Source organism: Paenibacillus sp. SSG-1 (assembly GCF_002224835.1).
Lineage (GTDB): Bacteria > Bacillota > Bacilli > Paenibacillales > Paenibacillaceae > Paenibacillus_AQ > Paenibacillus_AQ favisporus.
Genome location: NZ_MBRK01000001.1, coordinates 6,794,397 through 6,851,457, shown reverse-complemented (window position 1 = coordinate 6,851,457; position 57,061 = coordinate 6,794,397). Strand labels below are relative to the sequence as shown.

General features: G+C 56.0%; 56 protein-coding genes and 1 riboswitch (1 of these 57 running past the window's edge). Of the genes, 18 read left to right on the top strand and 38 right to left on the bottom strand.

Going from position 1 to position 57,061, the window contains the following annotated elements:
• The 20 genes from BCV73_RS31190 to BCV73_RS31090 all read right to left on the bottom strand — a co-directional run.
• Positions 1-169, bottom strand: partial view of a F0F1 ATP synthase subunit delta gene (locus BCV73_RS31190; protein WP_089549717.1) — the 5' portion only. 380 nt of this gene lie to the left of the window's left edge; only the first 169 of its 549 coding nucleotides appear in the window; it begins with the start codon at positions 167-169; its stop codon lies beyond the left edge, outside the window.
• Positions 166-654 (bottom strand): F0F1 ATP synthase subunit B, encoded by a 489-nt coding sequence (atpF, locus tag BCV73_RS31185; RefSeq protein WP_089549716.1) that lies wholly within the window; start codon positions 652-654, stop codon positions 166-168. The genes BCV73_RS31190 and atpF overlap by 4 nt, the downstream gene beginning before the upstream one ends.
• Before the next feature lie 142 nt (positions 655-796).
• Positions 797-1,021 (bottom strand): F0F1 ATP synthase subunit C, encoded by a 225-nt coding sequence (atpE, locus tag BCV73_RS31180; RefSeq protein ID WP_036706394.1) that lies wholly within the window; start codon positions 1,019-1,021, stop codon positions 797-799.
• Between the two features lie 89 nt (positions 1,022-1,110).
• Positions 1,111-1,920 (bottom strand): F0F1 ATP synthase subunit A, encoded by an 810-nt coding sequence (gene atpB, locus BCV73_RS31175; protein WP_089549715.1) that lies wholly within the window; start codon positions 1,918-1,920, stop codon positions 1,111-1,113.
• Between the two features lie 30 nt (positions 1,921-1,950).
• A complete protein-coding gene (locus tag BCV73_RS31170) occupies positions 1,951-2,328 on the bottom strand; it encodes an ATP synthase subunit I (RefSeq protein WP_076174683.1) in 378 nt (125 codons plus the stop codon).
• Positions 2,321-2,575 carry an AtpZ/AtpI family protein gene (locus tag BCV73_RS31165; protein ID WP_076174685.1) on the bottom strand — a complete coding sequence of 85 codons (255 nt, stop codon included), beginning with the start codon at positions 2,573-2,575 and terminating at the stop codon, positions 2,321-2,323. Before BCV73_RS31165 ends, BCV73_RS31170 begins: the two co-directional genes overlap by 8 nt.
• A gap of 177 nt (positions 2,576-2,752) precedes the next feature.
• Positions 2,753-3,913 (bottom strand): non-hydrolyzing UDP-N-acetylglucosamine 2-epimerase, encoded by a 1,161-nt coding sequence (gene wecB, locus BCV73_RS31160; protein ID WP_089549714.1) that lies wholly within the window; start codon positions 3,911-3,913, stop codon positions 2,753-2,755.
• Positions 3,914-3,928: 15 nt separating this feature from the next.
• A complete protein-coding gene (gene upp, locus BCV73_RS31155) occupies positions 3,929-4,558 on the bottom strand; it encodes a uracil phosphoribosyltransferase (RefSeq protein WP_076174689.1) in 630 nt (209 codons plus the stop codon).
• A 582-nt stretch (positions 4,559-5,140) separates the two neighbouring features.
• Positions 5,141-6,388, bottom strand: coding sequence for a serine hydroxymethyltransferase (gene glyA / locus BCV73_RS31150; RefSeq protein WP_089549713.1), 1,248 nt, complete (start codon positions 6,386-6,388; stop codon positions 5,141-5,143).
• Positions 6,389-6,450: 62 nt separating this feature from the next.
• Positions 6,451-7,065: a TIGR01440 family protein gene (locus tag BCV73_RS31145; protein WP_089550481.1), complete on the bottom strand. Its 615-nt coding sequence runs from the start codon at positions 7,063-7,065 to the stop codon at positions 6,451-6,453.
• Between the two features lie 21 nt (positions 7,066-7,086).
• Positions 7,087-7,542 carry a ribose 5-phosphate isomerase B gene (gene rpiB / locus BCV73_RS31140; protein ID WP_089549712.1) on the bottom strand — a complete coding sequence of 152 codons (456 nt, stop codon included), beginning with the start codon at positions 7,540-7,542 and terminating at the stop codon, positions 7,087-7,089.
• A gap of 147 nt (positions 7,543-7,689) precedes the next feature.
• Positions 7,690-7,771, bottom strand: a riboswitch (ZMP/ZTP riboswitch).
• Positions 7,772-7,879: 108 nt separating this feature from the next.
• Positions 7,880-8,467 (bottom strand): low molecular weight protein arginine phosphatase, encoded by a 588-nt coding sequence (locus tag BCV73_RS31130; protein WP_076174699.1) that lies wholly within the window; start codon positions 8,465-8,467, stop codon positions 7,880-7,882.
• Between the two features lie 39 nt (positions 8,468-8,506).
• Positions 8,507-9,067, bottom strand: coding sequence for a manganese efflux pump MntP (locus BCV73_RS31125; protein WP_089549710.1), 561 nt, complete (start codon positions 9,065-9,067; stop codon positions 8,507-8,509).
• Positions 9,068-9,153: 86 nt separating this feature from the next.
• Positions 9,154-10,335 (bottom strand): L-threonylcarbamoyladenylate synthase, encoded by a 1,182-nt coding sequence (locus BCV73_RS31120; protein ID WP_089549709.1) that lies wholly within the window; start codon positions 10,333-10,335, stop codon positions 9,154-9,156.
• 97 nt (positions 10,336-10,432) lie between these two features.
• The gene (gene spoIIR, locus BCV73_RS31115) at positions 10,433-11,155 is read right to left on the bottom strand and encodes a stage II sporulation protein R (protein WP_089550480.1); all 723 of its coding nucleotides are present in this window, start codon (positions 11,153-11,155) and stop codon (positions 10,433-10,435) included.
• A gap of 314 nt (positions 11,156-11,469) precedes the next feature.
• Positions 11,470-12,669, bottom strand: a complete 1,200-nt coding sequence (locus BCV73_RS31110) for an FtsW/RodA/SpoVE family cell cycle protein (protein ID WP_089549708.1) — start codon at positions 12,667-12,669, stop codon at positions 11,470-11,472.
• 83 nt (positions 12,670-12,752) lie between these two features.
• Positions 12,753-13,991: an FtsW/RodA/SpoVE family cell cycle protein gene (locus tag BCV73_RS31105; protein ID WP_089549707.1), complete on the bottom strand. Its 1,239-nt coding sequence runs from the start codon at positions 13,989-13,991 to the stop codon at positions 12,753-12,755.
• Positions 13,992-14,062: 71 nt separating this feature from the next.
• Positions 14,063-15,037 carry a HemK/PrmC family methyltransferase gene (locus BCV73_RS31100; RefSeq protein WP_179232169.1) on the bottom strand — a complete coding sequence of 325 codons (975 nt, stop codon included), beginning with the start codon at positions 15,035-15,037 and terminating at the stop codon, positions 14,063-14,065.
• A 25-nt stretch (positions 15,038-15,062) separates the two neighbouring features.
• Positions 15,063-16,130, bottom strand: coding sequence for a peptide chain release factor 1 (gene prfA / locus BCV73_RS31095; protein ID WP_076174707.1), 1,068 nt, complete (start codon positions 16,128-16,130; stop codon positions 15,063-15,065).
• A gap of 168 nt (positions 16,131-16,298) precedes the next feature.
• Positions 16,299-17,597: an amino acid permease gene (locus tag BCV73_RS31090; protein WP_089549706.1), complete on the bottom strand. Its 1,299-nt coding sequence runs from the start codon at positions 17,595-17,597 to the stop codon at positions 16,299-16,301.
• Positions 17,598-17,790: 193 nt separating this feature from the next.
• Between BCV73_RS31090 and BCV73_RS31085 the strand changes: the two genes are divergently transcribed.
• From BCV73_RS31085 to BCV73_RS31065, 5 genes are read left to right on the top strand one after another with little or no spacing between them, the layout of a single operon-like run.
• Positions 17,791-18,696: a LysR family transcriptional regulator gene (locus tag BCV73_RS31085; protein WP_089549705.1), complete on the top strand. Its 906-nt coding sequence runs from the start codon at positions 17,791-17,793 to the stop codon at positions 18,694-18,696.
• A 28-nt stretch (positions 18,697-18,724) separates the two neighbouring features.
• Positions 18,725-19,321, top strand: a complete 597-nt coding sequence (locus BCV73_RS31080; RefSeq protein WP_089549704.1) for an RNA polymerase sigma factor — start codon at positions 18,725-18,727, stop codon at positions 19,319-19,321.
• Entirely contained in the window at positions 19,318-19,740 is a 423-nt protein-coding gene (locus tag BCV73_RS31075; protein ID WP_089549703.1) for an anti-sigma factor family protein, read from the top strand. The genes BCV73_RS31080 and BCV73_RS31075 overlap by 4 nt, the downstream gene beginning before the upstream one ends.
• The gene (locus BCV73_RS31070) at positions 19,737-20,258 is read left to right on the top strand and encodes a hypothetical protein (protein WP_076174717.1); all 522 of its coding nucleotides are present in this window, start codon (positions 19,737-19,739) and stop codon (positions 20,256-20,258) included. Before BCV73_RS31075 ends, BCV73_RS31070 begins: the two co-directional genes overlap by 4 nt.
• Entirely contained in the window at positions 20,255-21,358 is a 1,104-nt protein-coding gene (locus tag BCV73_RS31065; RefSeq protein WP_089549702.1) for a DUF4097 family beta strand repeat-containing protein, read from the top strand. The genes BCV73_RS31070 and BCV73_RS31065 overlap by 4 nt, the downstream gene beginning before the upstream one ends.
• A gap of 178 nt (positions 21,359-21,536) precedes the next feature.
• On the opposite strand, the gene ychF is transcribed toward BCV73_RS31065, so the two are convergent.
• The 5 genes from ychF to fni form a co-directional block, all read right to left on the bottom strand.
• The gene (gene ychF, locus BCV73_RS31060) at positions 21,537-22,637 is read right to left on the bottom strand and encodes a redox-regulated ATPase YchF (RefSeq protein WP_076174721.1); all 1,101 of its coding nucleotides are present in this window, start codon (positions 22,635-22,637) and stop codon (positions 21,537-21,539) included.
• 327 nt (positions 22,638-22,964) lie between these two features.
• Positions 22,965-23,792 (bottom strand): energy-coupling factor transporter transmembrane component T family protein, encoded by an 828-nt coding sequence (locus BCV73_RS31055; RefSeq protein WP_089549701.1) that lies wholly within the window; start codon positions 23,790-23,792, stop codon positions 22,965-22,967.
• Complete coding sequence (locus tag BCV73_RS31050; protein ID WP_218828237.1) at positions 23,785-25,494, bottom strand: ABC transporter ATP-binding protein; 1,710 nt, start codon at positions 25,492-25,494, stop codon at positions 23,785-23,787. The genes BCV73_RS31055 and BCV73_RS31050 overlap by 8 nt, the downstream gene beginning before the upstream one ends.
• Positions 25,495-25,535: 41 nt before the next feature.
• The gene (locus BCV73_RS31045; RefSeq protein ID WP_084204127.1) at positions 25,536-26,096 is read right to left on the bottom strand and encodes an ECF-type riboflavin transporter substrate-binding protein; all 561 of its coding nucleotides are present in this window, start codon (positions 26,094-26,096) and stop codon (positions 25,536-25,538) included.
• Positions 26,097-26,388: 292 nt separating this feature from the next.
• Positions 26,389-27,456 carry a type 2 isopentenyl-diphosphate Delta-isomerase gene (fni, locus tag BCV73_RS31040; RefSeq protein ID WP_256993060.1) on the bottom strand — a complete coding sequence of 356 codons (1,068 nt, stop codon included), beginning with the start codon at positions 27,454-27,456 and terminating at the stop codon, positions 26,389-26,391.
• A gap of 446 nt (positions 27,457-27,902) precedes the next feature.
• Between fni and BCV73_RS31035 the strand changes: the two genes are divergently transcribed.
• Together BCV73_RS31035 and BCV73_RS31030 are read left to right on the top strand one after the other, a co-directional pair.
• Entirely contained in the window at positions 27,903-29,252 is a 1,350-nt protein-coding gene (locus tag BCV73_RS31035; protein ID WP_076174730.1) for an Nramp family divalent metal transporter, read from the top strand.
• A 197-nt stretch (positions 29,253-29,449) separates the two neighbouring features.
• Positions 29,450-30,979, top strand: a complete 1,530-nt coding sequence (locus BCV73_RS31030) for a phospholipase D family protein (protein WP_089549698.1) — start codon at positions 29,450-29,452, stop codon at positions 30,977-30,979.
• Between the two features lie 221 nt (positions 30,980-31,200).
• Here BCV73_RS31030 and BCV73_RS31025 read toward each other — a convergent pair whose 3' ends face one another.
• Together BCV73_RS31025 and cls are read right to left on the bottom strand one after the other, a co-directional pair.
• Positions 31,201-32,028 carry an ABC transporter ATP-binding protein gene (locus BCV73_RS31025; RefSeq protein WP_076174732.1) on the bottom strand — a complete coding sequence of 276 codons (828 nt, stop codon included), beginning with the start codon at positions 32,026-32,028 and terminating at the stop codon, positions 31,201-31,203.
• A gap of 172 nt (positions 32,029-32,200) precedes the next feature.
• Complete coding sequence (gene cls / locus BCV73_RS31020; protein WP_076174735.1) at positions 32,201-33,706, bottom strand: cardiolipin synthase; 1,506 nt, start codon at positions 33,704-33,706, stop codon at positions 32,201-32,203.
• 237 nt (positions 33,707-33,943) lie between these two features.
• On the opposite strand from cls, the gene BCV73_RS31015 reads away from it, so the two are divergent.
• The 6 genes from BCV73_RS31015 (at position 33,944) to BCV73_RS30990 (ending at position 40,160) form a co-directional block, all read left to right on the top strand.
• A complete protein-coding gene (locus tag BCV73_RS31015) occupies positions 33,944-34,525 on the top strand; it encodes a TetR/AcrR family transcriptional regulator (protein ID WP_089549697.1) in 582 nt (193 codons plus the stop codon).
• Positions 34,526-34,565: 40 nt separating this feature from the next.
• On the top strand, positions 34,566-34,913 hold the full coding sequence (locus BCV73_RS31010) for a DMT family transporter (RefSeq protein ID WP_089549696.1): 348 nt from the start codon (positions 34,566-34,568) through the stop codon (positions 34,911-34,913).
• Positions 34,913-35,227: a DMT family transporter gene (locus tag BCV73_RS31005; RefSeq protein ID WP_089549695.1), complete on the top strand. Its 315-nt coding sequence runs from the start codon at positions 34,913-34,915 to the stop codon at positions 35,225-35,227. The genes BCV73_RS31010 and BCV73_RS31005 overlap by 1 nt, the downstream gene beginning before the upstream one ends.
• 87 nt (positions 35,228-35,314) lie before the next feature.
• Complete coding sequence (locus BCV73_RS31000) at positions 35,315-35,761, top strand: carboxymuconolactone decarboxylase family protein (protein ID WP_089549694.1); 447 nt, start codon at positions 35,315-35,317, stop codon at positions 35,759-35,761.
• Between the two features lie 215 nt (positions 35,762-35,976).
• Positions 35,977-36,900 (top strand): TetR/AcrR family transcriptional regulator, encoded by a 924-nt coding sequence (locus BCV73_RS30995; protein WP_179232103.1) that lies wholly within the window; start codon positions 35,977-35,979, stop codon positions 36,898-36,900.
• A 44-nt stretch (positions 36,901-36,944) separates the two neighbouring features.
• A complete protein-coding gene (locus BCV73_RS30990; protein ID WP_089549692.1) occupies positions 36,945-40,160 on the top strand; it encodes an efflux RND transporter permease subunit in 3,216 nt (1,071 codons plus the stop codon).
• A 146-nt stretch (positions 40,161-40,306) separates the two neighbouring features.
• Here BCV73_RS30990 and mobA read toward each other — a convergent pair whose 3' ends face one another.
• A complete protein-coding gene (mobA, locus tag BCV73_RS30985) occupies positions 40,307-40,993 on the bottom strand; it encodes a molybdenum cofactor guanylyltransferase (protein WP_089549691.1) in 687 nt (228 codons plus the stop codon).
• A 226-nt stretch (positions 40,994-41,219) separates the two neighbouring features.
• Between mobA and BCV73_RS30980 the strand changes: the two genes are divergently transcribed.
• Positions 41,220-42,458: an MFS transporter gene (locus BCV73_RS30980; RefSeq protein ID WP_076174755.1), complete on the top strand. Its 1,239-nt coding sequence runs from the start codon at positions 41,220-41,222 to the stop codon at positions 42,456-42,458.
• A 170-nt stretch (positions 42,459-42,628) separates the two neighbouring features.
• Here BCV73_RS30980 and BCV73_RS30975 read toward each other — a convergent pair whose 3' ends face one another.
• Entirely contained in the window at positions 42,629-44,317 is a 1,689-nt protein-coding gene (locus BCV73_RS30975) for a glutamine--tRNA ligase/YqeY domain fusion protein (RefSeq protein ID WP_179232102.1), read from the bottom strand.
• A 268-nt stretch (positions 44,318-44,585) separates the two neighbouring features.
• Here BCV73_RS30975 and BCV73_RS30970 point away from each other — a divergent pair, with 268 nt between their 5' ends.
• Positions 44,586-44,840, top strand: a complete 255-nt coding sequence (locus BCV73_RS30970; RefSeq protein ID WP_076174757.1) for a DUF2164 domain-containing protein — start codon at positions 44,586-44,588, stop codon at positions 44,838-44,840.
• 93 nt (positions 44,841-44,933) lie between these two features.
• Entirely contained in the window at positions 44,934-45,482 is a 549-nt protein-coding gene (locus BCV73_RS30965; RefSeq protein ID WP_089550478.1) for a GNAT family N-acetyltransferase, read from the top strand.
• A gap of 171 nt (positions 45,483-45,653) precedes the next feature.
• On the opposite strand, the gene BCV73_RS30955 is transcribed toward BCV73_RS30965, so the two are convergent.
• From BCV73_RS30955 to BCV73_RS30935, 5 genes are all read right to left on the bottom strand, one after another.
• Positions 45,654-46,313: an MOSC domain-containing protein gene (locus tag BCV73_RS30955; protein ID WP_089549688.1), complete on the bottom strand. Its 660-nt coding sequence runs from the start codon at positions 46,311-46,313 to the stop codon at positions 45,654-45,656.
• A 90-nt stretch (positions 46,314-46,403) separates the two neighbouring features.
• On the bottom strand, positions 46,404-47,189 hold the full coding sequence (locus BCV73_RS30950; protein WP_076174766.1) for an SDR family oxidoreductase: 786 nt from the start codon (positions 47,187-47,189) through the stop codon (positions 46,404-46,406).
• A gap of 237 nt (positions 47,190-47,426) precedes the next feature.
• Positions 47,427-47,930, bottom strand: a complete 504-nt coding sequence (locus tag BCV73_RS30945) for a GNAT family N-acetyltransferase (RefSeq protein WP_076174768.1) — start codon at positions 47,928-47,930, stop codon at positions 47,427-47,429.
• A gap of 59 nt (positions 47,931-47,989) precedes the next feature.
• Positions 47,990-49,216: an MFS transporter gene (locus BCV73_RS30940; RefSeq protein ID WP_089549687.1), complete on the bottom strand. Its 1,227-nt coding sequence runs from the start codon at positions 49,214-49,216 to the stop codon at positions 47,990-47,992.
• 214 nt (positions 49,217-49,430) lie between these two features.
• Positions 49,431-51,497 (bottom strand): molybdopterin-containing oxidoreductase family protein, encoded by a 2,067-nt coding sequence (locus tag BCV73_RS30935; RefSeq protein ID WP_089549686.1) that lies wholly within the window; start codon positions 51,495-51,497, stop codon positions 49,431-49,433.
• Positions 51,498-51,827: 330 nt separating this feature from the next.
• Here BCV73_RS30935 and BCV73_RS30930 point away from each other — a divergent pair, with 330 nt between their 5' ends.
• On the top strand, positions 51,828-52,475 hold the full coding sequence (locus tag BCV73_RS30930) for an SDR family oxidoreductase (protein ID WP_076174814.1): 648 nt from the start codon (positions 51,828-51,830) through the stop codon (positions 52,473-52,475).
• Between the two features lie 439 nt (positions 52,476-52,914).
• Here the strand turns inward: BCV73_RS30930 and BCV73_RS30925 are convergent, their stop codons facing one another.
• Positions 52,915-53,391: a glutathione peroxidase gene (locus BCV73_RS30925; protein ID WP_089549685.1), complete on the bottom strand. Its 477-nt coding sequence runs from the start codon at positions 53,389-53,391 to the stop codon at positions 52,915-52,917.
• Positions 53,392-53,436: 45 nt separating this feature from the next.
• Positions 53,437-53,847 (bottom strand): YjdF family protein, encoded by a 411-nt coding sequence (locus BCV73_RS30920; RefSeq protein ID WP_089549684.1) that lies wholly within the window; start codon positions 53,845-53,847, stop codon positions 53,437-53,439.
• Positions 53,848-54,146: 299 nt separating this feature from the next.
• Between BCV73_RS30920 and BCV73_RS30915 the strand changes: the two genes are divergently transcribed.
• Positions 54,147-55,358 (top strand): oxalate decarboxylase family bicupin, encoded by a 1,212-nt coding sequence (locus tag BCV73_RS30915; RefSeq protein WP_089549683.1) that lies wholly within the window; start codon positions 54,147-54,149, stop codon positions 55,356-55,358.
• A 149-nt stretch (positions 55,359-55,507) separates the two neighbouring features.
• On the opposite strand, the gene BCV73_RS30910 is transcribed toward BCV73_RS30915, so the two are convergent.
• Complete coding sequence (locus tag BCV73_RS30910) at positions 55,508-56,530, bottom strand: LLM class flavin-dependent oxidoreductase (protein ID WP_089549682.1); 1,023 nt, start codon at positions 56,528-56,530, stop codon at positions 55,508-55,510.
• A gap of 220 nt (positions 56,531-56,750) precedes the next feature.
• Positions 56,751-57,061, bottom strand: a 311-nt coding sequence (locus BCV73_RS35250) for a hypothetical protein (RefSeq protein WP_218828209.1), incomplete at its 5' end; no start/stop codon positions are given.

Here is a 57,061-nt window from a genome sequence, read left to right as displayed (position 1 = left end):
ATACGGCAATGTTGGGCGTGGAGATAAAACGGCGGATCTCGTCATCCTGGGTAATGGCCCCAACGACGGCCTTGAGCTCCTGCTCCACTTCCAGCGTCTTCTGCTGCTGCGCAGCCACTTCAAACAGCGCCTTCGCATAACGCTTGGCTGCTATTGTCTCCCGGCTCATGGTCTGCCCCCTACCTCTTTAAGGTACTGGTCCACGAGCTCTTCCTGAGCTTTGTCGCTGCTGACTTCTTTCTCAAGCAGCTTGGATGCGATCTTCACGGATACGGCGCCCAGCTCGCTGCGCAGCTCCTGAACCGCCTTGTTCTTTTCGCTTGCGATATCGCGGACAGCGTCCTCTTTAATACGAGAAGCTTCCACCTTGGCTTGTTCCATAATTTGGTCAGCCTGCTTGCTGCTCGTTTGTCTGGATTGCTCGATAATGTCGTAAGCCTCTTTGCGCGCATTTTCCAGAGCTTTTTTCTGCTCTTCTACGTAAGCAATGGCTTGTTCGCGGGTTTGTGCCGCTTCGTTCATTTGACTCGTCACAAGCTCACGGCGCTTCTCCATGATGGAGAACAACGGACCGAAAGCGTATTTGCTCAGAAGCAAATACAGAATCACAAACGCAATCAATGCCACAATGAAAGACGAAGGGATAATAGTCAATCTAGTCACTCCTTTCCGGTGCACGTTCAGTCTTGTTCATCAGACAATCAGATAAGGAAGGATCCGAGAACCTTCCTTATCTGACGGCTAAAAAGAAGGCGCGGATGGCCGTGGCCTCCCCCGCCAAACCTTACTGCTTAAATTAAGCTCCTGCGTAGAACAAGAACGCGAGTACGACACCGATGATTGGAAGGGCTTCGACCAGACCTACACCGATAAACATTGTCGTTTGAAGCGTGGATTTCGCTTCTGGCTGACGAGCGATACCTTCAACCGTTTTACTTACGATCAGACCGTTACCAATACCTGCGCCAAGTGCGCCCAAACCTACTGCAATCGCAGCTGCAAGAAATGCCCAAACTCCCATTTGTAAAATCCTCCTTAGAGATGTGTATTTTATTATTATTTATGTTTAGTTAAGAGTGAAGAAAGAAAACTCCAAGCTTAACTTTGAAGCTAATGTTCGTGCTCGTCGTGGCTCTCGATCATCTGAGAGATATAAACCATCGTCAGGATCGTGAAGACGAAAGCCTGGATGGCACCGACGAAAATACTGAAGCCCTGCCAAACGATGAGACCGAGCACGGAAGCGATGTATCCGCCTGCGCCAATTGCGGTCAGTTTCAACAGAACCGAGATCAGCACCTCACCCGCGAAGATGTTACCGAATAGACGCATGCCCTGCGTCAGCAGCTTCGCAAACTGCTCGATAACGTTGATCGGGAAGAAGAACCAGTAAGGTTGGAAATAGTGCTTGAAATAACTCTTTGTATTCTTGGTGATTCCCAGGAAGTGCGAAAGGAAGAATACGATAAACGCGAGCCCCATGGTAACCGAAGCATCAGCCGTAGGTGATTTCCACCAAGCTAGCTCGACTTCTTCTACATCCGGATGCTTCGCAAACTCCTCGGTGACAGATACGATTTCTTTGCCAAAGATATGCGCATGTTCCGGATCATGGACTCCTGTAACGATACCAAATGGAAGACCCAATAGGTTGCCGACGAAGATAAACATAATAAACGTCAATCCAAGGGACAGAAAGTGCTTCCCCTTCTTCCAATCCATCGTGCTGGAAATCAGGTTCTGGACGAATTCCACCGTCCATTCCATGAAATTCTGCAATTTCCCCGGGTTTTCGACTGACAATTTACGGGTTGCCAGCTTCGCGATCACAAACACGATTACGGAGGTTACGATGAGCATCAGGATTGTGGAAAGGTCGAATTTTATGCCGCCCAATTCAATAATCGGTGATGTATGCATGTTTTTCTCACCCCTTTCTCAGTTGAAGGTCTACTCCTGTTTACGAGACAATCGAATCCCTATGAATAAGAGAAGAAACTGTGCCAATACCAGTGTTGCCGCAACGGCATACAGGTTAAACGTCTCCGGCCTTTGATAGGCCACAACGACGGCCAGCACACTGAGGGCTGCACGGGTCAGAAAACCCATATTTACTCTCTTGCCGCCCCCGCCTTCGACTGAATCCAACACTTTTTGCACTTTATAGCCCAAATAAAAGCTATTGGCAAGGCTGACACTGGAGCCAAGCACCATACCCAGCGCTATACTCCGGTATTGCGGGAAGACAGCAGCACCCAAGAAGCAAAGAGCCAGGAAATAAAGTGTCGCTCTAGTCAATACCCTGCGGTATTTCCATAGTTCACTCATCACTTTCCCCCATGACTGCCTTGGTGATCATAAAAACGCTTACGCCGCCAATCGCCAGACCCAGCAAAACTCCGAATGCAATCCAGAGTCCGGGTCCTCCCCAAATCTTGTCCAGCCAGGAGCCGAGATAAAAGCCCCCTAAAGTACACGCGGCCAGATCGATTCCGATGGCGCTTACAAGGCCCGCATACTTCAGAGGGCTTGCAGCATTTTTATTGGATTTTTGCGGCTTATCAGGTTGATTCATCTCTGTCCACCCTCTAATCCCAGTTCATTTTACTGAATGACCCGAGAGTTTGTCAATTGAACAAATCCGTGTCGAAACTGGCTGGAAATGTGACTAAAATCACTGCAAAAAGCCCGCAAATCCGTGTCAACCGTACAGTTTAACTGTATGCTGTACTCTTTGCCCTCAGAATATGGCTTAACTTTCCTTTGTGAACATTCTGTGAAATTGTTCCGGACGTTCATTTTTGATGCCAAAATGATGCAAAATCGCGTCGACAATCCGCTGGGATGCCTTGCCATCTCCGTATGGATTTGCGGCGCCGCTCATCGCATTATAGGCTTCTTGATCGGTCAGCAAATGCTTCGTCCGTCCGTACACTTGTTCCTCATCCGTTCCGACCAGCTCGAGCGTTCCCGCCTCGATGCCTTCCGGTCGCTCGGTCGTGTCACGGAGCACCAGCACCGGTACACCGAAAGATGGAGCCTCTTCCTGAAGACCGCCGGAGTCCGTCAGGATCAGATGCGTATGCGGATAAAAATTGTGCAAGTCTACAACATCCAGCGGTTCAATCAGCTTAATTCTTGGATGATTGCCCAAAATTTGATGCGCCGGTTCTTTGACCGCCGGGCTTGGATGGACCGGATACACGATGGCGATATCGTCGAATTCGTCGGCGATCCGCTTCACGGCACGGAAGATGTTCAGATGAGGCTCGCCCTGCGATTCGCGCCGGTGCGCCGTCATCAGAATCAGCCGTTTGCCCTGCGCCCAGTCGAGCACCGGATGGTGATAATCCGACTTGACGGTGTACTGGAATACGTCGGTAACGGTATTGCCAGTCACGTAAATGTGGGACTCGTTCTTGTTCTCCTTCTTCAGGTTGCCTGCAGACCAGTCTGTCGGGGCAAAATGAAGATCGGCAAGCACGCCGGTCAGCTGGCGGTTCATCTCCTCCGGATATGGGGAGAGCTTGTTCCACGTTCTCAGGCCCGCTTCGACATGTCCTACCTGGATCTTCTGCAGGAAGGCCGCATAGCTGGCCAGGAAGGTCGTCAGCGTGTCTCCGTGCACCAGAACGATATCAGGCTTGGCCTCTTTCAAAACCGGCTCCAGGCCCTGCAGAACGCGGATGGTTACCTCGTTCAGCGTCTGGTTCTCTTTCATGACGTCCAGATCGAAATCCGGCGTAATCTTGAATACCTCGAGCACCTGATCCAGCATCTGACGGTGCTGGGCCGTTACGCAGACGACGGATTCGATATGTTCGGGATGCTTCTGCAGTTCTAAGATGAGCGGAGCCATCTTGATGGCTTCCGGGCGCACCCCGAAGATCGTCATCACTTTAATTTTTGACATATGGTTTCCCTCTCCTTACTTGGTTCCGTACAGCCGGTCTCCGGCGTCTCCCAGTCCCGGAATGATATAACCGTGATCGTCCAGCTTCTCGTCCAGGGCCGCTACATAAATGTCCACGTCAGGATGGGCTTCCTGCACGGCTTTAACCCCTTCCGGAGCAGCGATCAGGTTCATCATCTTGATCTGGGTGCACCCCCGCTTCTTCAGGACGTCGATTGCGGCAATAGCCGATCCACCGGTCGCCAGCATCGGATCGATGACGATCAGCTCGCGCTCGGTCACGTCTGTCGGCAGCTTCGTGTAATACTCGACAGGCTGCAGCGTTTCCGGATCGCGGAACAAGCCGACATGTCCCACCTTGGCGGCGGGAATCAGCTTCAGCATGCCGTCGAGCATGCCGAGCCCGGCGCGCAAGATCGGAATCAGCCCGAGCATGCGGCCCGCCAGAACCTTGCCGTCCATCTCAGCGACAGGTGTCTGCACCTTGACCGACTCGAGCGGAACCTCGCGTGTAATTTCGTAAGCCATTAAGGAAGCAACCTCATCGACCAGTTCGCGAAAATCTTTCGTGTTCGTCCGCACATCGCGGATAAATGTCAGTTTGTGTTGAATCAAAGGGTGATCACAAATCACCAGTTTTCCCATGTTAGTCCCTCCGGTTAAATCGTAAGTCTAAGTGCTGTCATTGCCGGTTAGTTAGATGCCCATTCGCATACGATACATGCAAGTACACAAATCTTATTTATTATATCATTCCTGGAAATGATTTTGCACCCAAGAAAGATATGTTTATTCTGGCCCAAAGATCAGCCGGCTTAAACGTTAACCGAAAGACCGCGCAAGGGAACCGGCATGGTGTAAGCACCCCGTAAAGACCCGCCAATCTAACATTTGCTCTTCGTATCTACCAGTCTTAAATCTAGCAGTTCTCCCCCTCTGAACTACTATATAAAAGCCACTCTAAGAGTGTGAAGGCACACATCCGCTGTGACGGCAGAAAGGTTTATTGACCTATACGGCTTCTGAGAGCGAAAAGAAAAACGTATTATCGGCGTACATTCTCAGAAAACAGACCGCGTTTAGCGAGAGTTTCTTTTGCGGGATCAGGATGGTTAGCCTCGAAACCTCGGAAAATCTCTATTTCTTATTTCTAAAAAAAGGGACCGGAGAACATTCCCCAGTCCCTTATATTCTCACAGACCTGTACTTCTCAAGATCTGTGTCCTATTAGTAGTTAAGTTCAGGATACAGCGGATATTGATCCGTCAGTTCCTTCACCATCGCCGCTGCTTTGGACAGCACGCCTTCGTCCTTAGGCGACTTCAGCGTCATGGCGATGATTTTGCCGATCGTCACCATCGCCGCTTCATCCATGCCGCGGGAAGTCGCAGCCGGCGTACCGATCCGAATTCCGCTCGTGACGAACGGGCTGGTCGGATCGAACGGAATGGCATTTTTGTTGACGGTGATACCGACGGAGTCCAGCACCTTCTCAGCGTCTTTCCCTGTAATGTTTACACTGCGGGTATCCACCAGCATCAGGTGGTTATCCGTGCCGCCGGATACGATGTTCAGGCCTTCGCTGATCAGCGTCTCAGCCAATACTTTGGCGTTCTTCACTACGTTTTCGGCATACGTTTTGAACGATGGGTCAAGCGCTTCGCCCAAGGCTACGGCTTTGGACGCGATAACGTGCATCAGCGGACCGCCCTGTGTGCCCGGGAACACAGCCTTGTCGATGGCCGCAGCCCAAGGCTGCTTGCACAGAATCATGCCGCCGCGCGGACCGCGGAGCGTTTTGTGCGTTGTCGTCGTAACAAAATGGGCGTGAGGCACCGGGTTCGGATGAAGACCGGCCGCAACCAGGCCCGCGATATGAGCCATATCGACCATGAACAGCGCGCCAACGTCATTGGCGATCGAAGCGAGAGCTTCGAAATCAATCGTACGCGGATAGGCGCTCGCACCGGCGACGATCAGGCGCGGACGATGCTTGAACGCAAGCTTGCGGACTTCGTCATAATCGATGAGGAACGTATCTTCCTGGACCCCGTAAGCGACGAAGTTGTACAGCAGACCGGAAGCGTTCACCGGGCTTCCGTGCGTCAGGTGTCCGCCATGGGCAAGGTTCATCCCAAGCACGGTATCCCCTGGTTTCAGCGCTGCCAGGTATACGGCCATGTTGGCCTGAGCGCCGGAGTGCGGCTGCACGTTGGCATGCTCGGCTCCGAACAGTTCTTTCGCACGGTCACGGGCGATATCTTCAACGATATCGACGCGCTCGCAGCCGCCGTAATACCGCTTGCCCGGATATCCTTCGGCGTATTTGTTCGTGAGGACGGAGCCCATGGCTTCCATAACCGCTTCACTGACAATATTCTCCGATGCGATCAGCTCAATGTTTGCACGCTGACGCTTCAGTTCCAAGTTCATGGCCTCGAGTACAGCCGGGTCCTTCTTACGCAATTGATCCATGTTAATAGTTCCTCCCTTATTGGAATTCAAAATAAAATGTTCGTTTCAATCATCCGCTCATGTTAATCGCAAAGATCTGAACTGCCGCCGTCACGGTCGGCTCTGCCGGCTTCTTCATCCAGACGGTACACCGCCCGTTCGCCGCCGATCAGCTTGGGCCGCGTGTAGGCCGCATTCACGCGCGCGTGCCCCACATACCGCAGGGTCGGGCGGAAAGGCACCGCCACACGCCGCAGATGCATGCCGATCATCGTCTCGCCGATGTCGATGCCCGCGTGAGCCTCGATCGCTTCGGCCAGGCAAGGCTCCTTCATGGAACGGTAAGCAGCGGCAGCCATAGAGCCGCCCGCTTTCGGAACAGGAACGGCGGCGACCTCGGTTAAACGAAGGCGCTCCAGTACGGAACGCTCCATCACAAGCGCCCGGTTCAAATGCTCACAGCACTGAAACACCGTGTCGAAGCCGAACTTGGCCCGGACCTCGCCGATCGCCTGCAGCAGCTCCTCAGCAACCCCGAGTGCCCCCGAGGTGCCGATGCGTTTCCCGGCCACTTCACTGGTGCTCGTTCCAACAACCAGTATCTTACCAGGGCCAAGCCTTGCGGCTTCCACCAGCTCATGAAGGATTTGGGATACCTGTTCTCCCAGCGAAACTTCCAATGGACTGCCTCCTGACATGCTTTCCATGAGAAAACCTCCCTAATTGTGCAGATACCGCTCTTCAATCGCTTTAATCTTGTTCACGCGCCCGACATGACGCTCGCCGCCGCTGAACTCCGTGCCCAGCCAAGCCTTGACGATTTCCTGGGCCAGACCCGGACCGATGACGCGTTCGCCCATCGCCAGCACGTTGGAGTCGTTATGCTCCCTGGTGGCGATCGCCGAGAACACATCGTGGACCAAGGCACACCGGATGCCCGGAACCTTGTTCGCCGCGATGCTCATGCCGATGCCTGTTCCACAGATCAGGATTCCCCGGTCGGCCTCGCCTTTGGTAACCAGATCGCACACAGGGAGAGCGTAGTCGGGATAGTCTACGGAATCCGTGCATCCGCATCCCACATCCGCAACTTGATGCCCCATCCCTTCGATCACGGCAATGATGTCTTCTTTCAAACGTATACCCGCATGATCTGTTCCAACAGCAATTTTCATCTTTCGAAAAACCTCCTAAAATTTCGCGCAATACAGAGAAACGAATCCAGCGCTTCCCGGTATTCCCGTGACTTCTTGTACCATTATAACTCATTTGCAGCCACTAGACGAAAAAAAGAGCAGTCCGCGGATCATTCCGCAGAATTGCTCTTTTGCCCAGGCGACCGGCCGTATATTCCGGTGCTCCATCGTGGTTGGATCCACATTGTCGCCAGTTACACCGGAACCGATGTTTTTCACATTCATCATAAAGCATGACGCGATGAAAATCAATCTGCAAATTTACTCCATTTTTTCAGGCCTAGGCTCCCGCCCAAGTGCAATTTAAGCTTGTTTCTTAAAATGTACGGAACGCCTCCAGCTTATCCAGCAGCCGCTCGATAGCGGCGCGGATTTCTGCGGCGGTGACATCGTAATCGTCGCGGGACCCGCCGAACGGGTCCGAAATATCAAAGCTCGGGATCCGCTGCTGGATCTCGATCAGCCGCTCCCGTTCCTCGTCCTCCAGCTGCTGCCCGAGCGCCCGCTTCATTTCCCAGGTGGCGTACAGGCTGTCGAGCTCCTGCAGGTCCTTGATCACGTTCTCGTCATCTTCGGTGTATTCCTTCAGGGTATAAATTTTGTCAGCCGCGAGCGGAAAGCTCCGGATCACATGCTGCTTATGCCCCTGGGTCAGTGTCAAAATCAAATCCGCCCAATCCACCGTGTCGGCCCTGAGCGGCTTGGCGGTCAAATGCTCATCGATCTCGTGGTCCCGCAGCACCGCTTCCGCATGACGCGAGATGGGTGTCCCTTCAAGGGCGGCCACGCCGGCCGAACGGACTTCGAGCGGAACGCTGCGCTCCTTGGCCAGCTTGCGAAGCAGAGCTTCGGCCATCGGGCTGCGGCACGTGTTTCCCGTACAGACAAACAAAATATGCTTCACGTCTCTAGCACCTCCCGAAGTGTCTTTGCCGATATTGTATCAAAAGATAAAGGCGAGGCCAAATGCCAGCAAAATCGCGCCGCCAAGGGCCTCCCCGTATTCGCCGAGATTCCGGCTTACCCTCCTGCCGAGTAGGAGTCCAAGCACGGCCATCGCGCCCCCGCAGATCCCGAAAGCCAGCACGGTCAGAATCCGGTTGCTCTCAAACATCCCCAGGGATACGCCTACCGAAAAGGAGTCAATGCTGACGCTGAGCGAGAACAGCAGCATCCCCAGCAAAGAGCGGTGATCCACCATTCGCGTTTCGCTTGTTTTGAAGGCATTCAGGACCATGTGTCCGCCCAGCAGCACAAGCAGCCCGCCGGCAACCAGGGCGGCAACTTGTCCGAGCAGCGAACTGACGTAATATCCCATAAACATTCCCAGCAGCGGCATCAACACATGGAAAAGGCCGATCAGCAGGCTGATCTTGAGAATATGCAGCAGCCGGATTCCTTTCATGCCGATTCCTACGCCCAGAGAGAATGCATCCAGTCCTAATGCGACGGCCATTATCATGATTGTCATTAGCTGCCCTAAACCGGCAGAAGTCTCCAACATCCCTATTCCCCCATGTCCGTTAGGTTCTTGTACAACCATATGCGGACAAGAGGTAAATGATGTCTCTTAAAAGGTGCGGCGAGAGGTCACAAGCGCACAACCCGCTGGCCGGCGGCCTTGCGGAGCCGGTTCATGATGGCAGCGCCCAGACCCTCTTCCGGGCAGGCTTCCGACAAAATAAACGTCACGCCTTCTTCATCCATGCGGCGAAGAGCGGCGTACAACCGGTGGGCGGCCGCTTCCAGTCCGGCAAGACTGCCGAGGGACTGCACGCAATCCGCGGCGTAACGGCCGATATGCTCCTCGAATGCCATCACGCCGGTTCTCTCCCCGCGTGCCGCCGCCGCCTTCAGCTGCTCATCGATCCAGCCGGATACCTGCTCCGGCGTGCCGCCCTGCACAATGGTGAGCGCACCCTTGGGAGCGTAATGCGTATATTTCATACCAGGCGATTTCGGCGCGACGATCTCCTCTTCATCCGGAGAGCGTTCGATTCCCGGATCGGTCGTCACCGCCGTCCCGGAAGCGGCGGCTAGCTGCTCGCTAGTAATGCCGCCGGGCCGGAGAACGGTGACGCTGCCGTCCTCCTGGACCTGCACGACGGTGGATTCAAGGCCGACACCAGTCGGCCCTCCGTCCAGAATACCGTCGATCAGCCCGCTCAAATCTTCCTCGACATGGCTCGCGAGCGTCGGGCTCGGCCGTCCCGAGCGGTTGGCGCTCGGCGCCGCCACCGGACAGCCGGACTCACCGATCAGCTTCAGCGCGATCGGATGGTCCGGCATCCGGATGCCGACCGTCGTCAGCCCCGCTGTTACCCGCGGGGACAGCACGCCCGGCCGAAGCGGCAGCACCAGCGTCAGCGGGCCGGGCCAAAAGGCCGCCATCAGCCGCCGCGCCGTATCGCTGACCTCCGTCACGAGCCCGTCCAATTGGCTTGTATCCGCAATGTGGACGATGAGCGGATTGTCGGACGGACGGCCCTTGGCCTTGAAAATCGCCTCGACAGCCTCCGTATTCCGGGCATCCGCCCCAAGGCCGTAGACCGTTTCGGTCGGAAAAGCAACGGTACCGCCATCCCGTAGAATGGCGGCTGCCCGGCCGATCGACTGCTCTGCACGAGACACCGCTTCCCTCTCCGCTTCTGCGGCAGCGGTGCTGCGTCCCGTCAATACGGTCACATCCCATACCGGAGTGGCATGGCTCTTATTTGCATCATGGGCGGAAGGAGCGCTTCCTCCATCCTGCCCTTGGTTTAAACCTTTCATCGCTGTTCATTCCTGTCATCGAAATTGGTATGTTTTATTATAGCACATCTGCACAATCTCCAAGACGCATGCCCCTGGACAGGATGGCCGCTAGTTCCTAAGCGAACAGTCCCGTCAGCCAGGACCACAGCCCGGAGAGCATGTCGACCAGGAAGAAGCGAACTTCCGGCTGGGAAGCATCGGCCGCTGCTTTCCCGGAGGCTTGAGCTCCTGCAGTATCCGTCACCTTGGCCGACGCAGTGGTCACGGCGCCCTTAGCGTCAACCTTGGCATCCGCAGACTGAGCCTTGGCATCGGCGGGCTGAGCCGCAGCATCTCCGCTGGCCGCATCAATGAAGCAGAGCGGAGGGAACAGCACGCACCACCAATTTTGACCGCTGCCTGCACCCAGTGTGATCCGGAGTGCTTCATAGTTTCCAGCCGGATACACGGTACCGCCGTACAGTTTGGTCGGAAACGGCACGATGCCCAGCTCAACATTGTAATCGTAATGAATGCCTCTCTTCTCCAGCTCACGCCCCACCAGATCGTTCAGTTCCGGTAAATGCTCCCGGATCGTCGTTCTCGCCTGATCCAGGCTTTGCGGGTCCTCAAGCTCCTGTACCCAGCCGTTCATCTCCGCCACCACGGCATCACGTATCTCGCGTTTGACCAGCTGGTCGTCCGGATTATCGGAATTGGCCAGGATGCGCAGGCGGATGGATTCCTGCGGAATCGGCCCGCCGGCCACGGCCGCGTCGGTCTTTTGACTCTCCCACATCATGGCGATCATAAACAAAATACAAAAAATAATGGCGGTATCCTTCACCAAGTCGCGCAGCCAGTCTTGCCCTCTATATTTCCCCTGCTTCATCGTCTTTTCCATTTTCCCCGGGCCCCTCTCTATCAGAACAAATCTATGATAGTTCTCAGTATGTCCGGGAATGGTAGAGTCTAAACCTAGCAATCTATAATATAGATTGAATTAAAGAAATCACACCTTCGACACGGATATTCCCTTGCAAACAAGGAATGATAAGAAAAACTCGAATTCATCTTATCTAGTATTTCTGCGAGCTTTTAACCCGTAAAAAAGACCGTCTTCCCAAGCCCAAAGACTTGTCGAAAACGGTCGTTTCTTGTAAACCATCAGCTTCACATACCCGCTTTGGCCTGTCCGGCTTGAGCGGAAGCCCCTTTGTTTGCCGGGGTCAGCATCTCATCGTCCACTTCCTCCCCATGAACGCGCACGCTCATGACGATCCCGATGCTCGCCATATTGATCAGCAGCGAGGTTCCGCCGTAACTGATAAACGGCAGCGTAATCCCGGTCAGCGGCATCAGGCCGATGAAGGCGCCGATATTTTCGAAGATCTGATAGAGCATCATGGCGATAATGCCCACGATCAGAATCGGCCCTGCCCGGTCCCGGCACTCGAGACAGATCAGAATCATCCGGTGGATCAGGATAAAATACAGCAGAAGCACGACCGATGAACCGACGAAGCCGAATTCCTCGGCGATTTCCACGAAAATGGAGTCCGAATAAGTATACGGCACGCGCCCGGATTGAACCGAGGACCCTTTCATATACCCTTCGCCGACCATGCCGCCGGATGCGATCGCCAGCTTGGCGTTTTTGGTATGATAGGACGCCTTGGCCGTCGCCTTATCCGGCACCAGCCATGGGTCGAGACGTTCCGTCCAGTGCTCCCGTCCGATGTCCTTCATAAACTTCTCAATGTTGTCGTGAAAATGAATGTAAGAAAAAATGCTTCCGACAGCGACGGCCGCCAACACCACCAGCGCAATCAGCGCATGCCAAAACTTGATGTTGCCGATCCAGAGCAGTCCGAGCAAAATCAGAACGTAGCTGAGCGCGTTCCCGAGGTCATTCTGAACCATAACGAGCGCAAACGGCACGAACGTCAGCAGTCCGATCGGGACTACGTCATGCCAGAACGTGAGCCTCGATTTATTTTTGCGCATAATGATATACGTCAGAAAAATAATCAGGATGAGCTTGAACAGCTCCGCAGGCTGCAAACTGAAGCTTCCCATCTTGATCCAGCCCTGGGCGCCGTTGACGTCGGTCCCGATGAAGTTAACCGCAACGAGCAGGGCCAACCCGAACAAATACAAATAAAGCGCATATTTGACAAGCAGCTTGTAATCGACGATAACCAGCCCAAAAAATGCGATGAAGGCAAGCACGTAAAACTCGATCATTTTAATATGGGAACCGGCAAACTTCGTCCCCTGTGTGACACTGTAAATGGACATGATGCTGATGCCCATGAAAATCAAAAGAATAAAAACGACGACATAATCCACTTTTTTCAGCTTTTGAAGCATGGCTATCCTCCTGTGCGGAGCCTTCCGCTCCTCGTTGCCCCTGATGCGTACCTGTCTATTGTAATAGAACAGCCATGCCATATTCAATTCCTGTTAAATCCATCCCGGATGAGGCGCAAAATTTTGCCCGTCCCTGTGGCCGGAGCCGGTTCGTTCTGCAGCGGGAGCAGCTCCTCTTCCTCCTGCCCGTGAATCCGGACGCTCATCACCACCCCGATGCTGACCATGTTGATCACCAGTGAAGTGCCGCCATAACTGATAAAAGGCAGCGTAATGCCGGTCAGCGGCATCAGACCGATAAAGGCGCCGATGTTGACAAAAATCTGGTAAATGAACATCGTGATAATGCCTGTAATCAGGTATGGCCCCGCCCGGTCACGGCAGTCCGCGGCAATCAGAATCATGCGGTGGATCAGAATAAAATACAGCAGCAGCAGCGCCGACGAGCCGATAAACCCGTACTCCTCGGCAATCTGGACGAAGATCGAGTCGGCAAAAGCCAGCGGAACCCGGCCGTCGGACTGGATCGTCGTCCCCTGCATGTAGCCCTTGCCGTCCAGGCCGCCCGACCCGATCGCCAGCTTGGCGTTGTAGGTCTGCCAGCTGTCGTCACGGGAAGCTTTGTCCGGAACAAGCCAGGGGTCAAACCGCGCGATCCAATGCTCGCGGCCAATGGACTTGAACAACTTCGCCGCCTCGTCATGATAATGAATGTACGCCTGAATTCCGCCGAAGATGGCGGCAAAGGCCACGGCGAACCCGATCAGCGCATGGACATACCGGATACCGCCAATCCACAGGAGCCCTACCAGAATGAGGAGATAGCAGAGCGCGTTCCCCAGGTCGTTTTGCGCCATCACCAGCATAAGCGGAACCAAGGTGAGGAGCCCCATCGGCACGACATCCCGCCAAAAATACAGGCCGCGGGACCGGTCTCGATTTTTCTTCAGCAGCAGGCTGGACAGAAAAATGACCAGGAACAGCTTGAACAGCTCGGCCGGCTGCAGGCTGAGTCCCCCGGGAAGGGTGAGCCAGCCGCGGGCACCGTAGTATTCGTTACCGGCAAACAGGACGAATAAGAGCAGCATCAGGCCGAAGATATACACGTACAGTGCATATTTAATCAGCAGCTTATAATTGACGAGCGAAGTCGCCAGAAACCCTGCAAAGCCGATGACGTAATAGACGGCCATCCGCACCGAATAATGATCGGTTTTGGGCCGGCCGGCGGTGACGCTGTATATGGAAGTCAGACTGAACGCCATCAGGCAGAGCAGCACCAGCATGACGGCGAAATCCAATTGTTTCAGTTTGCGCAGCATATCCTTTCCTCCAGGGAAAACATAGGTAGTTCCATTGTAGAGGAAATTGGGTCAAAAAGAAAATTATGGGATCACCGGCGGACGCCGAGAACGTGGCGCTCAATGCCGGCGAGGTCCGGGATGATCATAATCTCATCCCAATGGCCCGCCTGGCGGAGCAGGTCTGCGACCTCGCCCGCCTGGCCGATCCCCAGCTCGAATCCGATGAGCCGGGGCGGCTCCTGCAGCAGCGGCAGCTGCTGCATCATGATGCGGTAAGGCGCGAGCCCGTCCGCTCCGCCGTCCAGCGCCGTGCGCGGCTCATGGTCGCGCACCTCGGGCTGCAGGCCGGGAATGTCGGCCGCAGGAATGTACGGCGGGTTCGACACCAGGATGTCGACCCGCCGCCCCGCAAACGGCTCCAGCAGGTTGCCTTCCTCGAAGACAACCTGGGCGCCGTTGGCTTCGGCGTTGCGCGCGGCGACCCGCAGCGCGTCCGCCGAGATGTCGCTGGCGTAGACCTGCCAGCGCGGGGCATGCAGCGCCAGCGTGACCGCGATGGCGCCGCTGCCGGTGCCGATGTCGGCCGCGACCAGCGGGCGCAGGCCGTCCGCGGTGCCGGCACCGCCGCCGGGCGCAGCGGCTGCGCGGCCCTGTGCCGCCGGACGAGCCGTTTCGCGGTCCGGCAGCTCCGCGTCAGCCGGTGCCGCTCCTTGCGGCCACAGCTGCTCAGCCTGCTGCAGCACGGCCTCCACGAGCAGCTCCGTCTCGGGCCGCGGGATCAGCACGGCGGGCGTCACCTGAAAGGGGATGCCGTAGAACTCCTGCTCCCCGATAATGTATTGGGCCGGTTCGCCCGCCGCCTTGCGGGAAATCACTTCCTCCCAGGCCTTCTGCCGCTCGTCCGGAAACGGATCGGGCAGCGCCATGTAATAGGCCGCGCCGGAGAGGCCCAGCACATGCTCCAGCAGCAGCTGGGCGTTACGCTGCGGCTCCATCACTTCATGCGCCGCTAAAAAAGAGGAAGCCTCCGCAAAGGCTTCCCGTATACTCTGCTTTGTCGTCATCACAAACGTGCTTTCCTTCAAAGCCTTATTCCCCTTTATCCATCATTTCCGCCTGCTCCGCAATGTTCAGGGCCGAAATGATCTCTTCGATTTCGCCATTCATCACCGAATCGAGCTTGTGCAATGTCAATCCGATGCGGTGGTCGGTCACCCGGCTCTGCGGGAAGTTGTACGTGCGGATCCGCTCACTGCGGTCGCCAGTACCCACTTTGCTCTTCCGCTCACCGGCATACTTCGCTTCTTCTTCCTGCCGCATCATATCAAAGATCCGGGCACGAAGCACCTGAAGCGCCTTTTCCTTGTTCGAGTTCTGCGATTTGCCGTCCTGACAGGTGGCCACGATACCCGTTGGAATATGGGTCACGCGAACGGCGGATTTCGTGGTGTTGACGGATTGTCCGCCCGCACCGCTGGAGCAGAACGTATCGACGCGGATATCCTTGTCATGGATTTCGATGTCGATCTCTTCGACTTCCGGCATGACCGCCACTGTGGAAGTAGAAGTATGGATCCGTCCGCCGGACTCCGTCGTCGGGATGCGCTGCACGCGGTGCGCACCGCTTTCGTATTTCATTTTGCTGTAGGCGCCGCGTCCGTTGATCATGAAGATGACTTCCTTGAAGCCGCCCAGATCATTCGTATTGGCGTCCATCAGCTCTACGCGCCAGCCTTGGGTATCCGCATAACGCGTGTACATCCGGTACAGGTCGGAAGCGAACAAAGCCGCTTCGTCGCCGCCCGCCGCGCCGCGGATCTCCACGATGACGTTCTTGTCGTCGTTCGGGTCCTTCGGCAGGAGCAGAATGCGGATGCGCTCCTCCAGCTCGGTACGGCGCTGGGTCAGTTCCTCGATTTCCATCTTGACCATTTCACGCATTTCGTCGTCCAGCTTCTCAGCCTGAAGCGCTTTGGCGGATTCGAGTTCTTCCATAACGGATTTATATTCGGTATAAGCCTCATATGCAGGCTGCAAATCGGATTGTTCTTTGGAATATTCCCGCAGTCGCTTACTGTCGTTCGCAACGTCAGGATCGCAAAGCAGTTCACTAAGCTTCTCATAACGGTCCGCCAAGGATTGCAATCGGTCCAACACTGGGATTCACCTCTCCTATTTAAAAAATACACTAGGTATATATATGCTCTGATCGTTATCGCTGCTCTCTATCAAAATAGAGGGTAGACGACTTTTTATTATATCACGGTGCGCGCATATTTACCATAGCCGACATGGGTGAACAGGATAGCCGAAAGCCTGTTTATGTTAAGCTTGCGCTTTGTTTTTCCGCCCTATACTTACCAAAAAATAAACGCCGCAAATGACCAGCGGATACAAGATCGCCCACCCGACGAACGGAAACACCGCCGCCGTCAGGATAAAGGAAAGCCAGCTGACCGTCCGTCCCCACCGCTGGCCTTTCAGCAGCCGGATCCCGGCTGCGCAGCCGCCCAGATACGTCAAAATAAACGTGGCATTGGGGAGCGTAATCAGCGTGGTCAGGGACACCGCGCCGGTTCCGTACAGAACGAGCACGAGCACGAAACAGCCTGCCAGGAAGCCCAGTCCCCCGACAGGCGTCTGGAATCGGGACGACATCTTCCCCATCCAGGCCGGCGCCTTTCCTTCCCGGGCCAGCGCGTAAGCCAGCCTCGACGAAGCGCCGGTATACGAAATGACCGTGGCCGTGCAAATAAACATTCCCGTCAAGCCCGCGATAACGGCCCCGGCCGGACCGAGCAGCTTTTCAATAACCAGCAGCAGCGATACGTCCGATCCGCTCCCCCCATAGCTGTGCGTTCCCACCGTGGCCAAAGCCGTCAGAAAATACAGCACGCCGACGATGATGGCCGCAACCGTCACGCCCTGCACCGCCGCCCGTTTCGGGTCCACGAACTCCTCGGACAAATGCGATACCGCCTCCCAGCCGATAAAGCACCAGAACAGAATGGCCGCACTCTGGCCGACGCTGATCCACCCTTCCGGCATAAAAGGCGTGAAATGCCTTGCTTCCATATGGGGAAAAGAACCGGATATCGCCAGGATGAGCACCAGCACGATCGCCGATACGACGACGATTTGCACGCTGCCTGCCAGCTTCATGCCAAAGACGTTGATGAACAGGGACACAGCCAGCATCAGCGCGGCGATGACGATTCTGGCGCCGTCACCCAGTCCAAAGGCTGCAGTCATATACCCTGCTCCCGTCAATGCTGCTACCGGTGCGCCGATCGGCACCGACATGAGAAAAAACCAGCCGACCAGCGTCCCGGCTTTGGTGCCGTATGCTCTGGAGACAAACGAGGACACGCCCCCGGCATCGGGATAACGCGCCGACAGCAGCCCCATGACAAGGGCCATCGGCAGGATGAGCAGCGTCATGAGCCCCCAGGACAGGAGCGAGGCCGGACCCGCGATATGCGCGGCGAGCCCCGGCACGATCAAGATACCGGATCCGAGCACCGAACCGATATATAAAGCGATAGCTTGAGGCAGCCGAATGGAAGAGGTTAAGTGTGATGCTGTAGAAGTTTTTTCGAATGAGGTCTTTTCTAATGAAGCCATATATTTGATCATCCTATCTGCTATTAATGGTGTAACCGGCAGGGATTACCGGTCATTCTAGGGTTGTGCAGTGCTCACAGCTTAACAGATAATAGATGAATAGGTAAAACAGATTATTTTGATCGTTTCCATCGGGAGAACCGATAGATGATGATGGCCACGAATTCATATTTCGCATCATGGAGGATTATGGATGGACTTAAAACACTTACACACCTTCCGAACCGTTGCGGATACGCACGGCTTTACCAAAGCCGCCGAAATCCTGTCCTACGCCCAATCGAGCGTCACGGCGCAAATTCAGGCGCTGGAGGAGGAAGTCGGCTCGAAGCTGTTTGACCGTCTTGGGAAAAAGGTACAGCTTACAACCGCAGGCGAGCGCCTGCTGCCCTATGCCATCAAGCTGCTGGAGCTGCACGACCGGGCGCTGGCCGAAATGTCCGCTGGCGGAAGCCTGCCATCCGGGACGCTGAACATCGGCGCACCCGAGTCCCTTGCGGCGTTCCGCCTGCCGGACATTATAAAGGAATACACGGAGTTGTACCCGGACGTGAAGATCATTCTCCGGCCGGCCGGCTGCAAGGAGCTCAAGAAATTGGCCCTGTCCGGCGATATGGACCTGGTGTTCGTGCTGGAGCCGGAAGCGGATGACCCGCACTTGCAGTCGGAGACGCTCATTCATGAACCGATGGCGCTCATTGCGCCGCCGGCGCATCCCCTGACCCTGCTGCCGCAGGTTGATACTCTGGACTTGAAAGACGTTTCTTTTATCCATACCGAATCGGACTGCAGCTACCGCCTGCTGCTCGAACAGCATTTAAACAGCCACGCGATCTACAGCAGCAGCGACCTGGAGTTCTGGAGCATCGAGACGATCAAGCACTGCGTCATGTCCGGTCTCGGCATCTCCCTGCTGCCCGCCATTGCGGTCAAGGACGAGCTGTCCTCCGGCCGGCTCATCCGGCTCCCTTGGGACGACAGCCCCTGCCAAGTGGCCACGCAAATGCTGTACCATCCCGGAAAGTGGCTGTCTCCGGCCCTTGGGGAGTTCATCCGCCTGTCCCGGGAACATGCCGCCAGATGGCGCCAAAACGGCTGAATAAATTTTTTTTAAAAACTTTGCAGGGATGCCTCGACATGCGGCGTCTAACTTAACGTATCGGGAGGAGGGGAGAAGACTGGAAGAAGAGTTGCAGTGGATCCGGGCGGTCAAAGCCGGCCATCCGGAAGCCTATAAATTTCTGGTGCAGCGGTACCAGAGCATGGTATACCACGTATGCCTGAAAATGACCGCCGACAGCGTCTCGGCGAAAGATTTGTCGCAGGACATTTTCCTTAAGGCATATTCGGCCCTGCCTGCTTTTCGGGAAGAATCCTCCTTCTCCACCTGGCTGTATCAAATCGCCGTCCGGAAGTGCCTGGACTGGAAAAGGGCCCACCAAAGGGAACAGGCGCGAAGGACGATGGGAGAGGTTAGCGAAAACGATTGGGTAACCGCCGAGACACCCGAGAAGATCGTCCTCTCCGAAGAGACGAACAGCCGGATCCGTCAAATCGTCGATGAGCTGCAGGAGCCGTATAAGTCGGCCGTGCAGATGTATTATTTTGAACAATGCTCCTATCAGGAGATTGCCAAGAGGCGGGGCATTACCGCCAAAACCGTTGAGTCCCAATTATACCGTGCCAGACAAATGATGCGTCAGAAAGGAGAGGAGCTCAGGTGAAATGCGAACTCATTCAATACCAGATGGCCGCTTACGCTGCCCATGAACTGCCGCCCGAAACCTCCCTCTTGATCGAAAAGCATTTGAACCATTGTCCGGAATGCCAGGCTTGGTATCAGGAAATTACGGAGATGTCCCAAATTTGGGAGAATCCCGGTCCGGTCATAGATATGCCTGATATCGTTGCCGGCGTGATGGAGGAAGTTCGTCAAATGCCGCCGCTGGCGGTAAGATCGCTGCCGAGAAGCCGGCCCCGAGAGTCGCAGAAATCCAAGCTGGCCCATTTCGGGCTTGCGGCCTGCCTGACCTTTTGCTTATTCCAATTCGGGATTTTTGAGCATCTGGGGAACGGGTTAACGGAGGCCACGCAGCATTTATCCACTCGAATGGAGCACATATTTAAGGAGGGTAACCCATGATTAGAAAAAGTAGATGGCTCACGTTTATGTTGTCCATGATTCCCGGCCTCGGCCATTTATATTTAGGATTCGCCAAACAGGGACTGCAGTACATGATCGGCGCCTGCGTCTGCATCATCCTCATCCCGTCGATTCCGATGCTGTTTCCGTTCGCTCTGGCGATATTGTGGTTCTACCAGCTGTTTGACGCCCTGCAGAAGGCGAGCTGGATGAAAGCCGCGGCCATGGAGCATGAGCGGATGATGATGGGCCAGGATACCTTCGGCTATCCTTGGACCGAGCGTGACTGGATTCAAATGAACGGATATCAGAAGGAATCGGCGGTCCATCCGTTTTGGATCGGGGCAACCTGCATCGGCATGGGCATTCTCGTCCTCCTCGTCGGCGTCTTCCCCGGCCTGTGGGAATGGCTGCTGAACCGTAATATTACCAGCGTGCTGCTGGCCGTCGGCCTGATCGTTTACGGCATGTGGCTGCTTGGCAAAAGACCAAACCATAAGGGAAGTGAGCATCTGTGACCGCACCGCTTGAGACGCGCCCGCCGGTCCGAAAGATCGGCAAATGGACCACCGCCATCGGATTGATCGGCCTTGGGGTCATCATCATTCTTCAAATGAATCAGTTCATCAGTTTTGAAGTTCTGAAATACGTATGGCCCACTCTGCTCATCCTGCTCGGCATTGAAGTTGTCATTTCCAATGTCGTGCATGCCAACCAGCGGGTTCGTCTGGGCGGCGGAAGCGTCACGATCCTGATTCTGCTTCTGATTGTCAGTGGAGCCCAGGCGATTTACCCCAACTGGACGTTCCTCTTTAACAAGGGTTACCTCAGCGCCGTGCAGGGATCGGTTCCGGCGCAGGGAGAAATCAAGCGGGTGGAAGTTTTCCTCGACAGCGGCAAGGTTAACGTAACGGAAGCTCAAGGCTCGAATATTGCCTATGAGGGAAAAGTCCGCGTGCGCACCGAATCCTCCCAGGCCAATGCCGACAAATGGACGAAGCAGCACTGGAAGTCGGAAACGTCGGGGGACACGCTGACCCTGACACTGGATAAACATCAACCGGATATCGTCCTGATCGGCGGCTGGGCGATGCCTGAAGATTACTTTAACCTCCAGGTTCCGGAGTCGGTCGAAGTGGAAGTGCATACGAAAAATTCCACCATCGACGCTTCCGGACTTCATGCCGGACTGACGGCCGTGACGTCGAACGGCACCCTGAATGTAAAGGATATCCAGGGCAAGGTGTCGGCCAAGACCAGCAACGGCCGGATCGTAGCCACGAACATCAACGGCCCTTCCGAGCTGGTGACCAGCAACGGTACGGTGACGGCCAACCAGCTTGGCGGCCCGGTCTACATCCGGACCAGCAACGGCGCCGTTCGGGGCGATAGCGGCATCGCCGGCAATTGGGACGTGAAAACCTCAAACGGCAGCATTAACCTGACCGTTTCCGAGGATGCCAGCGCCAAGCTGACCGCCAAGACGTCCAACTCCTCCATCAAGGGCAACATCGGCTGGGTGGATGAGAGCGACTCCCGCGCCACGGCCACCTTGGGAGACGGACAGTTTACCGTGGGGCTGGCCACGTCCAACGGCAGCATTACCGTGAATCATTAAAGAGCTGCGATCGTCGCAGGCTGAAAGCGATAATCGGCCTTTCGCACTGGGTAGGACAGGGATAACCGACCACTCAGCCCTACCAAAAAACCGCCATTCCAAGGGTTACCCGGGGAATGGCGGTTTTACGTTGACTATCTGCTTACTCAATATCTAAATGTTTGCCTCAATTACACGTTTACACGTTGAAACGGAAATGCATTACGTCACCGTCCGCAACGACATAATCTTTGCCCTCCAGGCGAAGCTGGCCGCGTTCCTTCGCGGCGTTCATGGTACCGGCGGCGACCAGATCGTCGTAGGAGACGACTTCGGCACGAATAAAGCCGCGCTCAAAATCGGTGTGGATGACGCCGGCTGCCTGCGGCGCCTTCGTTCCTTTGCGGATCGTCCACGCGCGCACTTCCTGCACACCTGCCGTAAAGTACGTGTACAGGCCGAGCAGGCGGTAAGCCGCCTTGATCAGACGGTTCAGGCCGGACTCTTCGAGACCGAGCTCTTCCAGGAACATTTCCTTGTCTTCCCCTTCCAGCTCGGCGATTTCCGCCTCGACCTTGGCGCTGATCGGAACGACTTCGGCGTTCTCGCCTGCCGCAAAGTCCTTGACCTGCTGCACGTACGGATTGCTGTCCGCGTCGGCCACGCCGTCCTCACTGACATTGGCCGCATACAAGACAGGCTTCAGGGTCAGCAGGTGCAGATCGCGCACGATCACTTTCTCTTCGTCCGACAGCTCCACGCTGCGGGCCGGCTGGTCATTGTACAGCGCTTCTTTCAGGCGCTCCAGCACTTCAACTTCCTGGGCGTACTGCTTGTTGCCGCCCTTCATGTTTTTGCGCGAACGGTCGATGCGCTTCTCCACGCTCTCCAGGTCGGCCAAGATCAGCTCCAGGTTGATGGTTTGAATGTCGCTGACCGGGTTGACCTTGCCGTCCACGTGCGTGATGTTCTCATCCTCGAAGCAGCGCACCACGTGCACGATCGCATCCACTTCGCGGATATGGGCGAGGAACTTGTTGCCCAGACCTTCCCCTTTGCTCGCGCCGCGGACCAGGCCGGCGATATCGACGAATTCAAAAGCGGTCGGTACGGTTTTGTTCGGCTGGACCAGCTCGGTCAGCTTATCCAGACGCTCGTCCGGAACTTCGACAACCCCGACGTTTGGATCAATCGTACAGAACGGATAGTTGGCGGACTCGGCGCCCGCCTGGGTAATTGCGTTAAACAACGTGGATTTGCCGACGTTCGGCAGTCCAACGATCCCTGCTTTCAAAGCCATTTATATGACAACTCCTATTTAGGTAATAGTTAAACAGACGTCTCTCAATCCTACCCATTATATATTAGAACCCCCGGAGCGGCAAGGATTGGACTTTACGATCGGACGCCCGGCTTAAGCCTTCATTTCGCCCTGATGATGGGATGAAACGAACCGGGGAGCGTAAAGTGCTTAAGGATAAAGATGCAGCGATCGTGTAAAAAACGAAAGGCGGCAAAATGAATGAAAGCTGCGAAAACCAATGCCGCAGACGCAGGCAATCAAGCTTTCGACGAAAAAGACCCGGATTCTCCGGGCCCTACTGCCAGAACATTTGCCAGACGATCTCTAAAAAGGATACCAAAATCCTTTCAGCACCTGCATCTTCAGCCAAATGCCTACAGCCAGCAGCAGCACGCCAAGCACGGCTAACGTCCAGTCCAGCCCTTCCATCTCCTTGCCGCTGTACCAGGTGCGTTTCTTCTGTGTGCCAAATCCCCGCAGCTCCATGGCGTTTGTCACCGAATCGATCCGGTGCAGCGCGGACTGCAGCACAGGAACGACGACCGCCGCCAAGTTACGCAAGCGCTGGGCGATGCTGCCGTCCCCTTTCGTAATCCCCATGCCGCGCGCCTGCATCGAGTTCAGCGTGCTCCGGAATTCTTCCGTCAGATCCGGAATATAGCGGAGGGCAATACTGACGGCGTAGGCGATTTTATAGGGGACGCCGATCCGGTTCAAACTGCCGGCAAATGCGCTCGGCTGCGTGGTGAAAATGCACAGGATCGTAATCGGCAGCAGCGTCAAATATTTGGCCGACAGCGTCAGCACGTAAAACAGCGTCTCCGCATTGATCGTATTATAGCCGAGCGGAATCAGCGGCGTATCCGTCCCCGTCAGCCGTGTGCCGAAGGTCGGCGTGATGAGCAGAATAAAGATGCCGTTCAGTACCGTGAAAATAATCATCAGCCAAAACAAAAATGCCATTTTTTTAAAAGGAATCCCTGCCGTCACCAGCAGCGCAATCCCGACAACCAGCATCAGCACAAACACCCGCAGGTCCAAAAACATGTACGTCATGACCGTCCAGGCCATAAACAGCACCAGCTTGACCGCTCCGTCCAGCCGGTGAAACAGCGAGTTCCCCGTGACATAGAGGCTGCCCGTTCTATTCATGGCCCTTCTTCCCCTTCTTCTCTGCGTTGATAAAAGCCTGCACAAACCGCTCCGGCGAAGCCAGGCCGTTGGCTTTGGCGAAAAGGGACAGCGACGTCTCCTTCAAATGGGCCGGCTCCGTCACCTCCGGACGGCTGAGCACCGAGGCGACCGTGTCGGCGGCGAGCACCTCGCCCCCGCTGAGCACCACGGCGCGCTGCGCGTACTCCAAAGCCAGATACATGTCGTGCGTAATGAGCAGGAAGGCGATGCCTTGTCCGGCCAATTGCTCGATAAAATCCATAAACTCCTGGTAATGCCGATAATCCTGGCCGGCCGTGGGCTCATCCAAAATCATCAGCTTTGGCGCCAGCACGAGAATCGCGGCGATGCTGAGCCGCTTCTTCTGGCCGTAGCTGAGCGCGGAAACGGGCCAGTTGCGGAAAGGATACAGCCCGCAGGTCTGCAGGATGCCCGCGACCCGCTCCTTGATTTCAGCGGCGGGCACGCCGCGGACCTTCAGGCCGAGGCCAACCTCGTCCGCAATCATATGCTGCGTGATCATCCGGTTCGGATTCTGCATCACATAGCCGATCGCTTCACCCCGGCGGCGGATCGACCACGAGGCCATATCCTGGCCGGCATACCGCATCGAGCCGGACTGCGGCTTCAGAATGCCCGTAATCAGCTGGGACAGCGTCGATTTGCCCGCCCCGTTGTTCCCCAGGAGCGCAACGATCTCTCCGGCGCCGACTTGCAGCGATACATCCTTGAGAACCGGCTGGCCGGGCTCATACCCGAAGGTCAACCCGCGTACGTCCAGCAGCGGTTCTGCAGGCTGTGACGGCGCCCCGGCAGCTGCTTGTTCGCTCCACCCATCCAGCCGCTCACCAAGGCCGGGAATGCCCAGCGGCTGCGGCCGGCTGAGGCCTTGAACACCGTCCAGGGATACGCCGGCATACCGCAGCGCATCGACATACAGCGGCGGCCGCAAGCCGCAGCCGCGTAGCAGGCCGGACGCCAGAATCTCGTCCGGCGTACCGACCGCCGCGATGCCTCCGTCCTTCATCAGCACGATCCGGTCGATCGGCTGCTGCAGCACATCCTCCACCCGGTGCTCGATGAGGATGACCGTTTTGCCGCCCTGCCGGTGGATATCGTCGATGAGCTGCATCGCTTTGCGACCGCCCGCCGGATCGAGGTTGGCCAACGGCTCGTCGAACAGCAGCACCTCCGCATCCGTCGACAGCACACCGGCCAGGGACACGCTCTGCTTCTGCCCGCCCGACAGCTCGTAAGGGCTGTGGTCGATATATTCCAGCATGCCGACCCGCTCCAGGGAAACAGCGGTTTCCCGCTTCATCTGCTCGCGGGGCATCGCTTTATTTTCCATGACAAACGCCACGTCCTCGGCCACGCTTAAGCCCACGAACTGAGAGTCCTGGTCCTGCAAAATCGTCCCCACCGTGCGGCTCAGCTCGAAAATGCTCAATTCGGCAGGATTCCGTCCGGCAATACTCAGACGGCCGCGGATGTCTCCGCCGTAGGTAAAAGGAATAAGCCCATTGATACAATGGGCCAAGGTCGATTTGCCGGAGCCGCTGGGACCGGCGATCCAGATCTTTTCTCCGGGATAAATGTCCAGCGTAATGTCCTTCAGCGTGGGCTCCGACTGATTTTTATACTTAAAACTGTACTGTTGAAACGAGATGATCGGCTGCATCATGACGTAAATCTCCTATCCTGTGGCGCTCTGCCAAGCACCTACTCGTTGACGCTTAAATTGCTGACTTTGGCGTTTCTGCGGGCAAATCCGATCACAGCCGGAACCCCGAGCACCAAAAAGACGACGATATTCGAAATCGAAGCGGCCGTGACCTGCACCAGCAGCTTATCCGACGGCTCGCCCATAAACGTGATGTCAAACCATCCTGAGAAGAGCAGCGACAGAATGATGCCGACGACGCCGTATACGATGAACAGGCCGATATGCTTTCCTTTGTATGTACCGTTCTGCGGGTCAAACCCTTTGGATAAGTAAATGAGTCCCATAAATGCGGCCGTAATGCCGGAACCGAGCGCCCAGCCCCACCATACCGTACCGCTGGTGAGCAGGTCGTTCAGCACGTGGCCGATCAGCCCCGCGATAAACCCGACCACCGGGCCGAACAGGGCGCCGAAAATCGCCAGCAGCGCAATCGCCGGACGCAGCGAGGTATCGGGTCCCACGGGAATTCCAATAAAGCTGGTGGCTCCATAGAGGGCCGCACCGATGCCTATCGTCACCACGGTTCTTGTGTTTAACTGAAAAATGGATTTCTTCAAAGCAGAGTCACCTTCCCCTTTGCATCAATTCAACAACCTTCATGTCCTAAAGGCGAACATTTCGCGTTATTTGTACTCTTAATATAAGGGCAGGCTGAAACGAAGGCAAAACTTTTTTTGGTAAATATTATATAAATTTTTTGGATCGATCGCCGCACGGAACGCGGGAACATCCATAAGGGCAACAAAAAAGGCCTTATTTCCGATCAGGAAAATGGGCCTTTGGTTGATTGTTTGCTTTTTGGCATCATCCAGCTGCCTGCGGCCTGGGGGCTGCGGTCCGCCGCCCGGGTCAGGGCCGGGTCCGCACCAGCCGGCGCGTACCCTTCAGCGCGGCGACGTCCGCCGCGCCAATGCCAAACATCGCGGTGCGCAGCTCGAACTCGACCTGCGCCAGCGCCTCGTCCAGCGCCTGCTCGGACGAGACGGCCGGGCCGAGCAGGCTGCGGCCAAAGCCCGCGAGATCGGCGCCGAGCGCCAGCGCCTTGGCGGCGTCCACGCCGCCCTGCAGCCCGCCGCTGCCGATCAGCCCTCCGTGCGGGGATACCGCCCGCACCTCGGCAATGCACTCCGCGGTCGGGGTGCCCCAGCCCGCGAACGCCTCCGCCGCCCGGCGCCTAACCGCGTCCCGGCTGCGGAACTTCTCGACCTGGCTCCACGAAGTCCCGCCGGCGCCGGCCACATCGACGAAGGCCGCGCCGGCCTCGTACAGCCGCGCCGCCGTATCCCCGTCGATGCCCCAGCCGACTTCCTTGACGCCGACCGGCACGTCCAGCCGGCGGCACACCTCTCCGATCCGGGACAGCAGGCCGCTGAAATTCGTGTTCCCCTCCGGCTGGAACACCTCCTGCAGGCCGTTCAGGTGCAGCACAAGCATGTCCGCGCCGGCGATATCGACTGCCCTTTGGCACTGCTCCACGCCGAAGCCGTAGTTCAGCTGGACCGCGCCCAGGTTCGCGATCACCGGGATCGTCGGCGCATGCGTGCGCACATGGAAGGTCGGTGCGAGCTCCTCCTTCTCCACCGCCGCGCGGACCGAGCCGACCCCGAGCGCCCAGCCGCGCCGCTCGGCGACGGCAGCCAGGCGGGCGTTGATCGCCCCGGTCGTTTCGCTTCCGCCCGTCATGGAGCTGATCAGGAGCGGCGTCCGGAGCGTCCGCCCGAGGAAGGAGGCTTCGAGGGAAATCTCCTCGAAGCCAATCTCGGGCAGCGCACAGTGGCGAAAACGGTACTGCTCCAGGCCGGAGGTTACGCCACTGCCCACATCTTCGCTCAGGCACAGGCGCACGTGCTCGATTTTTCTTTCCCCTGTAGGTATTTCGGGCAGCAAAGACCCGCTTTCCGCTTCGTTTCCGTTCATCTGATGCGCCCCTTTCATAGATATGCTGCAAACCTTGATTAACTTCGTGACCCGCTCGTCACCGCACGATTCTCTAAAGAAAGTATTATACCACAGAACCTCTGGTAAATTCGCCAACTTGCCTCAAACCGAGCCAACCTTCCATCCTGTACATCACGGATGATGCATCCGGCTGACCAAAGTTCACAAGGCGGCGGCCTTCCCCTCCCGCGACCCGGTTCACACATCGTGGTGTAATGCTGGCTGCTCACACAGGCACACGTCACAGCAGCGAGCCATAAATGCTTTGCAGGTTGTTCGGCCGAAGCGTTGGCTTAGGAGCCCACAAAGTTTCCTTGGGGAAAATTTTTGAAGTACATGCAACAGCCCAGGTGCTTTCCAATAGGATGTGATAGCCGTTTAGACTCGATTTGAATCGAAAGAATGTTGTGAAAGGAGTGCTGCCCATGAACGCAAGTGAGGAGAGCCGACTGGCAGCCGCCGGAAGCGGCTGGCGCAAAGGAGGCGGTCCGCCCAGCCTGCCTGAGGTTCATAAGTCGATGAAGGTTCCCTTGAAGGGCAGCTTCTTCCGCAAAATGCTAGCCTTCGCGGGTCCCGGATACCTCGTCGCCGTCGGGTACATGGATCCCGGCAACTGGGCCTCCGATTTGGCCGGCGGAGCCATGTTCAACTACTCGCTGCTGTCGGTCATCATGATTTCGAACCTCATGGCGATCCTGCTTCAGTCCCTGTCCGCCCGCCTTGGCATTGCTACGGGAAGGGACCTGGCCCAAGCCTGCCGCGATCATTACAGCAAGCCCGTCAGCATTGGGCTCTGGATATTATGCGAGCTGGCGATTGCGGCCTGCGATCTGGCCGAAATCATCGGCTCGGCCATCGCGCTGCAGCTGCTGTTCGGCCTGCCGCTGCTGGCCGGTGTCCTCATCACGTCCGTGGACGTCCTTCTGGTGCTGCTGCTGCAAAACAAAGGATTCCGGCATATCGAAATTTTGGTCATTTCGTTTATCGCTGTGATCATCATGTGCTTCGGGGTCGAATTGTTCCTGTCCAAGCCGGAGATGGGCGCGGTCATGGCCGGATTCGTTCCGACGGCAGACATCGTGCAGAACCCGGAAATGCTGTACATCGCCCTGGCCATGCTTGGCGCGACCGTCATGCCCCACAACCTGTACCTGCACTCCTCGATCGTGCAGACCCGCCGGTACGACGAGTCCATCGCCGGCAAGAAATCGGCCATCCGTTTCGCTACCGCGGATTCCACCGTGGCGCTCACCATCGCCCTGTTCGTCAATGCGGCCATTCTGATCCTTGCGGCGTCTGCCTTTTATTCAACGGGGCATACTGAAGTAGCAGAGATTCAAGACGCCTACCAGCTGCTTACTCCGCTGCTCGGCACCGGTGCGGCCAGCGTTCTGTTCGCCGTCGCGCTGCTCGCTTCCGGCCAAAACTCGACGCTGACGGGAACCCTCGCCGGCCAGATCGTTATGGAAGGCTTTATGAACATCCGCCTGAAGCCATGGATCCGCCGTCTGATTACGCGCCTGATCGCTATCGTTCCCGCCGTAATCGTGATCGGAATTTACGGGGAAGGCTCTACCGGCCAGCTGCTGATTTTCAGCCAGGTCATCCTTTCGCTGCAGCTGTCCTTCGCCGTGTTCCCGCTCGTCAAATTCACATCCGATCCCGTTAAGATGGGACCTTTTATCGCCCCGCGCTGGGTGCGGATACTGGCCTGGATCGTAGCAGCCGTCATCGCAGCGCTGAACATCTATTTGCTGTATGGGACGTTTTTCTAGGCTGCTACCGAGGGTCACCATGCCCTTTTCCCATATGATGACAACGTTCCGCTGCTTCAAACAGGCCCTTTCGACGTTAATAGTTGGTTAGACCGCTGTGCCAAGCAAGGCAGGGTTCCAAACCGTGGGGCCATTCCCTCGGAGAACCCTGCCGTTTAACCCGGCTGCAGTGGACAAGCAAAGGAGGCGATGACTCGATGACCCAACATATCCCATCCCAGGACGCACCTGAACCGTACCATTCGCGTACGGCCAACTGGCAGCCGCAGGGGAAAAGCCGTAAACGCCGGGTTCGGCGCTGGATTCTGGCTGCGGCCTGCTTGCTCATCCTTTGGCTCGCCGGGGTCATCGTCTATCAAACACACAAGCCGCTTCCTCCCGGCATATCCTACGAGAGCCCGCTCTACCATGTCGATCAAGTCCGCTTCTATCGCGACTTGACTTACCCGGATAACCAAGGGCGGGTCATCCATGAGCCCCAGATTACGAATCGGATCATACAGATTGTCGATGAATCCAGGGAGTTTCTTGTCATTGATCTGTTCCTGTTTAACGATTACAAGCATAAAGGGCAGAAGTTTCCGACCGTCAGCAAGGACTTGGCGGACAAGCTCATAGCGCATAAAAAGCAGTATCCCCAGATGCAGATCGTCTTTATTACGGACCAGATCAATACGAATTACGGCTCCGCCCCCAACCCCCTGCTCGAAGCGATGAAGGCTGCGGGCATCCAGGTCGTCGTGACCGATGTGGATCCGCTGCGGGATTCAAACCCGATCTACTCCGCCGTGTGGCGGACGTTTATCCAGTGGTTCGGCCAGTCGGGCAATGGATGGATTCCGAATCTGATGGCAAACGACGGGCCCAAAGTCACCGCAAGGTCGTATTTAAAAATGCTGAACGTCAAGGCCAACCACCGTAAGGTTGTGGTCAGCGAGAAGACCGCTCTGGTCTCTTCCGGTAACGTGCATGATGCCAGCGCCTACCACTCCAATATTGCGTTTGAGGTGCAAGGCCCGATTATCGGCGATATCCTGAAAGGCGAGCAGGCGGCGGCCCGGCTGTCCGGGGACTACCAACTCCCGGTATATGCCCCAGCCTCCGAGAACGCTCAGAAATCAAACCAAGGGAAAATAGCCGTCCGCTATCTGACCGAAGGCAAAATTGACAAATATACGCTGCTTGAGATCAACCGGGCACCGCAAGGGTCCACCCTGTGGATGGGCATGTTTTATCTGGCCGACGAAAAGGTGATGAGCGCCTTGCTGGATGCCGCCGACCGAGGCGTCAACATCCGGCTGCTGCTTGATCCCAATCAGAACGCCTTCGGCCAGGACAAAATCGGTATCCCGAACCGTCCCGTCGCGAAGGAGCTCACCAAACGTTCCGATGGCCGTATCGCCATCCGCTGGTACAACACGACCGAGGAGCAGTATCATACGAAGCTGATGTACATCTCCAACCCTTCAGGCAGCTCCGTGATCATGGGCGGCTCGACCAATCTCACGCCGCGAAACCTGGACAATTACAATCTGGAGAACGACCTCTGGGTATCCGTTCCACGCGGCGATGCGCTGGACCGGCAGATGGCCGGCTATTTTGACCGGCTCTGGAACAACCGGGACGGGCACTACAGTCTGGACCTGAGCGCGTATCAGGAAAAGTCCACCTGGTTCAAGGACTTTCTGTTCCGCGTGCAGAAGCTGCTTGGATTTACGACCTTCTGATGCGTCACCAAGCCCCGATGCTTTCACAGGCGTCCTCCCATTCTCCGGTAGACCTGGGCCTTATCAGCACAGTCATTTCATCCGGATAGACCCAGCGATATCTGGCCGTTATGATCATACAACGCAAAAAAGGCGCCTTCTGTTATGCAGAAGCGCCTTCTGTTACATGTTCCATCTTGTTATTACAATTCAAGTGAATTCCCGGTCACCGAACGGATTCCCTAAGCTTCGCAGACCGCCGACAGCTTGCACCGGTCTCCGCACAAACGGCCTTTGCCGTGCGGCACGCACATCGGCGTTCCGAAGATCGGATCCTCCGCAATCATGCAGTCCATGCAGAACACTTCCTTGACCATCTGCGGCGTCAGCACGTCTTCCGGTGCACCGGCACAATAGACGCCCTGGTTCTTCACAGCAATCATATGATCGGCATAACGGCAGGCCAGGTTCAGGTCATGAAGCACCATCACGATCGTCCGTCCCTGCTCACGGTTCAGCTCATACAGCAGATCCAGCACCTCGATCTGATGGCTCAAATCCAGGTACGTCGTCGGCTCGTCGAGCAGAATCAGGTCGGTGTTTTGCGCCAGCGTCATGGCGATCCAGGCCCGCTGCCGCTGTCCTCCGGACAGGGAGTCAACCGCGCGGTCAGCCAAATCGGTGAGGCGCGTCATTTCCAGCGCTTCGTTCACCAGACGCTCATCCTCCGCACTCCACTGCTTCAGCCACGATTGATGCGGATAACGCCCCTGCTTCACCAGCTGAAGCACGGTCAGTCCCTCCGGAGCCGTCGGTCCCTGCGGCAGAATTGCCATATTCCGGGCAACTTCCTTGGTTGACGTCCGATGGATTTCCTTGCCGTCGAGCAGTACCGATCCGCTCTTCGGACGCAAAAGACGCGCCATGGAACGAAGCAGCGTGGATTTGCCGCAGCCGTTGCTGCCGATCAGAACCGTAACTTTGCCTTCGGGAATGTCCAAATGCAGGTCTTTAATAATATCGGTATCGCCGTACCCCAGCGTCAATGCTTCCGTTTGCAAAAGCGTCATCTTTCCCGTAACCCCCAATTCTGCCCATCATATGAGTTAAACCAATCTAATAACGTCCGTCCACAATAATGAGAATCATTATCACAAATATAATCGGCGGCCGCGTGAATGTCAACCACTCACGGGCCGCCCAAAGAAGCTTTTTCGCCTACCTCGTACCACCGCAAAGCCGCTACAGCAAAGGGGATAGCAGCCTCGCGAGCGACTCCATAAAGCGTTCCGGTATTTTTTTCTTATTAAATTTATCGGGAATGATTTGCTTCGTATACACCAAATCCCGTTCAAAGTCCGACACGATCCGCTGCACGCTCTCGGTCTGCACCAGCAGCGCATTCACTTCAAAATTCAAATGGAAGCTGCGCATGTCCATATTGGCGGTTCCGATCGTCGCCACTTCGCCGTCAATGATCAGCAGCTTGGAATGCAGGAACCCTTTTTCGTATTCGTAAATTTTGACGCCCACGTCGAGCAGCGAAGGAAAATACGAATGGGAAGCTAGGAACGGCAGCCACTTATCCGGCTTGGACGGAAAAAGGATCCGTACGTCGAGCCCCGACATGGCAGCCACGCGCAGGGACGTCAGGATATCGTCGTCCGGGATAAAATAAGGCGTCGCCAGCCAGACCGATTTCTGCGCCGAGGTGATCATCGAGAAAAAAATATTTTTGAGCGTACGCCGGTCGTTGTCCGGTCCGCTCGGGATAATCTGCACGGCGCCGCCGCTGCTTTCCGCCAGCTCGGGAGACAGATATTCGGCGTCCAGCACCTTTTCCCCGGTCATATAGAGCCAGTCCTGCAGGAAAATAATTTGCAGCGTCCGCACCGCCTCGCCCCTGACGCGCATATGGGTGTCTCTCCAGAAGCCGTATGCCGCATTGCGGCTCAGGTACTCGTCCCCGACGTTCAGCCCGCCGATAAAGCCAACCTTGCCGTCGATCACGACGATTTTGCGGTGGTTGCGGAAGTTGACCCGGGAGAGAAAAAACGCCTTGGAGCTTCCGTACGCGACGACCTGAACCCCGGCTTCCTGCATGGCCCGGAGGAACGATTTGGGCAGCTGCATGCTTCCCCAGGCATCGTACATAAAGCGGACCTGCACGCCGGCTTTGGCCTTTTCAATTAAAATCTGCTGAATCCTTGTTCCGATGTGATCGGCGCGGTAAATGTAGTATTCCATATGAATATGATGCCTGGCCTTCTCGAGCTCCTTCAGCAGGGTGGAGAACGTTTCCTGCCCATTGGTCAGCACTTTGGTATCGCTGGAGAAGGAAATCGGAGTCCGCGCCAGCCGCTGCGAGAGATGCAGCAGCTGCTGCTGCATGGGATTAAAGGAAGAGAGATCCGGATGGAACCGCGCACCATTCTCTTCCAGCCGGTCATATGTTCTGAGATCCTGCTCGGCTTTTTTATCGAACTTGCGCCGTTTGAAGTAGTTTTGCCCGAAGAGCAAATAAAAGAACAGACCCACCACCGGCATCAGGGCGAGCAGCAGAATCCAGGCCATCGTCGAGGACGGGTTGCGGTTCTCCATAAAAATCATGAACCCGAGCGACACGACGGTAAGCGTGGAAAATATACTGACAATGGTTCCCGCGGTTTTGCCGAACACGCCGAAACCAAAATAGTAAAACGCAAATAATATCGCGGCAATGATAAAGATTTGTATTCCCCGTCTCATATGTTACCTCTCTTAAGTATCATTAAAAACATGCATATCCATGGTCATCGTCCAAACCCATAAGGTATATTTTACATGAACAAGTTCAAAGTTCCTACGAATTTTTATCGAATGGACAAGCCCGCCTGAAATTTCCGTGCATGCCTGATGTTAGAATGCCCATCTTCTTGACATTGGCTGCATTGTGTGAAAAAATATCACCTAACGACCGTTAGGTAGTCAACAGGAGTCGATGATATGAACGCCAAAAACACCCTGCTTCAAGCTGCATTATCGCATTTTGCCAAGGATGGATATGAAGGAGCGTCCCTGCAAAAAATAGCCGAGGAAGTCGGCATCAAAAAGCCGTCCATCTACGCGCATTTCAAAGGGAAGGATGAGCTGTTCCTGCAGACGCTGAAGGGCGCCCTCAATGAGGAAGGGACCCGGATTATCCGCCGCTATATCAGCCTGAAAGACCAGCCGCTCGAGCAGCGGCTCAAGGGACTGCTGGAGTATCTCCAGGAGGAGTATACCCGGAGCAGCAAAACCAAGTTTGTGCTGCGCATGGCCTACTTTCCCCCATCCTCGCTGCATGATCAGGTCATGGAACTGGTTTTTCCGTTTCTGGATTCGATGGAAAAGCGGATGATTCGCGTCATGCGCCTCCATGCTTCCGCCGGCCACCTCCCGGTTAAAGATCCGGACGGTGCAGCCGTCGCCTACATGACGCTGATCGACGGGGTCCTTATCGAAATGGTGTGCGGCGGGCTGGAGGGATCAAAGCGAAGACTGGCGGCATCTTGGCCCGTATACTGGGCGGGCATTCATCATATATGACGCAAGTGGCATCCTAACGGACAAACAAAGGAGGATCATCATGAACCGCCACTGGCTTTCTGTTATTATCGGGGGCGTTGTGGAAGTGCTGTGGGTGTCCGGCCTGAAGCACTCGGACAATGCGCTTGAATGGATTCTTACGGTCATCGCGATCATCGCGAGCTTCATTCTCATTATTAACGCTTCGAACCATCTGCCGGTCGGGACGGTGTATGCGGTGTTTACCGGCCTGGGAACGGCCGGCACCGTCGTTGCCGAGATGCTGTTCTTCGGCGAACCGTTCCGATGGTCCAAGTCGCTGCTCATTCTCGTTCTTCTCGCCGGAGTGATCGGCCTTAAGCTGGTCACTGACAAAGACGGCAAGGGACACAAGGAGGCGAATCACTGATGGCTTGGATTGCAATCGTCGTCGCCGGCCTGTGCGAAATGTTCGGCGTCATCGGGATCAAGGGCGTCACGCAAAAGAAAGGGCTGCCGGCATATGTCATGCTGATCCTGTCCTTTATCGTCAGCTTCTCCCTGCTGTCCTACGCCATGAACTCGATTCCGATGGGAACAGCGTACGCCGTCTGGACCGGCATCGGTACGGTCGGCAGCACGCTGGCCGGCATGTTTCTGTTCGGCGAGCCCAAGGAATGGCGGCGGATTCTGTTTATTGCGATGATTTTGGCCTCAGCGGTAGGTTTGAAGCTGATCTCATAATTTTTTTTGCTTTTTTATGGAACGATGTCACAAACCGCGCACCTGATCAGTCTTCTTTGTGAACGAACCTAAAGGAGGCTGTTATCGATGGAAATCAGATTGAATTACAGGGACGCCAATATGCCGGCTGTTAAAGCGATGCTTGCTTTTGAGCAGTTTGCCCAGAGCACTTCGATCGACAAGGTGCTCTCCGAGCTGATTAAAATCCGGGTGTCGCAAATCAACGGATGCGCGTTTTGTCTGGATATGCACAGCAAGGACCTGCTCAAGCTGGGAGATTACCTGGAGCAGCTGACGCTGGTCTGCGTATGGCGGGAAGCTCCCGTATTCACTGAGCAGCAGCGCGCTGGGCTGGAGCTTGCGGAATACGTGACGAAAATTTCCGAGGCAGGCGTCCCGGATGAGGTGTTCGGCAGGGTCAAAGAACATTTTGACGAGAAGGAAATCGTCGACCTGCTGATGGCGATCAACGCCATTAACTGCTGGAACCGTTTAGCCATTTCGACCGGCATGTTCCCGGGCTGTATGGGTTAATAGAACCGCCTACCAAAACCGTCACAATTTCGCCATATTCATTCCCTATAAATATGGAGCCCAACCGGCACCTTCCTGCGTATTACAACCAGGAAGGTGCCTTTTTTTGTAAATGGCGCCGGGTTGTTTGAAAACGACCTTCGCTTTGTAATATAATCGTTCTGACTAGGCGGTCAATTTGAGAACCGAAGTGTCAGAAAGGAGTGAAGGTGCATTTGTCTGAGAAACTGGCGGACAAGAAAAAACAGATTCTGAAAACCGCCCTGCAGCTGTTTTCCACAAAGGGAATTTCGGCCACCTCCATGCAGGAAATCGCGGAATACTGCGGCATGTCCAAAGGCAGCTTGTATCTGCACTTCAAATCCAAGGAGGATCTGGAGAGCAGCATCTACCTGTACTGTGAGGGCCTGATCCGGGACAGCGTTATGCAGGTGGAACAGGAACACCTTCTGACTCCCAAAGAACAGCTGCGGAAACAGCTGGAAGTCGTGCTGAATCTGCTCGTGGAGCTCCGGGAGTTTCTGGTGGTGCAGATTCAGGATCACCATGCTTCGGGAAAAAAGCCCCCGTCCCAGAAACATTTGCGTGAAAAGCAAATCATCGGCATCCAGTGGTTCAAAAACAAGCTCGAGCAAATTTACGGGGATGACGTCTATCCCTACACGCTGGACCTTACCATGTTTGTGGTGGGCCTTCTCGACGGATATATCCGGACGCTGTTTATTCCGGGTTTGCCGCTGAACATCCGGCGGGTTGCCGATCATATCGTGTTTTTGCTGGACGAAGTCGCCGGCGGCATGGTCCGGTCGCAGCGGGATCCGCTTATTTCCCCCGGGATATGGACCGAGTGGACGGAGAAGCTGAAGGACCGGTCCGGGGGGACCCTGCGGCATCCGCTTATTATTACCAAGCAGATGCGGGATCTCTTAAAGGACAAGCTGCCGGAAGGACCAGAGCGTGACCTGGCTCAGGAGTCGATCGATATCATCGACAAGGAGTTTCGGGACATCGAACCGCGCAAAGCGATCCTGGCCGGCATGATCGCCAACCTGGAGAGCGTGCCCGAGCTTGTTTCCTTAAGCCGCGAATTGAAGGAAATCTGCAGGCTGTACGTGTTTTCAAGAACCGATCGTACCTGAAGCGTGAGCAAGAGATACAAAGGAGAGGAGCAGAAACCTGCGAAATGAAGAGCATTATTAATTTTTCATTGAACAATAAATTCGCCATCTGGATCCTGACGGTCATCGTCGCCGCCGCCGGCTTGTACAGCGGGCTGGTGATGAAGCAGGAGACGATTCCGAACATCAACATCCCGTTTCTTAGCGTGACCGCCGTTTACCCGGGCGCAGCGCCGGAAGGCGTCGTGCAGGATATTACGATCCCGCTGGAGCAGCGGCTGCAGAACGTGGACGGGGTCAAGAACGTCTCCTCTACGTCTATGGAGAACGCAGCCAACATCGCCATGGAATTCGATTACGGCACGGACCTCGATCAGGCCACCGCAGCCGTCCGGGAAGCGCTCAACGAAGTGACGCTGCCTGACGGCGCCCAGAAGCCGACGATCTCCAAGTTCAGCCTGAGCTCGTTTCCGGTCGTATCCCTCAGCGCGTCCGACAGCTCAAGCGATCTAGAGGGTCTGACCAAAAACATTGAGGACGAAGTCGTGCCTGAACTGGAGAAAATTCCAGGCGTTGCTTCCGTCTCCGTCTCCGGACAATACGTAAAGGAAGTCCAGCTGACATTTAATAAGGAGAAAATGGCCCAGCTCGGCCTGACTGAAGATACCGTCAAGGGTATCGTTCAAGGCTCCTCCGTACGGGTTCCGCTCGGTCTGTTCAATCTGGAGCAGTCCTCTAAGGCGGTTGTCGTGGATGGCAACATCACGACGCTCGATGATTTGAAAAAACTGACGATTCCGGTTACGCCGGGAGCGGGCAGCGCACAAGGACAGAGCGGTACTGCTGGAGCAGCCGGTCAAGGTGCCGGTGGCGCGGACGCTGCTGCTGGTGCAGGCAGCGCAGCCGGTGCAGGCGGCGCCGGGGCAGGCAATGGTGCAGCTTCCGTTCAAGGCGGCCAGGCCGGCGTTCCAACCGGCATTCCGACGGTGAAGCTCAGCGATATCGCCGACATCAAGGTGGTCGGCAGCGCAGAGTCGGTGTCCCGCACGAACGGCAAGGCCTCGATCGGCCTGCAAATTGTCAAGGACAATGACGCCAACACGGTGGACGTGGTCAATGCCGTGAAGGACAAAGCCAAAGACCTTGAAGGCCAGTTCAAAGGCATGGAGCTTACGGTGCTGCTCGACCAGGGCAAACCGATCGAAGACTCCGTGTCGACAATGCTGGATAAAGCGGTCTTCGGCGCGCTCTTCGCCGTTATCATCATTCTGATCTTCCTGCGGAACATTCGCTCCACGATCATCTCGATCCTGTCGATTCCGCTGTCGCTGCTGATCGCCCTGCTGATTCTGTGGCGGCTCGATATTACGCTCAACATGATGACGCTCGGCGCGATGACCGTCGCGATCGGCCGCGTCGTCGACGACTCCATCGTCGTCATCGAGAACATTTACCGCCGCTTGACCAGCAGCGGCGAGAAGCTTCGCGGACGCGAACTGATCCGCGAAGCGACGCGCGAAATGTTCGTTCCGATCATGTCCTCGACGATCGTAACGATCGCGGTCTTCCTGCCGCTGGCGTTCGTCACCGGCATGGTCGGCGAGCTGTTCATGCCGTTTGCGCTTACGATGGTCTTCGCCCTGCTGGCTTCCCTGCTCGTAGCGATCACGCTCGTGCCGATGCTGGCCCACAGCCTGTTCAAGAAGGGCATCAAGGCCTCCAAGCAGCATGATCACGACAAGCCGGGCCGGATGGCCCGCGGCTACCAGCGGATTTTGAACTGGGCCTTGTCCCACAAGCTGATCACATTCGGCTCAGCGGTTATTCTGCTCGTGGCAAGCTTCTTCCTGACCCCGCTGATCGGCACCAGCTTCCTGCCGGATCAGGAGGACAAATATATCATGGTGACCTACTCGCCTGAACCTGGCGCTCAGCTGGAAACCGTGGAGAAGCGGGCCCTTGAAGCCGAGAAATACATTTTGAGCCAGCCGAACATCGACAAGATGCAGTATTCCGTCGGCGGCAGCGGCAATCCGTTGGCTGGAGGATCTTCGTCCAATTCGGGTCTATTCTATGTAGAGTACAACAAAGATACGAAAGACTTTGAGAACGTGAAGAAAAACCTCGTGGAAGGTCTGAAGAAACAAGTATCCACCGGAGAATGGAGCTTGATGGACATGTCCGGCGGCATGGGCGGAAGCTCGCTCAGCGTCAGCGTCTACGGCAACAGCCTGGATGATATCAAGCCGGTCTCCGAGCAAATCCTGAAGCTGGTGCAGGCAGACACGGATCATTTTGAAAAAGCGAAAACAAGCCTGACCAAAGCTTATGACCAATACACGATCGTGGCGGATCAGCAAAAGCTCAGCTCGATGGGCTTGACGGCCGGTCAAATCGCCATGAAGCTGAGCCCGGTCCGCGAACGTCCGGTACTGACCGAAGTGACGGTCGACAACAAAGACTACAAGGTTTATATCGAAACCGACAACAAGGAATACAAGAGCATCAACGACATTGAGAACGAAACGCTCCAGTCGCCGCTGGGCATGAACGTTCCGATCAAAGACGTCGCCAAAGTGGAAAAAGGCACGTCGCCGGATACGATCACCCGCAACGACGGTAAAATGGTCGTGGACGTGACGGCCAACATCGTCACCTCCAACGTCGGCAAAGCTTCTTCGGACCTGCAAAAGGAAATCGACAAGATCGATTTGCCTGACGGCGTCGAAGTTAAATTCGGCGGCACCACCGAGCAGATCAACGATACGTTCACCCAGCTCGGCCTGGCCATGGCTGCGGCGATCGCCATCGTCTACTTCGTGCTCGTCGTGACCTTCGGCGGCGGCCTGGCACCGTTTGCAATCCTGTTCTCCCTGCCGTTCACGATCATTGGCGGACTTGTCGGCCTCTGGATCGGCGGAGAGACGCTGAACGTATCGGCCCTGATGGGCGCCCTGATGCTGATCGGTATCGTCGTGACCAACGCGATCGTGCTGATCGACCGGGTGATTCACAAGGAACGCGAAGGCTTGTCGACGCGGGAAGCGCTGCTGGAAGCCGGAGCCACCCGTCTCCGTCCGATTCTGATGACGGCTCTCGCCACCATCGGTGCCCTGCTGCCGCTCGTATCGGGACTGGAGAACAGTGCCGGTATCATCTCCAGAGGTCTCGGCATCACGGTTATCGGCGGTTTGGTCAGCTCCACGCTGCTGACGCTGGTCATCGTGCCGGTTGTGTATGAGTTCCTGATGAAATTCCGGAAACCGAAAGTCGAAGATTAATTTCTTCAAATAAAAAGGACGTGCTTCTCTCCCTAAACGGGAAAGGCACGTCCTTTTTCTATACAGTTTAGGCTTGCCGACGAAACCTAACCTACTAACCTATGCATAAAATCGGAATATACAGACAACTTAACACAAATCCTCTCTCAAGAAAGACCTGACATGGCACGCTTATAATCTGAAGGCTCATTCATGTTATAGAAGGTTTTGTCCGCACCGGGTCCAAGCTCCTGGATGAGCTCTTCCTCGGAGACATAGCACACTTCCAGCTGCTCCAGCCACCCGGTCAGGCGCAGCCGGCCGGAAGACAAACACGTCTCCAGGGACGGCAGAACACTGCGATGGTAGGCAGCCAGCAGCGGCTGAATGCGCCCCCCCGATACCGGGACGATGGCCTGGAATCCGCTTTTATCATCCATAACCGCTGCCGCTTCCTCTGCCTTCCGTGCCAGAAAACGAAAAACCTCTTCCGTCACAAACGGCATATCACAAGCCGTGATGATGCTCCAAGGCGTGGCGGCAGCATGCAGTCCGGCATGCAATCCCGACAGCGGTCCCTGCCCCGGATAACGGTCATGCACCACTTCTTTGCCCAGGAACGCATATTTTTCGTCGTCATTCGCCGAAATGATGATATTTGAAGCAGAAGGCGACATCAAGCGGACGATCCGCTCGATTACCGTTTCGCCGTTCACGTTCAGCAGTGCCTTATCGGTCCCCATCCGGCTGGATTGACCCCCGGCCAGCAAAATTCCTGTGACCTTGAACATCGTTCGTCTCATCCCTCTCGTTACAAGCATTAACAGGCAATCCAGGTCGTATTTTTCATACATTTAAAGTAGCTCCAAATAAATTATGGGATAATTCTCAAAAGTTGGTTTGTATCCCTTTTCAACTAATGATAAAGTGGGATTGGCAGTCTTTAAAACGCCGCTTTCGATATGGAATGAACGGAAGAATTTCTAACTTTGCGCACAGAAGCGGGTCATCAGAAGATTACAATGCGGAACTTCAGTTCAACCTATATATTAGCAAACGGCCGGAAAGGAATGTGCTAGCGTGCAGGAAAACGGAAGCAAGCCGTCTTCGTTAACGTCGCTCAAGGCGTTCAACTTTTTAATTTACGGCACCATGGTGATTTTCACCAGCTATTTTCAATTATACCTGCAGGATGCGGGAATGAACAAACTGGAAATCGGCAGCCTGATGGCACTGGGGCCGTTGATCTCCCTGCTGGCCAATCCGGTCTGGACGTTTGCCAGTGAACGCCTGCGGGACACCAAGCGCAGCCTGCTGCTCATGATGGCGGGCACCCTGCTGCTGACTCAATTTGTATTTCATGCCGATACGTTTACGATGATTTATGTGGCCATGATGCTCTTTTTCTTCTTTCAAAGCCCGATGTTTGCGCAGAGCAACACGCTGATTCTCGGCTATATTCCGGATCAGCCGCACCGGTTCGGCGCGTTCCGGATGTGGGGCTCTATAGGCTGGGCGGTGACCGCTGTGGCGGCCGGCCTCTTCCTCGACCGGATCGGAATCTCCCGCCTTTCCTTCGTGTTTACGGGAATCCTTGTCCTGGCGATCGTATCCGTCCTGCTCCTGCCTCCGCTCAAGCGGACCTCCGAAACGCCGCCGATGCGTCTCCGGGGCTTTGGCAGGTTTGCGGTGAACCGTTATTTTATCGCTTTTATCGTTCTGGGCATGGCTGTCTCCGTCCCCACCTTTATGAATAATACGTTCATGTCGCTCTATATCACGGAACTGGGAGGATCAAAAACGGTAGTGGGACTGGCCGTTTTCCTGTCGTCCATTCTGGAGATCGGCGTGCTGATTCTGTTCAATCGTTATCTAAGGCGTAAATTGTCCACGCTCGTAGGCTGCCTTTCCCTTGTAAGCCTTCTGTTTGTCCTTCGCTGGCAGCTGATGGCGAACGCCACGAGCCCGGTCGAAATCGCCGTCATCCAGATCCTTCACAGCATCACCTTCGGCGGCTTCTTCTTTGTCGGAACCCAGGTGGTGCGCCTGCTGACGCCGGCCCCATTCCGCGGACCCGCTCAGGCGCTCTACACGCTCACTTGGAGCGGCATCTCCGGCATGCTCGGCAGCCTGGCCGGCGGCTGGCTGTTCCAGAACTTCGGCGGCGCGGCCATGTACAAAATTTGCGTGATGCTGGCGCTGATCGGCGCGGCTGGCTTCGGCATTATGTGGTACTGGATTCGCGTTCAGCATCATACCCAGGCGGGGGCTGCCGGAACTGTGACCGGGCCTGCCGATGATGACGATTCACCGTTCTAAAGAAGCTGGACCCGATTGGCCGGGCCAAAGCTTGACATAAGCGAGACAGAGCAAGCCAAACATAAACAAAAAGCCAGCCGCTGGGCGATTGCATCTGCGGCTGGCTTTTCTATATGTCATTCGAACGTTGCAGGTCTTCTCATAGGTTCTTGTGCCGAGCCGAGCCTGCCTTATTTCGGCATTTGGAAGGAGCTCTTCAGGGAGACGACCAGGTTAAATACCGGTTGTCCGGGCGCAGAATACTTCGAATCCACGTTAAAATATCCGTGCCGGAAAAACTGGAACTTGTCCTGCGGCTTGGCATTCTTCATGTCCGCTTCCACAAAGCCGTGCAGCACTTCGAGGGAGTTCGGATTGATTTCGTCCAGGAAGCTTTTCTCTGCTGTTTCGGCTTCGTTCTCCTCGGCCGGGGCATCCGTCTCTTCCGCCTTGATCAGCGGCTCATACAGACGGAACTCCGCCGGTACGGCATGGGAAGCTTCGACCCAGTGGATGGTTCCCTTGACCTTGCGGCCGGTAAAGCCGGTGCCGCTCTTCGTCTCCGGATCATAGGTGCAGTGAATTTCCGTCACTTGGCCGTTCTCATCCTTCACGAAGTCATGGCATTTAATGAAATAGGCATTCTTCAGCCGGACCTCGTTGCCCGGGAACAAACGGAAATATTTATTCGGCGGGTCCTCCATGAAGTCGTCCTGCTCGATGTAAATTTCGCGCGAGAACGGGATTTGCCGCGTGCCCATGCCCGGGTTCTCGGTATTGTTCTCCGCTTCGAGCCATTCCACCTGGCCTTCTGGATAGTTGGTGATGACCACTTTCAACGGCCGCAGCACCGCCATCGTCCGCGGAGCCTTCAGCTTGAGGTCCTCGCGGATAAAATGCTCCAGCATTTGCAAATCCACCAAACCCTGGCTCTTCGAGATGCCGGTCTCGTACACGAAATTCCGGATCGCTTCCGGCGTGTAGCCGCGGCGGCGGAGTCCGGAAATCGTCGGCATGCGGGGATCGTCCCAGCCGTCGACGATCTTCTCGTCCACGAGCAGCTTCAGCTTCCGCTTGCTGGTCAGCGTCTGTGCCAGATTCAGGCGGCCGAATTCGTATTGATGCGGCGTGCTCTCCATCTCGCATTCCTGGATGACCCAATCATAGAACGGGCGCTGATCCTCAAACTCCAGCGAGCAGAGGGAGTGCGTTACGCCTTCGATGGCGTCCTCCAGCGGATGGGCGAACGCATACATCGGGTAAATGCACCACTTGTCCCCCGTGTTGTGGTGCGTGGCATGGGCGATCCGGTAAATGACCGGATCCCGCAAGTTGATGTTCGGCGAGGCCATGTCGATCTTGGCGCGAAGCACCTTCTCCCCATCCTTGAACTCACCGCTGCGCATTTTCTCAAACAGCTCAAGGTTCTCCTCGACGCTGCGGTCACGGTAAGGGCTGTTCTGGCCCGGCTCGGTCAGCGTGCCGCGCGTCTCGCGGATTTGATCGGCTGTCTGATCGTCGACATACGCTTTGCCTTTTTTGATCAAAAGCACCGCACGGTTGTACATCTCATCGAAATAGTCCGAGGCATAACGCTTCTCCGCCCATTCGTATCCAAGCCATTTCACGTCTTCCTCAATGGATCTGACGAACTCCACGTCTTCCTTCAGCGGGTTCGTATCGTCAAAGCGCAGGTTCGTGACACCTTCGAATTCGCCGGCCAGCGCGAAATTGATCCAGATCGCCTTGGCATGTCCAATATGCAAATAGCCGTTCGGTTCCGGAGGAAAGCGGGTGACCACTTTCTGAACCTTGCCCGACTTCAGGTCTTCCGTTATGACATTTTTAATAAAATTGGAGGGAGTGCTTGGTTTCTCCACAGTTATCAACCTTTCATCCATAAAGTCTTCTTTATAGATAGACCTCGTCCATCTTATTCTCTGTATAAAGCTTGTTTCATATAAATATACCTGTAATGCCGGGAGAGTTCAATCATTCGCGCTCCTCTCCCCTTTTACGTGAACGCGAAGCCTTATACATCCTTCCCCAATCCAGAGACAAACATGAAAATTGGGGCTAATACCATTTTGACGCCATTTGAGGAATAAGGTAGCATGGAAATAAAAGCCGAAGGGGGCCTAAATGCATATGAAATCGATGAAGCTGGCGAAGGAACAGCGGGACCAGGCGATTCTGCAGATCCAGCAGTTTTTTGAGCATGAACGCGGCGAAGCCATCGGTGAGCTGGCAGCGGACGGCGTGCTGGACTTCTTTATGACACGCATCGCTCCGCATGTGTACAACCAGGCGCTGAGCGACTGCCGCCATGTGGTCAGCCAGAGAATGATATCCCTGGAAGACGATATATACGCATTGGAACAAAAGGTTAAAGCGTCCCGTTAAGTACGAGGGGAGAAGTGAAAACGCATGGTTGGTTACATATATAAGCTGGCCGCCAATTTCGCCGATCTTGGGAAAAGAAAGAGGGATTCATTCATGTTTACATACGCACTTGACGACCAAATTGAGCTCCGGCCCCTGGCGCTGCAGCATGCACGCCCGCTGTTTCACTTGACCGACCGGTCACGTGACCGGCTGCGGGAATGGCTCCCCTGGGTGGATGCGATCCGGGAAGTGGAGCATACGGCCAATTTTGTGAAAAATGCCATTAAGCAGGGAGCCGAGAACGGCGGCATTTCCGCCGGCATTTGGGTGGACGATGAAATCGCCGGTCTGATCAGCTACCATCAGATCGACTGGAACAACCGCTCCGTCAGCATCGGCTACTGGCTGGGGAAGGAATTTGAAGGCAAAGGCATCATGACCAGCGCCTGCCGGACCTTTGTCGATTATGCCCTGATGGACATGGATCTCAACCGGGTCGAAATCCGCTGCGCAACGGGCAACCACCGCAGCCGCGCAATCCCCGAACGGCTGGGATTCGTTCTCGAGGGAATCGTCCGTGAAGCGGAGAAGCTGCCCCAAGGTTACGTGAATCACGCGGTCTATGGGATGATACAAAGCGAATGGAAGCTGCTTCGGTAGCCCGTTTTGAAAACCCTTCCTCCAAGGCAGACAAAATGCCGCCGCTCCTGTTCAACGGACAGGGAACGGCGGCATTTTTGCCATACGATGAAGCGGTCATTCAGCGATGCCAGATGTTCGGCAGCCGCTGGATAACTGGGCGGCCGGCGGACTGGCCGCAGCCTGGCCGGTTTAGGCCAGCCAGTTGCTGAACTGCTCCTTCACGGTCGAAGCAAGGGCTTCGACTTCGAGCATCCGGGCAATCTCTTGCCGGTCCGCCCGCTTGCGTCCCAGCGCCAGCTGGCGCAGAACCGCCGCCACCGTCACGCCGCCCGGGCTGGATTCACGCTTGATGATGGACGATTGGCGGTCCAGCACCCCTTCCTGGAGCACGCGGAGATAAAAACCGCTGTATCCGGTATCCAGCACCCGTGCCGGGAAGTCGGTCACCCCATGCTTGCTGGCGATTTTGAAACAGGGAAATCTCGGCTGGGCGACCTGCATGACTGTCCCGCCGATTTCAAACGTATCGCCGATGCACACTTCTTCTTCCAGCAGCCCGGATACGGTCAAATTCTCGCCAAAGGCCGGGCACTCCATCGGAATGCCCAGCTCCCGCTTCCAATAGGCGTAATGCTCTACAGGATAGACGCACACGGCCTTGTCAGGCCCGCCGTGATTTTTCAAGTCACCTTGGCCGTCCCCATCCATCTGCGTGCGTCCAACGAACACTTCTCCTTCAATCGGGCGTTTATGTATGCCGGTTGTGAGCGGTTTGCCCATATACTCCACCGTGATCGGCTTGCCGACGTTCACCGATACGATCCGGTAAGCGGTATCCACCTGATTCATTGCGGCTTCCCTCCAAATTGATCATCTTGCTTCCATCATAGCATTTGGAGTTGCGCCGGTACAAAAGAAATACACGAGCTGGGATGGCCCTTAGAGAGCCTGTACCAGCCCGCCGTCAATGACAAGGGTTGTGCCGGTAATATAGGTGTTGGCACCTGATAACAGGAATACGACGCCTTTGGCGAATTCCTCCGGCGTTCCGTACCGTCCGAGCGGAATTTCGCTCTGGGACTGCTCTGCGACCTCTTCCGCGCTGACACCCTTCGCTTTCGCATTCGATTCGTTCAGCTGAATGATCCGGTCGGTCTCGATCCGCCCCGGTGCCACCGTGTTCACCAGGATTCCGTACTGAGCCAGCTCCTGAGACAAAGACTTGCTCATGCCGGCTACGCCGTTACGGAACGTATTCGACAGAATGAGCCCGGGAATCGGCTGCTTGATCGACGTCGACGTCAAATTGACGATATGCCCGCCCAGTCCCTTCATATGCGGGAGCACCTCACGGATCATTCGGACATAGCTGAGCAGGTTCAGCTGAAAGGCTTTATCCCAGTCTTCATCCGTCAGCGTTTCAAACGTTCCCGGAGACGGACCGCCTCCGTTATTGACCAATATATCGATGCGGCCGAACTTTTCGGCCGTATAACGCACCATCGCTTCCACTTCATGCGGAATCGTAATGTCCGCCGCATAATATTCCACCACGCCGCTGCCGAGCTTCTGCAGCTCCTGCTGTACCGCCTCCAGCTTGCCGTCGCTGCGGCTGACCAGCATCACATCGGCTCCTTCTCGCACCAGTTCAGCGGCGATCGCTTTGCCCAGTCCCTGACTGGATGCAATGACAAGCGCCTTTTTACCCTCAAGATGAAGATCCATTCTCTTATGACCCCTCTTCTATAAATTCTGCTATACCCTTATAAACTGATCATTCGGGGATGAAACCATTCGGATTCTTGAATGCTGCTGATGACAAAGCGTTAATTATAGTATAAAAAGGAACCTTCACCTTGTGAAAGTCCCTTTTGTACCGTTTTATATCGGGCTGACTGACTAATTATACACAAAAAATGTCATATCATGGTATTTTGCAGGACGGATAGCCCCATAGCCCCATTAAGGACGCGCCAGAAAGCAGCTCATCAATATATCATCGACATCGCGGCCGCCGATACAAAATTCCCGTTCAAGGCAGCCCTCCTGTACGAAACCACATTTGCGGTAAAATGCGATGGCTCCGGGGTTGGAAGACAGGACCCGCAGTCTCAGCTTTCTTTTTCCTTGCTCCTGCGCCCATTTCTTTCCCGCCTCGATCAGCCTCGACCCGATCCCCTCCTGCTGATAATCGGGATGAACCGCAATGTTAATTTCACAAACATGGCTGTTGCTGGAGAGGCCCGTAGCCGGACGAAATCCGATGTACCCGCACAGCACGTTGTCCACCACGGCCACCAGCTGGGAACCCGGCGGGCAGTGACGTAGATAGTCCTCCCGGGAAGACCAGCGAACCGGTTCCGGAGCGGTCCACTCGTTCCACACGAGGGCGTCGATATCCATCAGCGCCTGGGCGTCCCTCATTTCCGAGAGGCGGATGGTCAAAACACGATGTTCGGATGGCATAATAGCTTCACCTCTATTGATAGTAAACTAGGACCAGGCTCAGGGTATTGGAGTCATCGTCAGCTTCCGAAGGATTCGGCCAGATCGATCTCCGCCTGCCGGTTGCGGACCGCGTGCGTCACAAAGAACACAACCGACAGCACCGCTACCCCAATCGCCAGCCAGGTCACCGGCATGATTCCTCCGTTATCATACAGTATTCCCATGACATAGGGCCCTGCCATTCTTCCGACAGCCCCCATTCCCCCGGTCAAACCGATATAGAACGGAGCCGCCTTATAGGCGTGATCGGAAATAAAAGCCGGGATGGCCGGCGAGATCAGCATCTCTCCGAGCGTCGCCAGGATCATAGCCATGACCATTCCCGGATAACTGTGCAGACCAGCAATGACAAGATAGGCCCCCAGGTAAAAGAGGCCGCTGGCCGTAATTTGGGCCGACGAGGTCCGTGCGAACCAGCGCTTGATCAGGCTTGTCAGCGGCTGGGCGACAAAAATGAGAATGCCGTTCATCGTCCACAGGAAGCCATAGGCCCGCTTCGGCATGCCCTCGGAGATAATGAACGGGGACACGCCTGTGTTCCAGATCGAGTTCCCCAGCCAGAGGAACAGGGAACCGATGCCGATGAACAGGTAAACCCTCGTATTGCAGAGCAGGGACCAGGTACCTTCGGCGCGTTCGGGCTTGTCCTTTTTCTGCAGATGAACCGGCCCCTGCTCCTTATCGAGCCGGCTGAGATAATTCAGGAAAAACATGGCGAAAACCGCCGATGTGACCCCGTTCAGAATAAAGGTCAGGTCGTAGGACAGATCGGCAAGGAATCCGCTCAGCGCCGTCCCCAGGGCGACGCCGATGTTGTTGGCGACGTACACGACGTTAAACAGCTCGCCCCGCCGGTCGGCGAAGCGGTAGCCGATGAACGCCTGGATCGCCGGCATGGACACGGCGTTGCAGAAGCCGATAAAGCCCATCAGAGCCATGTATAAATACCAATACGGGCTGATGAAAAGCAGGGCGAACAGGCCAAGCGCATTCAGGCCAAGCGACCCGACGATGAGCCGCTTCACCCCGACCCGGTGGTACAGCGCGCCGCCGAGCAGCTGGCCGATGATGCCGCCCAGCGCCTGGATCATGATGACCAGGCCGGCATCGGCCATCGAGTGGCCCAGCTCCTCAAACACGTACATGGTGGTGAGCGGCCACATCAGCGACCCGCCCGCCGAGTTGATCAGGCTGGCCGCCAAAAATATTTGAACTTCCCTTGGATAGGATTGCAGAAATTTCATGTTAGGAATCTCCTGTGCAGCGGTATGTGGTGAGGCCGGGCAGATGTCCGGCATCTGAAACCGGCAGATAACGAACGAAAAAAAGAAAGCCCCTGGGGGCTCTCCGGCAGGTGTCCGCCAAGCGTAAAACCGGCTGACACCTGTAGCAATTTATCGTTATGTCTGCCGTCCCACATGACAGTATCTATCATATTGTGTCATCCCGCAATGACCTTCACTGACGCTTTACTTCGACAGTGGTTGAGAAGAACGTGGCTCCGCCGCCCATGTCGGCCAGGCGGTCGGGCGTCAAAGCGTTGGCCCGCTGCCTGCGGCCGTCCTTTGCCCACCACAATCCCTGGCTTACGACAGTGCCGGGAAGCATTTTATCCGTGACCACAGCCTTCAGCTCATACCGTCCCCGCTCGTTGTATACGCAGACGGGATCCCCGTCGGTAATGCCGCGTGCAGCGGCGTCTTCCGGATGGATCTGCAGCACCGGCTCCTTCTCCAGCTTCTGATGCTTTTCCACATTGGCGAAGGTGGAGTTCAGGAAATTGTGGTTCGGCGGCGAAATGAACATGAGCGGGAAGCTCTCTCCTGCTGCAGGACGGCGCTCACCGTCGTAGCCTTCCTTCAGCGGGACATACTCCGGCAGCGGCGGCAGTCCCGCCAGCTTCATCGCTTCGGAATACAGCTCGATTTTGCCGGAAGGGGTCGGCAGCCGGTCCAAATAGTGCAGCTTCGGCGTCATGTCGAGCTTGACGAAGCGCTGCTCCTTCAGCGACTCCAGGGTTACTCCGTTCAGATAGGGATTGTCCGGATAATCCAGCGCCGCTTCGATCATCTGTTCCTCCGTCTGGGAGAAGGCTTCTTCATCAAAGCCCATCGCCCGGCCCAGCAGAGAGAACAGCTCCACGTTGCTCTTGCTCTCGCCCTGCGCAGGAATGACGGGCTCCTGGATCTGAACATATTGATGCCAGTAAGAGCCGAACAAATCTGTGCTCTCAAAGGAAGAGGTCGCCGGCAGAAGGATATCGGCGTATTTCGCCGTATCGGTCATAAACAGGTCATGCACGACCGTAAACAGGTCCTCCCGGGCAAATCCGGCCTGAACCCGTGCCGTATCCGGCGCGACGACCAGCGGGTTGCTGCAGTAGACAAGCAGCGCCTTGATCGGCTGCTCCGTCATGGCCAGCGCTTCCCCGATCCGGTTCATGTTGATGCTGCGCGCCTCCGGGTTCGGCCGCAGATCCGGGCGCTCCAGCGCTTCGCTGTTCATCGCGTTATAGCCGCCGTTGGACTTGGCGGCACCTCCGCCCTGCTTCAGCCAGTGGCCGGTCAAGGCCGGCAGGCAGGCGATGCTGCGGATGTTCATGCCGCCATTGTCATGATGCTGCAACCCGTTGCCGATGTGGATGTAGGCGGCTTCCGCCTCGCCGTACATACGGGCCAGCTTCTCGATATCCTCCTCCGGAATGCCCGTAATTTGGGATACACGGGCCGGGGTGTACGCCTTCACATGCTCCCGCAGCTCCTCATGGCCGACAGTGTACTTGGCCATAAAGTCATTGTCCGTCAGCCCGTCACGGAACAGGATGTGCATCATGCCCAGTGCGAGCGCCGTATCCGTTCCGGGGTACAGCGGAATAAACCAGTCGGCCCACTGGCCGGTGCGGTTGCGGTGCACGTCGATCACGACCACTTTGGCTCCGCGCTTGCGGGCTCTCTCCGCAATGACGACTTGGTGCATATTCGTGCTGATGATGTTGCCGCCCCAGACCAGTATCAGGTCGGCGTATTCGGTATCTTCCGGCGTCGTTCCGCCGCCGAAGCCCATCGTATATTTCCAGCCGGCGCCGCCGGCGGAGTTGCATATCGTTTGGTCCAAACGGCTTGTACCCAGCGCATTGAGGAAACGCCGGTCCATGCCGTCGACGCTGAGAATGCCCATATTACCGTAGAAGCTGTAGGGCAGTATCGCTTCGGAGCCATGCTCCGCAATAATATCCCGAAAGCGCTGGGTAATTTCCGTCACCGCTTCGTCCCAGGTGATCCGTTCAAACTGGCCTTCCCCTTTAGGCCCCGTTCGCTTCATCGGGTACAACACCCGGTCCGGATGATAAACCCGCTCCGTCATATTTCTTACCTTATTGCAGATCGCACCCTGAGTAATCGGGTGATCGGGGTTGCCGGTCACTTTGACGATTCTACCGTTCTCCTTGTGCAGCAGCAGGCCGCAGGTATCCGGGCAGTCCAGCGGGCACACCGCAGGAAAAACGCCGTTCTCTTGCTCGATCATCTCCCGCTCCATCTCCCTCTATATGAAGTCTGTATATGCTTGTATTTCTATCTTAAAGCGAGCCGGCAAAATCCGCAAAAGAAAAAATAAGGCATCTGTTTCAACCCCACGCCCGCCGGGTATAAAAAGAACAGGAGCATAGAGTGGACGAACCGTGTTCGCCCTGCCTGCTATGCCATATATCATGGACCACTCCCAACCGAATTCGCCAGGTCGATGTTTCGTTCCCCCGGACGCCGACCTGGCGAATTTGTTTATTTTTGGAATTCGATCAAAACCTGTGTTCCCGCCCTGGACATCGGGGTAATGCATACGTAGAGGTGATCAACGATGACAACCGTTTTTGTGGCAGGCGCAAACGGCCAGACCGGGCGCAGAATCGTATCGAAGCTGGTTGAGGCAGGTTATGACGTGAGAGGGCTGGTCCGTAAAGAAGACCACCTCCGGGATCTGGAATCCACAGGAGCCAAGGGTTACCTTGGGGACTTGTCGGGAGCTTTCTCCGACGGTATGAAAGGAGCGGACATCGTCGTCTGCGCCGCAGGGGCCGGCACCTCGGGTGATCCGGAGCATGTGGACCATGTCGGAACCGTTCGGCTCATTGAGCAGAGCGTGCTGGAGCAAATTCCGCGGTTTGTGCTGATCAGCTCTATGGGCACCAAGGATCCGGACGCCATGCCTTCTTTCCTGAAGCCCTTCCTGATGGCCAAACGCAAGGCCGAGACCATCCTTGAGGAAAGCGGGCTGAGCTATACGATTATCCGTCCGGGCGGGCTGACAAACGAGCCGGGCAAAGGCAAGGTGCATGCCGCTCCGGAGCTGCAGCGTCACGGCCGGGTATCCAGAGATGATGTGGCCGCAGCTGTTCTCGCGGCGCTGCAAATCCGGCAGACCCATAACCAGTCGTTCGACCTGCTTGAAGGCGATACCCCTGTGGAGGAAGCCTTGAAAGGATTAAACGGCAGCGTTCCGCAGTAACATCCGTTTTTGTAAGAAAAACGTCTATCGACGTACCTTCAAAGAAGACAGACCGCGTTTAAAGGAAGTTTTTCCTGCAATATCAGGAAGCCATGGCTATGGAGTTTATACTTTCTGATATTATAAGAAAAACGTCTATCGACGTACCTTCAAAGTAGACAGACCGCGTTTAAAGGAAGTTTTTCTTGCAATATCAGGAAGCAATGGCTATGGAGTTCATACTTACTGATATTATAAAAAAAACGTCTATCGACGTACCTTCAAAGTAGACAGACCGCGTTTAAAGGAAGTTTTTCTTGCAATATCAGGAAGCAATGGCTATGGAGTTCATACTTACTGATATTATCAAAAAGGTCTGTCCCGTTTTCGGGACAGACCTTTTGTTCATGATATTGGTTCGTATCACTATCAGGAAGTTTTCAGGAAGCATCCCGGCAGTTTATAGCAAACCGCGGATGGCTTCCGTCATGGCTTCCGGTGACTCCTTCGGCTCAAAGCGGGCAACCACTTCTCCCTGCCGGTTCACCAGAAACTTCGTAAAGTTCCATTGAATCTCGCCGTCTTCGGCCGGACCCGGCTGCTGCTGTTTCAAATATTGAAAGAGCGGATGAGCCTCTTCCCCATTCACTTCCACTTTAGCGAATACCGGGAATTGAACCCCATAATTCAGCTGACAGAACGATGCGGCTTCTTCACTGGTACCCGGCTCCTGTCCTCCGAACTGGTTGCAGGGAAATCCAAGGATTTCGAGCCCCTGCCCCTTGAACTCGTCATACAGCTTCTGCAGGTCGCCATACTGCGGCGTTAATCCGCATTGGCTTGCCGTATTGGCGATGACCAGCACTTTACCTTCATAATCCTGAAGAGACACCTCTTGACCAGAGGTCTTGGCTGCTGTGAATTGGTACACGGACATGTGATTACCCCTTTCTATCCTTCATATAGAATTGGCATTCTGCTGCTATTTACCCCGATGCTTGGCCTTGGCCTTCCTTACGGCGATCTCCCGCTTGTAAGCGGCCAGGGCTTCCCGCTGTTCCCTGCTTCGGCAGGCGCGCTGCTTCTTTGACTTCTCCAGCTCCAGGCGAAGCGCCTCCTGGCTCTGGGTGCTGACGCCGCGGGAGCGGGACTCCTTCGCCGCCTGCCGGGCAAGCCGCTTCGGGTTGACCGACTTCACAGGCAGTTGCGCGGCCGGGACGCTGCAGGATAAACGCTCCACCAGCGCGGGAAGATCGTTCATAACGTATTCCCACACCTCCTGCAAAGACGGCTCGGAACCAAAGACGTGACGACCCGCCTTGAGCCCGTCTGCTTCCTGCACTTCGACGACACCAACCCAATAAGGATCTTCAAAAAATACCGTGAGTTTCACCAGTATTCCCCCTCTGTATAAATCGGACCGAGGGACATCCCGAGGGGGGAAGGCTACTGACATGTGATCCGGGAGGCTGTACTGGCGAATCGCCCTCTGCCTCCATACATGCGCCGCGGACTACCGACCGGGCTGTGATTTTACGATCCACTTTCCATGATACTCCAAAGCGGCCGTGATGCAAGTCCGGCCCCAAGTGAATCCAATGAAGCCGGGAATCAGCCTCATATCGGCATGCGGCGGTTCATATACTTTCCTGTAGCTGAAAGCGAGATTACTGCTGAAAAGGGGCCATACGCATGAATCATTCATCCAATCGGCCGGAGTCGGGCAGGCGGATTCCCCAGCCGATCCGCGGCCGCGAAGGGGCGACCGACGAGGGGCCGCGCGACGTGCTTCGGGACATGGAGAATCCCGATATGCTCGTTCCGCCGAAGACCGATAACGGGCTGATACCCAATTTAAAATTTTCCTTCTCCGATACGCACATGCAGCTTAATGAAGGCGGATGGTCCAGGGAAGTGACGGTTCGCGACCTGCCCATCGCCACCACGCTGGCCGGCGTCAACATGCGCCTCACCCCTGGCGGCCTGCGTGAGCTCCACTGGCACCAGCAGGCCGAATGGTCCTTTATGCTGCTCGGCAGGGCACGCATTACGGCAGTGGACCAAAACGGGCGCAATTTCATTGCCGATGTGGGTCCCGGAGATCTCTGGTATTTCCCGCCAGGCATCCCCCATTCCATCCAAGGGCTGGAGGAAGGCTGCGAGTTTTTGCTTGTTTTTGACGACGGACATTTCTCCGACCTGAATACCCTCAGCATCTCCGACTGGTTCGCCCACACGCCCAGGGAGGTCCTCTCGGCCAATTTCGGCGTTCCGGAAAGCGCGTTTGCAAGCATCCCTCCCAGCCAGGTGTACATCGAGCAGGAACCCGTTCCCGGTCCACTGGACAGCCAAAAGGTAACCTCGCCCTACGGAGAGGTGCCCCAAACCTTTACGCACCGCCTGCTCGCGCAGCCTCCGATCATCACATCCGGCGGCAGCGTACGGATCGTAGATTCGTCCAATTTCCCGATCTCGCGTACCGTAGCGGCGGCACTGGTGGAAATCAAACCCGGCGGAATGAGGGAGATGCACTGGCATCCGAATCAGGACGAATGGCAGTATTACCTTACCGGCCAAGGCAGAATGACCGTATTCGCCGGTGGCGGCAAGGCCCGTACGTTCAACGTTCGCGCGGGCGACGTCGGCTATGTGCCGTTCGCCTTCGGACACTACATCCAGAATACCGGAACAGACAGCCTCTGGTTTTTGGAAATGTTCAAAAGCGACCGGTTCGCGGACGTGTCATTGAACCAGTGGATGGCCCTGACACCGCGGGAGCTGGTGGCAGAAAACCTGAACGTCGGGTCCGATCTGCTGGATGCGCTGCGCAAGGAAAAATCGCCTGTAGTCAAGCACCCCGGCTTCACTTACACGAAGCCAAAAGACGGCGCCCCGGACGGGTAACATCCAGGGGGCCGTCTTTTTTTCTAGATATAAGAAGGTATAAGCTTCGGAGAATGTGCTTCTTTATAACACAAGAAACACTTCCGGATGCGGTCTTGCTTCCGATGTATGCCGATAGACGTTATTCTAATTTCCGCCTGTTCGTTCTGTTATCGTCCGGCGGCGTCCGCCGGAAGTCCGAACGCTTCGGCGATCAGCCGAAAGGACTGCAGCTTATCCTCAAAACGATGGGTAATGCTGGCGATCATCACCTCATCGGCATTGTATTCCTCGCACAGCTCTTCAATTCTGCGCTTCACCTGCTGCGGGGAACCGACGACCATCCGCTTGCGGTTCTCCTCAATCCGGATTCGGTCGTACCGCGAATACGGATACTCCAGCGCTTTCTCCACCGGCGGAGTGCCTCCAGACGATCCGCCCTTTTCCAATAAAATGAGCGAGAGATCCATGCTGGACGCAATCCGGTTCGCTTCCTCCTCCGTCTCTGCGCATACGGCAAAGATGGCCACCAGGGACTGGGGCTTGTCAAAAATGGCCGACGGCTGAAAATGCTCCTGGTACCAGCGCATCACATCACTGCCGCCGGAACCGTTGATAAACTGGGCGAAAGCAAAGCCGGTTCCCTGCATGGCGGCAATCCCGGCGCTGCCCCCGCTGGAACCAAGCAGCCACATTTCCGGAACGGTCTGGACCATCGGCGTGGCCAGAAGTCCAGCAAAAGGATGTTCCGGACTCAGGGAATCCGTCAAATAGGCGACTAAGTCGTCGATCTGATCGGCGTAACGGTCCTCGCCGCGCATCTTCCCTTCCTGAAGGGCGCGGGTCGCCAAAGGCATGCCGCCCGGCGCGCGTCCAAGCCCCAGGTCGATTCTGCCCGGATAGAGGCCTTCCAAGAGTCGGAAGTTCTCCGCCACCTTGTAAGAGCTGTAGTGAGGCAGCATTACGCCGCCCGATCCAACCCGGAGCGTCGACGTCTTCGCCGCCAGATGGGAGATCAGCACTTCCGGACTGGAGCCGGCCAGGTTCGGGGAGAAATGATGCTCCGATACCCAAAAACGATGGTATCCGAGCCGTTCGGCTTCCTGGGCCATGGCCGCCGTCTGGGCCAGCGCTTCCACCGGATTGCTGCCTTCCGATATCGTTGATTGATCCAATATGCTCAGCTTGATCATTACGCATCAAGACCTTTCTGCTATGACTGATTGCAGCCGGTGCTGACTGCTATTGCAGCAGCGGCATCCAGGTTTTGGATGAGCTGCCCTGCTATTATATCATGCGTTTGACGGGCTGCTGAAACGCTTGGCCGCAAAGTGGGAGGTTGCCCGAATCATCCGAGTCAGAAAACAAAATCAGCCTCGCCGCGATAGAGTACGGTTTGCACGGGCGGCTAACTCACCTCATGAGCAGATTTGGAGATTTGCTTCTAAATTTCGGGGCATCCGTGAGGACAAAAAAGGCAGCAGCTGACCCCGCCTGGGTTAGCTGCTGCCTTTGCCTTGGCCGCGGGGCGCCGTTATTTCCGGCGCCCGCGTCCTCCCGCGCTCCGGCCTCTGCCGCCGGGAGCGGATGGGCGGCCCGTGCCGCTCCGCTTGGCATCCCGGCCGCCGCGGGAACCGCCAACCGGCGCGCCGCGTTCCGCGCGGGCCGCTTGGCCCCGGCCGCCGCCAGCGCTGCGGCCGTCACGCTGCCCGGCCGCACCAGTG

Excerpts from the sequence above, each read along its gene's own strand:
- atpE (WP_036706394.1), bottom strand. The coding sequence starts at position 1,021 with ATGGGAGTTTGGGCATTTCTTGCAGCTGCGATTGCAGTAGGTTTGGGC.
- atpB (WP_089549715.1), bottom strand. The coding sequence starts at position 1,920 with ATGCATACATCACCGATTATTGAATTGGGCGGCATAAAATTCGACCTT.
- BCV73_RS31170 (WP_076174683.1), bottom strand. The coding sequence starts at position 2,328 with ATGAGTGAACTATGGAAATACCGCAGGGTATTGACTAGAGCGACACTT.
- BCV73_RS31165 (WP_076174685.1), bottom strand. The coding sequence starts at position 2,575 with ATGAATCAACCTGATAAGCCGCAAAAATCCAATAAAAATGCTGCAAGC.
- wecB (WP_089549714.1), bottom strand. The coding sequence starts at position 3,913 with ATGTCAAAAATTAAAGTGATGACGATCTTCGGGGTGCGCCCGGAAGCC.
- upp (WP_076174689.1), bottom strand. The coding sequence starts at position 4,558 with ATGGGAAAACTGGTGATTTGTGATCACCCTTTGATTCAACACAAACTG.
- glyA (WP_089549713.1), bottom strand. The coding sequence starts at position 6,388 with ATGGATCAATTGCGTAAGAAGGACCCGGCTGTACTCGAGGCCATGAAC.
- BCV73_RS31145 (WP_089550481.1), bottom strand. The coding sequence starts at position 7,065 with ATGTCAGGAGGCAGTCCATTGGAAGTTTCGCTGGGAGAACAGGTATCC.
- rpiB (WP_089549712.1), bottom strand. The coding sequence starts at position 7,542 with ATGAAAATTGCTGTTGGAACAGATCATGCGGGTATACGTTTGAAAGAA.
- BCV73_RS31125 (WP_089549710.1), bottom strand. The coding sequence starts at position 9,067 with ATGTTGGAGACTTCTGCCGGTTTAGGGCAGCTAATGACAATCATGATA.
- BCV73_RS31120 (WP_089549709.1), bottom strand. The coding sequence starts at position 10,335 with ATGAAAGGTTTAAACCAAGGGCAGGATGGAGGAAGCGCTCCTTCCGCC.
- BCV73_RS31110 (WP_089549708.1), bottom strand. The coding sequence starts at position 12,669 with ATGCTTCAAAAGCTGAAAAAAGTGGATTATGTCGTCGTTTTTATTCTT.
- BCV73_RS31105 (WP_089549707.1), bottom strand. The coding sequence starts at position 13,991 with ATGCTGCGCAAACTGAAACAATTGGATTTCGCCGTCATGCTGGTGCTG.
- BCV73_RS31100 (WP_179232169.1), bottom strand. The coding sequence starts at position 15,037 with ATGACGACAAAGCAGAGTATACGGGAAGCCTTTGCGGAGGCTTCCTCT.
- BCV73_RS31090 (WP_089549706.1), bottom strand. The coding sequence starts at position 17,597 with ATGGCTTCATTAGAAAAGACCTCATTCGAAAAAACTTCTACAGCATCA.
- BCV73_RS31085 (WP_089549705.1), top strand. The coding sequence starts at position 17,791 with ATGGACTTAAAACACTTACACACCTTCCGAACCGTTGCGGATACGCAC.
- BCV73_RS31080 (WP_089549704.1), top strand. The coding sequence starts at position 18,725 with ATGCCTCGACATGCGGCGTCTAACTTAACGTATCGGGAGGAGGGGAGA.
- BCV73_RS31070 (WP_076174717.1), top strand. The coding sequence starts at position 19,737 with ATGATTAGAAAAAGTAGATGGCTCACGTTTATGTTGTCCATGATTCCC.
- ychF (WP_076174721.1), bottom strand. The coding sequence starts at position 22,637 with ATGGCTTTGAAAGCAGGGATCGTTGGACTGCCGAACGTCGGCAAATCC.
- BCV73_RS31055 (WP_089549701.1), bottom strand. The coding sequence starts at position 23,792 with ATGAATAGAACGGGCAGCCTCTATGTCACGGGGAACTCGCTGTTTCAC.
- BCV73_RS31050 (WP_218828237.1), bottom strand. The coding sequence starts at position 25,494 with ATGCAGCCGATCATCTCGTTTCAACAGTACAGTTTTAAGTATAAAAAT.
- fni (WP_256993060.1), bottom strand. The coding sequence starts at position 27,456 with ATGAACGGAAACGAAGCGGAAAGCGGGTCTTTGCTGCCCGAAATACCT.
- BCV73_RS31035 (WP_076174730.1), top strand. The coding sequence starts at position 27,903 with ATGAACGCAAGTGAGGAGAGCCGACTGGCAGCCGCCGGAAGCGGCTGG.
- BCV73_RS31030 (WP_089549698.1), top strand. The coding sequence starts at position 29,450 with ATGACCCAACATATCCCATCCCAGGACGCACCTGAACCGTACCATTCG.
- BCV73_RS31025 (WP_076174732.1), bottom strand. The coding sequence starts at position 32,028 with ATGACGCTTTTGCAAACGGAAGCATTGACGCTGGGGTACGGCGATACC.
- cls (WP_076174735.1), bottom strand. The coding sequence starts at position 33,706 with ATGAGACGGGGAATACAAATCTTTATCATTGCCGCGATATTATTTGCG.
- BCV73_RS31015 (WP_089549697.1), top strand. The coding sequence starts at position 33,944 with ATGAACGCCAAAAACACCCTGCTTCAAGCTGCATTATCGCATTTTGCC.
- BCV73_RS31010 (WP_089549696.1), top strand. The coding sequence starts at position 34,566 with ATGAACCGCCACTGGCTTTCTGTTATTATCGGGGGCGTTGTGGAAGTG.
- BCV73_RS31005 (WP_089549695.1), top strand. The coding sequence starts at position 34,913 with ATGGCTTGGATTGCAATCGTCGTCGCCGGCCTGTGCGAAATGTTCGGC.
- BCV73_RS31000 (WP_089549694.1), top strand. The coding sequence starts at position 35,315 with ATGGAAATCAGATTGAATTACAGGGACGCCAATATGCCGGCTGTTAAA.
- BCV73_RS30990 (WP_089549692.1), top strand. The coding sequence starts at position 36,945 with ATGAAGAGCATTATTAATTTTTCATTGAACAATAAATTCGCCATCTGG.
- mobA (WP_089549691.1), bottom strand. The coding sequence starts at position 40,993 with ATGTATGAAAAATACGACCTGGATTGCCTGTTAATGCTTGTAACGAGA.
- BCV73_RS30970 (WP_076174757.1), top strand. The coding sequence starts at position 44,586 with ATGAAATCGATGAAGCTGGCGAAGGAACAGCGGGACCAGGCGATTCTG.
- BCV73_RS30965 (WP_089550478.1), top strand. The coding sequence starts at position 44,934 with ATGTTTACATACGCACTTGACGACCAAATTGAGCTCCGGCCCCTGGCG.
- BCV73_RS30955 (WP_089549688.1), bottom strand. The coding sequence starts at position 46,313 with ATGAATCAGGTGGATACCGCTTACCGGATCGTATCGGTGAACGTCGGC.
- BCV73_RS30950 (WP_076174766.1), bottom strand. The coding sequence starts at position 47,189 with ATGGATCTTCATCTTGAGGGTAAAAAGGCGCTTGTCATTGCATCCAGT.
- BCV73_RS30945 (WP_076174768.1), bottom strand. The coding sequence starts at position 47,930 with ATGCCATCCGAACATCGTGTTTTGACCATCCGCCTCTCGGAAATGAGG.
- BCV73_RS30940 (WP_089549687.1), bottom strand. The coding sequence starts at position 49,216 with ATGAAATTTCTGCAATCCTATCCAAGGGAAGTTCAAATATTTTTGGCG.
- BCV73_RS30935 (WP_089549686.1), bottom strand. The coding sequence starts at position 51,497 with ATGATCGAGCAAGAGAACGGCGTTTTTCCTGCGGTGTGCCCGCTGGAC.
- BCV73_RS30930 (WP_076174814.1), top strand. The coding sequence starts at position 51,828 with ATGACAACCGTTTTTGTGGCAGGCGCAAACGGCCAGACCGGGCGCAGA.
- BCV73_RS30925 (WP_089549685.1), bottom strand. The coding sequence starts at position 53,391 with ATGTCCGTGTACCAATTCACAGCAGCCAAGACCTCTGGTCAAGAGGTG.
- BCV73_RS30915 (WP_089549683.1), top strand. The coding sequence starts at position 54,147 with ATGAATCATTCATCCAATCGGCCGGAGTCGGGCAGGCGGATTCCCCAG.
- BCV73_RS30910 (WP_089549682.1), bottom strand. The coding sequence starts at position 56,530 with ATGATCAAGCTGAGCATATTGGATCAATCAACGATATCGGAAGGCAGC.